Source organism: Paenirhodobacter populi (assembly GCF_004022215.1).
Classification (GTDB): domain Bacteria; phylum Pseudomonadota; class Alphaproteobacteria; order Rhodobacterales; family Rhodobacteraceae; genus Rhodobacter; species Rhodobacter populi.
Genome location: NZ_SAUZ01000012.1, coordinates 1 through 57,671, shown reverse-complemented (window position 1 = coordinate 57,671; position 57,671 = coordinate 1). Strand labels below are relative to the sequence as shown.

Here is a 57,671-nt window from a genome sequence, read left to right as displayed (position 1 = left end):
CGGACAATCGAACAGCGTCGCGACCTCGCCCGCGATGAGTGACAACGAATCTTCGGCCAGCGCGTTGCGTAGCATCTCCTCGCGGCGTATGCGCGCGGCCTGCGCCCGGAAGGTGACCGCCTGTTCCTCCTCCAGCCGGTAGAGTTTTTCGAGCGCGATCGCCGCAAGGCCCGCAAGCGCCTCGATGAAGGACAGGTCATAGTCCGCGGGCGTCATCACCCGCGGCGATTGCACCGAAAGTACCATCTGGCGCCCGTGACCGTCGCAGCAGCCGAGCGGCAGCACCGCAACCGAACGGTAGTCACGTTCCCGCGCCTCGTCGCGGTAGCCGGGAAAGTCATCGTCGGTCTGGGCGTCGGGGATCAGCACCGGGGCGTTGTGGATCAACGCCATCCGTGTCGGGCTGGTGGCAAGCGTCCAGCGATCGTTCAGAGGCGGCCCGATCCGGTTCGGATTGTACCGCGCGATCACCAAGGCCACTCCGTCGTTTTCCTCGATGCACATCACGCCAGCCGTGGTCCAGCCGGTATTGCGGCAGATTGCCTCGACAAGCTGGCTGAGGATCCCAGCCGGGTCGGGGCAGGCGTTCAGCGTCTCGGCCATGCGGCGCAGGGTGCGCGCAGCGGGCAGCTCCATCACCGGCATGACAGCTCCCGCCCGGATGCGGCGGGCCTTTCGATACCATGGTCGACAGCCATCGATTCACCCCCTTCGCAGCCAGGGATCCTCCCCTGCATTCGAGTGTTCGGCAAAAAGATGCATGTATGCCAACGAATTTAGGCCGCGGCGGTGCCCATCCCCCGTCGGTGCCCGCAAAGGCGGCGGTTCCCGAATGGAATTGCCCGCGAACCGAGCAGGCTCCTGCGGACTTTCCTACGCTTCGGACGAAGAAGCCCTTCTGCAATGGACCTGTTCGGGGGATGCCGGAGCCGGGTTTGTCGCCTAGTCTGTGCGAGAAACGACGGAACCTCTCAAGGAGTCCCCCAAATGGCCCGCAAGATGCACCTTGTCGCCTACCTGAAAACCGGCCCGACGGCGATGCATGCGGGAGGCTGGCGGCATCCCCAGGCGCGGCTCGATGATATCCTCGAGCCCTCGCGGTATGTCGCACTGGCCAAGCGGCTGGAGGAGGCGCGCTTCGACGGGTGCTTCTTTGCCGACCTCTTCGGTCTCTATGATATCCACGGCGGCGGCTTCGACGCCTATGTCCGCAACGGGGGCCAGATCAGCTTTCTGGATCCGATGGTGGTGTTGCCGGTGATGGCGGCGGCGACCTCGCGGCTCGGGCTCGGAGCGACATTGTCGACGACGTTGTTCAACCCTTACCATCTTGCACGATCGCTGCTGTCGCTCGACGTGCTCAGCAAAGGACGGGTGGCGTGGAACATCGTCACCTCGGCCACCGATCTCGAGGCGCAGAACTTCGGCCTCGAAGGCCTGCCCGAGAAGAACGCCCGCTACGACCGCGCCGACGAGGTGGTCGAGGCGATCATGAAGTTGTGGAATAGCTGGGACCCGGACGCCTTCGTGCTGGACAAGGAACGTGGCATCTTTGCCGATCCGTCCAAGGTGCATTATGCGAACTATGCGGGCGAGTGGGTGCGCACGCGCGGCCCCCTCTCTATCCCGCAAAGCGCGCAGGGACATCCCGTATTGATGCAGGCGGGGGCGTCCGAGCGGGGACGCGAATTTGCCGCCCGCTGGGCCGAGGTGGTCTTTGCCGCACAGCGCGGCAAGGCCGAGATGCAGGCCTTCTACACCGATCTCAAGGGCCGTACGGAGCGATACGGCCGCACCGCCCGGGACCTTGCCATCCTTGTCCAGACGAGCTGCGTGATTGGCGAGACCGACAGCATCGCCGAGGAACGCAAGGCATATCTGGATTCGCTCGTCATCGATGAACTGTCGCTGGCCTCGGCTTCCAGTTCGCTTGGCGTGGACATGACCCGCTACGATGGCTCGAAGCCGATCGAGGCGGCGATGGGCAATCAGGGGATGCAGGGCACCGCCGATCTGATCCGGCAGTATTCCTCGGCCGAAAAGGTCGATTTCCGTCAGGCGGCCAAACACGGGACAACGAACACGCTGGTCGGTTCACCGAAGACCGTGGCGGACCAACTGGAGGATCTGTTCACCTCGGGCGCCTGTGACGGGTTCATCCTCTCGCCGCTGGTCGCACCGGCGAGCTACGAGGAATTCTGTAACAGCGTCGTGCCGGAATTGCAGCGTCGCGGCCTGTTCCGCACGGAATACGAAGGCCGCACCCTGCGCGAGCATCTGCGGTCCTGAGCCGGATCAACGGCGCGTGGCGCATGTGGCGAAGGCCGCGAACAGCAAGGTCGCAACGCTGGCGAGAGCGAACATCTCGCGTACGCTCTCGCCCTGCATGGCCATCAGCGGCCCGAGACCGGCACCGATCGACCAGGCGATGAGCAGCGTGCTCATCACCGGGATAACCGCGTCGGGGCCAACCTTTTCGCAGGCATCGGCAACGCAGGTGGAATAGAGCGCCGAGGACAGGCCGCCCCAGAGCGCCATCAGCATGATCAGCGAGCTATGCGCCATGCCGAAATCCAGTGTGGCGAGCGTGATCGACACCGCCGCCCAGACGACCGAGACGAAGGTCAGGAACTGCGCCTTGCGCATCCGGTCGTCGGCCATGCCGACGGATATTGCATGAGAAAGCCGCCGCCATAGATCGCGGTGAGCAGAATGCCCGCCGAGGCCTTGTCTAAGTCGTTCTGCAACCTTCGGCCGCTGTTTCTGGCGATCCGCTAGCCGATCGAGGCGCTGCTCTCGCTGAGCGAAGGCGCGTTCCAGGGGATGCCCTATCCGCTGCTGGCTACCGGTCAGGATATGAACAACCCCGCCGATCTTGACGCGGTCAAGACGATGTCGCGCCCGGTCAAGCCGAACCTGCACACGCTTTGGTCGAGCGAGGACCAATGGAACAAGGCCTTTGCCGCCAATGTTTTCGACATGGGCCTGACTTGGTCCGGGCCCTCGGTGCGCTCGGTGCGCAATGGCGGACTGCCGGTGAAATTCGTGGTGCCGAAGGAAGGTGCGATCGGCTGGCTTGACCGGTACAAGGTCTTCTTTCTGCAACCCTATATGTGGCAGGTGGCACTGTGGTCCTTTCAGATCGCCGTGGCGACGACCCTTTTATGCGCGGTCTTCGGCTTTCTCGCGGCACTGGCGTTGACGCGCTCGGGTCTGGGTCGGACGCGGGCGGTATTCCTGATCCTGATCCTGCTGCCGTTCTGGACCAACGGCCTGATCCGGGTGTTCTCCTGGACGATGGTCATCCGGCAGGGCGGTTTCATGGATGCGCTGGTGCAGATGGTCTGGCCGGGCGCACCGTCCCTCGGTTTTCTCAACACCCGGTCGGCCATCGTTCTGGGGCTGGTGCATGGCTACATCCCCTATATGGTCCTGACCTGCTATATCGCGCTCTCGACCATCGACGACGCGATCATCGAGGCGGCGGCCGCGCTCTGGGCGCGCTGGTGGACCATTCAGGGCAAGATCCTGATACTGATGGCAGCGCCCGGGCTGGTTGCAGGATCGGTGCTGATTTTCGTGCCGGTGGTCGGCGCCTTCATGGAGCCGCGCATCCTGGGCGGCCCTGCGGGGGTGACGCTCGGCACAGTGATCGAGGGCAACTTCACCCAGGCCTTCAACTGGCCGCAGGGGGCGGCGATCTCGTTCATCCTGCTTTCGGTGGTTCTGGCCATTTTCGCGACATTTTCCGGCGTCCTGCGGCGCAATGCGCAAATCTGAGGGATAGACATGAAAAAACTCGGTCGTGTCTATCTCTGCGCACTGATCGTCTTTCTCTATCTGCCTATCGCGGTGATGATCGCGATGGGCTTCAACTACTCGCCCTACTATCAGCTGCCATTCCGTTTCTCGACCCGTTGGGTGGACGAGCTGCTGATGATCGACGATCTGATTCAGGCCGGACGCAACAGCGTCGTCATCGCGATCATCACGACCGTCATCGCAACGGTGCTCGGCACGATGGCGGCGGTGGCACTGCACCGGCGGGAGTTTCCGGGGCGTGCACTGCTGCGGATGCTCCTGTTGCCACCCATCGCGATCCCGTGGCTGATCACCAGCACCGCGATGCTGGTGATGTTCTACTGGAGCGGCATCGGCCGTGGCTTTCATGCGATGCTGATCGGGCATGTGGCACTGGCGATTCCCTATGTCGTGCTGGTCGCCGGGCTGCAAATCACCGATCTGGAAAAAGCGGCCATGAGCCTTGGCTCCACCCCGCTTCATGCCTTCTTCAGGGTAACCCTGCCGATGCTGCCCCCCAGCATGGTCGGCGCCGCGCTTTTCGCCTTTGCCGTTTCGCTCGATCAGTTCGTGATCTCGTATTTCCTTGCAACGCCGGGCTATACGACGCTGCCGGTGCGGATCTATTCCGCCATCCGCAAGGACTTCACCCCGGACATCAACATCATCTCGACAATACTGCTGCTGGCGTCGATGGCGCTGGTGCTGTTGTTCGCACTCTTTTCCCACTTCGGAGCCAGGAATGACAGAAGTTGATATCTCCGGCGTCGCCAAGCGCTATGGCACCGCCCCGGTGCTGACCGACATCTCGGTGCAGTTCCCGAAGGGCAGCTTCACCTCTCTGCTCGGCCCTTCGGGATCGAAGACCACGCTTTTGCGTATCGTCGCAGGTTGCGTTTCCGCCGACAGCGGGCGCGTGACGATCGCCGGGCGCGACGTGACCCGCACCCCGGTCTGGGCACGCAACATCGGAATGGTGTTTCAGTCCTACGCGCTGTTTTCCGCATATGACGGTGGCGCAGAACGTGGTCTTCGGGCTGGGCCGGCGCGGCATTCGCAGCAGCGAGGCCGCCGCCCGCGTGGAACGTGCGCTCGATATGGTGCGCCTGCCGGGTTTTGTTGGGCGATTGCCGAAACAGCTTTCAGGCGGCCAGCAGCAGCGCGTCACCATGGCCCGCGCCATCGTGACCGAACCGACCGACCGTGCTTTTGCTCGATGAGCCGTTGTCGGCGCTCGATCGGCGGCTCCGGCAGGAAATGCAGATCGAGCTGTTACGTATCCAGCGCGAGATCGGGTTGACCAGCATCTTCGTCACCCACGATCAGGAAGAGGCGCTGACGCTGTCCGATGCGATTGCCATCCTCGACAAGGGGCGGATCGTGCAGAGCGGTGCGCCCGCTGCCATTTACGAAGCGCCCCGCACCCGCTTCGCGGCACAGTTTCTGGGGGATTCCAACTTTCTCACCGGCCATGCCTAGGCAGGTGCGCTGCGACTCGCGGACGGTACCGTGCTGCGCGCGGCCTCTCCTTTGCCCAAAGGCGAGGGAACGGTAGCGGTACGTCCCGAAAAGGTCTCCCTGATCCCGGCAGGGGACCGGTACCCGAAGGCATGAACCGCGTCGCCGCCCGGATGACGAATGCGATCTATGCAGGACCTGCGCTGACCTATCTGCTCCAAGGACCCATGGGGCTGGTCCTGCGCGCCTTCGTACAGAACCGTGACGGTTCGATTCTGCCCCCGGAATCCAAGGTGACGATGACATGGTCGCCCGCCCAAACCATGGTTCTCGAAGACTCATGACTGACTGGAACGCAGCCCCCGACGCGACACGGTATCTCGTCATCGACATGCAGCGCCTGGTCGCCGAGGAAACCGTCTGGCACACGCCCTCACTTCACGCCATACTTCCCGCGGTGCTTCGGCTGACGCATAGCTTTGCCGAACGGACCTGTTTCGCGCGCTTCGTCGTCCCGCCGGATGCGGCTTCGGCCGAGGGACAGTGGCAGCACTATTATCGCCATTGGGATATGCTGGTGGGTGGAAGGCATGATCCGGCGCTGATCGACCTCGTCGCGCCGCCCTTCCCGCTGGCGACGTCGGGGACAATTCTGGACAAACCGACATATTCCCCCTTCAAGGTGCCGGGCTTCGCCAAGAAATTGCGCCGTGAAGGCGTTCGGCATCTGGTGTTCTCGGGGGTCGAAACCGATGTCTGCGTGCTGGCGGGCGTGCTGGATGCTGTCGATCTGGGATTTGCGGTCACTGTCGCTACGGACGCGGTGGCAAGCTCCGACCCGGCCGCGCATGAGGCCGTGCTGAACCACGTGCTGCCCCGGCTCGCGCAGCAGGTGCGGCTGATGACCACCGCAGAGATCGTCACCGCTGCCTAACTGCCATCCAGCCCATCTGCGCCGCGCTCCCTGCTCGCTCAGGGCGCATGTGAATTATGCAATGGAGCATTCCATGCGTTCAATAATTAATCGCACGATGAATAATGCTCCGGCGCACCGGAAAAGTCGCGCACGAGATGCATATTTGTATGTATGAAAATGAAATTGGCGTCGTCTCGGCCTGATCCGACCGATGTGTAACGACAGCATTAGCCATCTGGATGTCAGGTCCGGATGCCAGAAACAGGGACGGAAAAATCATGAACAGATCTTCCAAGGACATTCTGCTGCCCCGGCGCGGGTTTCTGAACGGGCTCCTCGCGGGGGGTGCGCTGCTTGCAGCACCCGGGATCGTCGGTCGCGCGCAAGCCCAGGCGGGCGATGCCATCCGCCTCGGCGCGCCATTCCACCGCACCGGCATCGGTGCCTCCTATGGCCGCTGGTATGAACGCACCGCGACCGCCGCACTCAAGATCATCAACGAACAGGGCGGCATCAACGGCCTGCCCGTGCAGATGATCGTCGAGGATGATGGCACCGATCCGAAACGCGGCGTCGAGGTGATGGAAAAATTCGCAGCCGAGCATAAGGTCGATGCGGTCTTCGGCCATCTTTTCTCGCATGTCGTGGCGGCGACCGCACCGCGCGCGGGCGAGCTGAAGATGCCCTATTTCCTGTGCTCGGAAACCCATGCGCTGGCAGCGGGCAAGTTCAACCGCTACTGCTTCCAGCCCTCGATCACCGACGTGAAAAGCCAGATCAACTCGATGGGCGGCTGGATCACCTCGAACCTCGGCAAGAAGGTGACGCTGATCTACCCCGATTACGCCTTCGGTTACGACCACCGCGACAACATGACCGCCGCAGTCGAGGCACAGGGCGGCAAGATCGTCGCCTCCATCGCCATTCCGCCGAGCGAGACGAGCTTCACCCGCTACCTGCCGCGCATCCCCTTCGACACCGAGGTGATCTATCACGTCATGGTCGGACCCGCCGTCCTGACCTTCGTCAAGGAGCTGGGCGAGCATCTGGGCACGAAGCGGCCCGAGATCTTCGGTTTCATCGATAGCCTCGAAGGCGTGCAGATGGACATCCCGCAGCTTTCCTTCCTCGAAGGCACTTACTTCTGGGAGGCGATGCCGCGCTACGCGCAGCCCGACCAGACCGAGTTCGACAAGTTCTACCGCAATGCGGTAGGGGTCGATGCGACGGGTGCCTCGGCGACCGATCCCAAGGATATCTCGACCTATTCGCACATGTTCTCGGCCTGGGAGACGCTCTTCGCGATCAAGAAGGCGATGGAAATCTCGGGCTACAAGGGACCGGCACAGAAAATCGACATGCTCGAAGCGATGGAGGGCATCACCGGCTTCGAAGCCTCGAACGAGTTTCCGCAAGGTGACAAGGTCTTCAACGGCAAGACCCACCAAGCCTTCGCCCATCAGAATGTCTCGAAATTCGGTGGTGGCAAGCTCGAGGTCGTGCACACCACGACGATCGAAGAGTCCTTCTATCCCGACGAGACCGACTACACCCAGATGTCGTTCTGAAACGGCGCCGCGACGGGGTTTCGCCCCCATCCCTCTCCCCCTAATGGCCGGCCCGCGCCCTGCGGTGCGGGACCGAGGAAACTGACGCATGGACATAGCTCCGTATCTTTTGCTGGCGACGCTTGAAGGCCTGGTACAGGCATCGGTGCTGATGCTGACCGCACTCGGCCTGTCGCTGGTGTTTGGCGTGATGCGCGTGGTCAACGTCGCGCATGGCGAATTCTACATGCTGGGCGCAGTCGGCGCCTGGCTTTGCGCGACGCTGATCCCGGGGCATCCGGCGATCTCTTTCGCGGTGGCGCTGATCGTTGCGCCGCTGATCGTCGGCCTGCTGGCCGCTCTTGCCGATCGCGCGATCCTGCAACGCATCAACTACAACCCGGAAGCGACGATCGTCTCGACCATCGGCATCTCTTACATCATCCAGCAACTGACGCTGATGACCTTTGGGCCCGATGCACGGGCGGTCGATCCGCCCTTCTACTACAACATCCGGTTCCCGTGGTTCGGCTATTCGAGCTACAAGTTCTTCATCATCGGGGTCGCCGTCGCTCTGGTGGCGACGCTGTGGCTGCTGATGAAACACTCCAAGATGGGTCTGCTGATGCGCGCTACCCAGTATGACCGGGAAACCGCACTCAACTTCGGCATTCCGGTGGGCAGGGTCTATTCCGCGGTCTTCGCCTTCGGGGCGATGATGGCCGCGGTGGCGGGCGTGCTTGTCGTGCCGAACAGTCAGGCACATTACCTGATGGGGCACGATCCGCTGCTGATGTCCTTCATCGTCGTCATCGTCGGCGGGCTGGGCTCGATCCCCGGCACCATCGCCGCAGCGGTCCTGATCGGGCTGTCGGATGGATTGCTCTCGGTGTTCTTCTCGCCGACGCTCGCAAAGATCGCGTCGACGTTGCTCGTGGCGCTCGTGCTCGTCTTCAAACCGCAGGGCCTGTTCGGAAAGGCCGGACGGATATGACCATTCCCAACAAGAAACTCTTCGCGCTGTGCCTTGTGGTGCTCGCGCTCCTCTTCATGGCGCAGTTCGTGCTGTCGAACTACCTGGTGCTGGCGCTGACCCGCATCCTGATCCTTGCGATCTTCGCGATGGGCTACAACATGCTGATGGGCTACACGGGGCTGCTCAGTCTCGGCCATGCGATGTTCTTTGCCGCCGGCCTCTATGCCGCAGGGCTTGCGAACTACTATGGCGGGGTATCGCTGCCCATTGCCTTCGTGATCGGCATTCTCGGCGGCGGGGTGCTGGCCTTCGTCATCGGGTTGCTGGCGCTGCGCACGCAAACGGTGTCGTTCATGATCGTCACCCTGATGTTCGCGCAGGTCGCCTACCTGCTGACGCTCTACTTCTCGAACGTCACTGGCGGCGATCAGGGGCTGACGCTGCCCACCGCCTCGCGCAGCTTCTCGCTCTTCGGGTTGGCGGTCGACCTGACATCGCCGATGGTGCGCTTCAACATCGCGCTCACGCTGTTTGCGGTGGTGCTGATCGGGCTGTTCGCGGTGACGCAGGGGCCGCTTGGCCGGCTGTTCGTCGCGGTGCGCGAAAACATCAACCGCACCGAGATGCTCGGCTTCGATACCTACCGCATCCGGCTCTTGGCGTTCACCATCTCGGGGGCGATCTCGGGGCTGGCCGGGGCGCTTTACGGGCTGATGTTCGGCTTCATCGGCTCGTCCTTCGCCGAGTTCCGCAGCTCGATCGAGGTGCTGCTCTTCACCCTCGTGGGCGGTCCGGGCACGCTCCTGGGCCCGCTGGTCGGCACCGGGGTGATGACCATGCTCATCGACCGTCTCAGCGGCATGACCTCGGCCTATCTGATCGTCGTCGGTGTGCTTCTGATCGTGATCAATCTCTGGTTCCCGAAGGGTATCCTCGGAACCATTCGTGACAGGTGGGTGCCATGGCTGAAGTGATCCTTCTCAAGACCCGTGGGCTGAAGCGCCATTTCGGCGGGCTCAAGGCGGTGGATGGGGTGGATTTCACCCTGCGCAAGGGTGAAATCCGCGCCATCATCGGCCCCAACGGGGCGGGCAAATCGACCTTCGTCAGCCTGCTTTCGGGTCGTATTCCGCCTTCGGAGGGAACGGTGGAGTTCGATGGTCAGGATGTCACCGCGCTGCCCGCGCATCGGCGGGTGCGTCTCGGCATCGCCTACACGTTCCAGATCACCAACATCTATCCTTCGATGTCGGTGCTCGAAAACGTCGCCGTCGCCGCGCAAAGCCGGCTACGTCCCTCGTTCCTCCGGAAGGGCGCCTCCGAGACGGAGATCGAGGATGCCGCCCGCGCCGCGCTTGCCGCCGTCGGTCTCGACGACCGTCTTGATGAGGTGGCGGGCGTGCTTGCCTACGGGCACCAGCGGCTTCTGGAGGTGGCGATGGGGCTGGCGCTGGAACCCAAGCTCCTGATCCTTGACGAACCGACGCAGGGCCTGTCGGATTCCGAGATCGCGAATTTCATCGAGGTGGTGAAACGCGTGGCGCAAAGCTCGACCGTGCTGCTGATCGAACACAACATGCATGTGGTGATGTCGCTTGCGGACCGGATCACCGTGCTGGAACGCGGCCGCCTGCTGGCCGAAGGATCACCAGCCGAGATCATGAACGACAAGGCCGTTCAGGCCGCCTATCTGGGGGAACCGGCATGAGCGTGATGACAGTCGAGGGGTTCGACGCCTTTTACGGCCGGTCGCAGGCCCTGCGTGGCTTTTCGGTCGAGTTGCGCGGCGGCGAAGTCCTGTGCCTTCTGGGCCGCAATGGCGCGGGCAAGACCACCGCGCTCAAGGCGATCATGGGCACGATACGGCGCACCGCGGGACGGATCGTCCTCGACGGGCGGGACCTGTCGGCGCTGCCCGCCTATGAGATCCCCCGCGCTGGCATCGCCCATGTGCCGCAGGGACGACGCCTGTTCGCGGAACTCACCGTGGCCGAGAACCTTGAAATCGGCTTGTCGACGCGGAAAAGCTCGCGCCGCGCGCTTGATTATGCGCTTGGCCTGTTTCCGGTGCTGACCGAAAGGATGCACCAGCGCTCGGGCACCCTTTCGGGGGGTGAGCAGACGATGCTGACGATGGCACGGGCGATGTGCATCGAACCCGCGGTGATCCTGCTCGACGAGCCGACCGAGGGGCTGATGCCTTCGGCCATCGCCGGCATCCGCGAGGCGGTGATCCGGCTGCGCGACAATGGGGTGGCGGTGCTTCTGGTCGAACAGCGTGTCGATGCCGTGCTGCCGGTCGCCGATCGCGTGGCCTTCATGGACCACGGCGAAATCAAGGCACGCTTCACGATCGACGAGGTGCGCAACGACCTGTCACTGCTGCATCGCTATGTCGGTGTCGGAGCATGAGCGAAGGCGTTCACCTGCCCCCCCAACCGCATATCCGGGCTTGCGACCGGACGGCCGGCATGCCGTTCCGCAACGGTCCTCGGCATGAACAGGCGAACGGGCGGACGCGGGTGTCCGTTCGGAAAGCGAAGATCGCGGCGATCGCCGCCTTCCTTCTCTGCCCTGCCCCGCCTGCCGCCGCACATGAGGCAAGTGGCGGCCTGGTGCTTCTGCTACCCACCGGCAATACGATGGTCGGCGCGGCTGCAGCCGTCGCGGCCTCGGCCCTGCTTCTTGCCATCGCGCCCCGGCTGAAAAGCCCGCGGCTGATGCTACCGCTGCGGATGCCGGCACTTCCTGAAACGCCGGTCTCGGTCCTGTCAACGTTGTTCGTGCTGATGCTGATCTGGATCGGCCGCACCGGTCCCGACGATCCGCTGAGCAATCCGATCGGTTATGGGGTCTGGACACTGGGCTGGATCTGCATGTCACTGTTCGCCGCGGTATTCGGCAACCCCTGGCCGTGGTGCAATCCGTGGACGGGGCTGCTGGCGCTGATCGGCAACCGGCCGCGTTTCGCGCTTCCCGAGGGTGTGGCGGGCTGGATCGCCTGTGGGCAATTCCTGATCTTCGCCTGGATCGACCTCATCTCGCCCTACAACATGGATCCGGAAAGGCTGGCGATCTACCTCGCCGTCTATTGGGCGGCCAATCTGATCGCTATGGCGCTGTTCGGGTCCAGCTGGTTCGGGCGGGCCGAGCCGCTTGGACTTTTCTTCCGGCTTCTGGGGCGGTTGTCCCCCTTCGGCCGTGACGGACACGGACGCCTGACGCTGACCTTGCCCGGGGCGCGAGCGTCCGAAGAACCGCCGCCCGACCGCGGTGAAACCGCCTTCGTCCTGCTTGCCCTGTCCAGCGCGAGCTTCGACGGATTGGCAGACACCTTCCGCTGGCTCACCGTGATCGGGGTCAATCCGCTCGAATTTCCCGGACGTTCAGAAGTCGAAGAAGCAAATACCATCGGCCTCCTGGGGGCCTGGGCAGTGCTGTCGATCCTCTATCTTGGGACAGTGCGTGCGGGCGAAGCACTCGCCGGTGTCCGAATTCCGGGCCTTGCGGCCAGACTGGTGGTGTCGCTGCTGCCGATCCTCGTGGTGTTCCATGCCGCGCATTTCACCGTGCGGCTGATCATGGATGGCCAATATCTGTGGCGCATCGCCTCGGACCCGCTGGTGCGCGGATGGGATCTGTTCGGCACAGCGCATTACCATGTCAGCGCCTCGATGTTCTCGGATCCGGCACGGGTCGCACTGGTCTGGGCCTTTCAGACCGGGGTGATCACGCTTGGCCATATCGTCGGCATCGCCATTGCCCATGCCGTGGCAATGCGCGCCCTGCCCGATCCTCGCCGTGCGGTGCTGAGCCAGCTTCCCCTCGCCACGCTCATGGTGGCCTACACGGTCTTCGGGCTGTGGTTGCTTGCCGCGCCGAAAATATGAACGGCCCGCCCCGAAGGGCGGGCCAGAAGTTCAACCGACCAGTTCGGCCCGGATCGGATCATAGGCATAGACCCAGGCCGGATCCTCGGGTTCCTTGAGCCAGGTATTCGCGTTCGAGATCGTCTGCACTTTGGTCGCGCGCTCGCGCCGGGTGCGTTCGTAGATCCCGAACGCGGTCTTGTAATCCGCCTCACCCGTCAGCGAAAGCGCCCGGGTCAGGATCGTCGCATCCTCGATCGCCATGCCAGCGCCCTGCGCCATGTGCGGGCGCATCGGATGGCAGGCGTCGCCCAGCATCACCAACCGGCCACGGCTCCACAGCGGCATCGGATCGCGGTTCCAGAACGGCCATTTCGTGACCTCGGTCGTGGCGTCGATCAGCCCCTTGACCATCGGATGGGCGTTGTCGCCAAAGATCGCCTCCATCTCCTCGCGCGAGCTGTCGACATAGCTGCTCTCGTGGTTCCAGCCATCGACCGGAACGCCGGTAACGTAATAATATTCCGAGCCGTCGTTCTTCGTCGCATAGGCCATGATGTGGCGCGAATGTTCCCACCACCACTTGACACAACGTTCGTATTCAAGCCCCGTCGCCCGCAGCTTGTCCATGTCCACCAGCGCCCGATGCCCGACCCATCCGGAAAAACGCGGACGCTCCGGCCCGAGCAGCTTTTCGCGGATCACCGAGCCGATGCCGTCCGCCCCGACCACCAGTTTCGCTGACACCTGCCGGCCGTTCGCAAAGCTGAGCAGCACGTCGTCGTCGCGCTCTTCCAGATCCGTCAGACGATAGCCGAAATGCAGTGTCTCGGGCGGCAGGACCGACAATTGCGTAACGTGCATGTCGCCGCGATGAATGGTGATATAGGGCGCACCGTATTCCTTCACCGCGAAATCGCCCAGCTCGATGCGGGACAGATATTCGCCGCTCCGCCCATCGCGCGAGAACCAGTGCGAGGGATGCGAGCCGATCTCGGCCAGCCGGTCCTCAAGCCCGAGGGAGCGGAAGATCTTCATCACGTTCGGGCCGATATGGATGCCGGCACCGACACGCTGGAATTCATCCGCCTGCTCAAAGCTATGGACCGAAAAGCCCGCATTACGCAAAAGCGCCGCCGCCGCCGCGCCGCCCAACCCGGCGCCGATAACGGCAATGTCTACCGTTTCAATATCCGTCATGTCCGACTTCCTTGTTCGAGATGAATTATCATTAGCACACAAATGATATCGCGCATTGAAAAATGCATTTCAGCAGCATATTTTGCATGTACACGAACAAAAAACGAGCAGGCAGAGCGGCATGTGATGCGGATTGCCTGCAAAGTGATCCGTCCATGATCAGCGGCCCGCCGCAACTTCGGCCGCTGGCGTGTCACTCCAGGCGGGCAGATCCGGCACATAGCGCGCCCGCAGCCAGGTGATCAGCTCATCGGTCTGGGCCGGGCTGAACTGGCCCTCAAAGCTCGGCATGTCCCGCAGCGGCAGATCGAGCGGCGCGGCGATCCCTTCGCGCAGCAGGGTGCGCAACGGTCCCGATTCCGGCGCCCGCAGCACCATGGATTTCGCAAGCGGCACCTGCGCGGCGGTGAAGCCATCGGCGAGGCCCGGCTCATGGCAGCTTGCGCAGGCAGCACGGAACAGGCGCGCGCCTTCGCCCACCGGCGGCGTCGCGACCGGCGCCGAAACGGGCGCCGCCACCGGACCGGGTTCCGCCAGCGTGGCAAGATAGGTGGCCATCGCCGCGATATCGGCATCGGGCAGCCCTTGGGCGCTGTGGATGACCTCGACCATCGGGCCTGCCGCGCTGGCGATGCCGGGGGCATGACCATCGCGCAGATAGGCGTAAAGCGTATCGCGGGTCCAGCCCCGGGCTCCGGCTGCGGCGCCGGCCAGAGGCGGAGCCCACCAGCCATCGACCATCGCCCCCGTCAGCGCCGCAGCGCCGCCCTTCTCGGCGCCCAGCGCGTTGCGGGGACTATGGCAGGCGCTGCAATGCCCGGCCCCTTCGACCAGGTAGCGCCCCCGGTTCCAGTCATCCGACCGCGCCGGATCGGGGCTGAACGGCCGCGCGTCGTGAAACAGCAGGTTCCAGCCGGCATTCACGGCGCGCAGATTGACCGGCGCCAGCATGGCGGCCTGCGGTGTGGGGGCCGAGATCGGCGTCAGCGTCTGCAGATAGGCATACAGCGCCATCATGTCGCCCTCGTCGATCTTGGCGAAGGCGGTGTAGGGAAAGACCGGATACAGGTTCTTGCCGTCACGGCTGATGCCGTGGCGCATGGCGCGATCGAAAGCTGCATAGGACCAGTTGCCCAGTCCGGTTTCCGGATCGGCGGTCAGATTGGTCGAATAGACCGTGCCGAACGGCGTTTCCATCGCCCGGCCGCCGGTATTCGGCAAACCTCCCGGCGCGGTATGGCACACCGTGCAATCACCTGCGGCAAAGACCTGTCGACCGCGCTCGATCGTCTCGGCAGAGAAGGTCTCGGCCGCGGGCGCACGGCTCGCCGGAATGACGGAATGGATCGGCAGGGACACCGCGCCGAGTGTCAGTGCCCCGCCGATCGCCCCGAAGGCCGCCGCGAGCCGGCCGCGCCCGAAAAGCCGGGCGAGCCGGCCGGGCGCCCCATCTGGCGGAGGCGGCAAAGCGACACCCCCTTGTTGCGCGGCAAGGGCGCTGCGGATCTTTTCGGGGGTAAAGGGTGCCTCGCGCAGCCGCACCCCCGTTGCATCGAAGATCGCATTGGCGATGGCCGCGGCGGCAGGCACCGCAGCGCTTTCCCCGACACCAAGCGCCGGGTCGCCCGGCCGCTCGACCAGCATGGTCGCGATCTCGGGCACCTCGTCGAAGGTTTGAATCGGATACCCCGCCCAGCTTTTCGGCAGAGGCGCGATGGAATCGAACGTCACCTCTTCGCGCAGTGTCCGGCTTGCGGTCTGAATGACATTGCCGCGGATCTGCGCGAGCACGCCGTCCGGGTTGATGACCAGCCCCTGATCCTGCCCGACGAAAACCCGCGACAGGGTGACCTCGCCGGTTTCGGTATCCACCGCGACGTCACAGACCCAGGCTGAGGACGCTGCCGCAGTGCCGGGGAATGTGCCATGGACGTAGGTCGCATAGGCAAAGCCCTGACCATAGGCCATTCGGCCTTCGCGCCGCATCCGAGGCCCGGTCCGCTCGGCCCAGCCGCCCTCTTCCGCGGTGCGAAGGACCAGTTCACGCACGCGCGGATCATCGAGATGGCGCAGCCGGAAGGCGACGGGGTCCTCGCCCGCCTCGAAGGCCAGTTCATCGACGAAGCTTTCATGCGCAAAGGTGTTCGGCAGGGCCGATACCCCGCGCATCCACGCCGCCCGCACGATCGGCGCCATATCGTGCACAGTGATGTGCTTGTTCGGAATACGGTAGGGCGGAATGATCGTGCGATCACCCATGTCGGCGGGGCGCGGCTCGGGCGTGATCAGCCCGGTCAGCAGGAGCGCGAGGTTCGGACCGCGGTTCGAGGGATACCAGCTGTCGAGACGGTAAGCGCCGATATCGCCATCTGCGGCGATACCGCCCGACACCTCCATCAGCTGCGCCGCGCCTTTGGGTTCCCACAGATGTTCCTGTTCGCGGGTCAGTTGCACCCGCACCGGTACCCCTACCGCCCGCGCCATCAGCAGGGCATCACCGCAGACATCATCGGCGCAATTACGCCCGTAACAGCCTGCCGCCTGCAGACGGCGCACATCGATCACTTCAGGGGGAAGGCCCAGAAGCTGGGCCATGTCAGCGCGCAGCATGTGCGGGTTCTGCGTCCCGCTCCACAAAATCGGGGCGCCGCCGTTCCAGTCGGCCACCGCGCAGGACGGCCCGATCGAGCCGTGTTCGTGATAGGGCCAGACGTAATGCCGTTCGAGCCGGATGCCACAGTCCGCGATCGCCCGATCGAAATCGCCCGTCGTGTCGAGCACCCGCGGCGTCGAGGGAAAGGTCTTGATCGCATGGCGCAGATCGCCCATCGGCGGCAGGTTCGGCGGCTGGCGCCAGTGGACGGGCAAGGCCTCGGCGATGGCGCGGGCCTGATGCTCGGTCTGCGCGACGACGCCGAGGAAATCCGCCTCGCGCACCACCGCGACAAAGCCGGGCATGTCGCGCACCGCCGCCTCGTCGTAGCCGATCAGGCTGTGGCCGATGAAGGGGCCGCTGTCGCGCCCGGCATAGGGCGGGCGCACCACATGACCATGCAGCATCCCGGGCACGCGCACATCCTGGATGTAACCGAAGCGGCCAGTCACCTTGTCGGGCAGGTCGATACGCCCGGTGCGGCGCCCGACGATGCGATAGTCCGACGGGTCCTTCACCGGCACATCCGGATCAAGCCGCATCACTACGTCGAGCCCCGCCACAAGTGCGCCGTAGGTTATCTCGTCAGTCTCCGACCGCACGACCCCCGCATGCACCTCGAGCCGCGCGGCATCGGCATTGAGCATCTGCGCCGCGCGCCCGATCAGGAACAGCCGCAGTTGTGCCGCCGCCCGGCGCAGCGGATGCGCCGCAACCTGGATCGTCTCCGAGGCGATGGTCGGCCCCTGATCCGGCGTCAGTCGGGTATCGCCCAGCACTACCTGCACCTGATCGAGCGTCAGATCCAACTCCTCCGCGACGATCTGGCTGAGTGCCGTGCTGATGCCGGTGCCCAGATCGACATGGCCGTTGAAGGCCGTCGCGGTGCCCGTCTCATCGATCTGGACGAAGGTCGCCTCGACGCCTTTGACGATGTCGCGCACCGAAATCATGCCGGGCGCCGGCTCGTGCACGGGCTCAGGCATTGGGCTTGTCCTGCGCGATCAGCGCCGAGGCCCGCTCGACCGAGGCGATGATCTCCACATGGGTGCCACACCGGCACAGGTTGTCACGCAGTGCCTCGCGGATACGGGCGCGGTCGGGAGCAGGCTCACGCGCGAGCAATGCCACCGCAGTCATCACCATGCCGTTCAAGCAATAGCCGCATTGTGCACCCTGCATCTCGATGAAGGCACGCTGCACGGGATGCAGTGCCCCGGTATCCGGATCGGCCAGACCTTCAAGCGTGGTCACGCGCCGCCCCGAAACCCGCGCCGCGCGCAGGACACAAGACCGCGCCGGTGCGCCATCGACCAGCACCGTGCAGGCACCGCATTGCGCCATCCCGCAGCCATACTTTGGCCCGTTGAGCCCGAAATCGCTGCGCAATACATCAAGAAGCGTCCGTTCCGCCGCCGCATCAAGGGAGACTTCAGCCCCGTTGAGTGTGAATCGTAACCGGGTATCCACTGTCTGCCGCATCCTTGCGCCGATCCTTGCCTGAATGCCTCCGGACCGAGCCGGTCGGGTCTGTCATCGGGATGCCCCGATCCAATTCGGGGAATTGAGTGCACACAAATGATTTTTGACAGTTACATCTTATCTGCGGGCCAGACGCTGAATTTGTAACGTGAAAACGTCACTTGTGCACAAATGATGGCCGAAGTCGAAATTCACCCCCGGCAGGCATTGACCCTGCCGTTCCCGCTTTCCATTGTCGGCCCGAAGCGGGCTCGCCCATGCAAGCCCGGCCGCCACGAACACAACCTCAACCCGACGGAGAAACGCATGGCGTCCGATCTGGCATCGCAGGACTACCGGCTCGACGAACAGGTCGGGTTTCTCTTGCGCAAGGCCAACCAGCGCCATCTGACGATCCTGTCGGGCATGATGCCGGGAGGGCTGACATCGATGCAGTTCTCGACGCTTTACCGGCTGGCAACGGAACCCGGCCCGGTTTCGCAAAACGCGCTTGGCCGGATGGTGGCCATGGATGCGGCCACGACCAAGGGCGTCGTCGCCCGGTTGCAGGCCCGCAACCTGATCCGCACCGAACCCGACCCTACCGACAAGCGCCGATACACTCTTTCGACCACCGAAGAAGGGCGCGCGCTACTCGCCGGTATCCTGCCAGTGATGAGGGAAATCACCCGCGAGACGCTCGCCCCGCTCAGCCCCACGGAACAGGAAACACTGGTGCGGCTTCTGAAGAAGATTTCCTGATCCAGCCGGGACCGCCCACAAGAAGGCCCGAGCCTCCATGACCGATACGCCTGCAAAGCCCCCTCAGGATCCGTTGGCAGAGCCGCGCCGCCGGCCCGGCCGCCCGAAGGATGCCGGTGATCTGCGCGATTTGATTCTGGATCAGGCCGAATTGGCCTTTGCCGAGACCGGCTTCGCCGGCGCGCGCACCCGCGACATCGCCGAGCGGGCGGGTGTCAATCAGGCGCTGATCCGCTACTATTTTGGTTCCAAGGAAGAACTGTTCGACGAGGTGTTCCGCCGCCGCGGGGGGCTGATCTCGGCGCGTCGGCATGAATTTCTTGATGAACTCCTCATGGCTACACCCGCGCCCACGGTCGAACAGGTGCTGCATGCCTATCTGCTGCCGCAATGGGCGATGAAATACAGCGGTGCGAACGGCGCCGCCTTCGTGCGGCTGCAGGCGCGCCTGCATTCCGAACCCGAGGAACACGCGCTGCGCCTGCGCCGCGAGGTCTATGATTCCTCGGTGCATCGCTACGTGGAGGTGCTCAGCCGCTGCCTGCCCGGTATTCCCCGCGACAGGGTCAGCATCCGCTTTTCCTTCCTCGTCGGCACCTACATGTTCATGCTCAACGATCTGGGCCGATTGGGCGACATCACCGAAGGCCATGTCGTCGATCTGGGCAAGGACCGGATGCTTGAAGAACTCGTCGCCTTTTTGGCGGCCGGGATGCGCGCGAGCTGAATATTTGTGCACCTATGATGTATCCGGCGGAAATCTTTTTTCGCATGCAGGTTCCGGATTGCAATTATTCAGGTGATTAAATTACCGCAGAAGCATGCAGAAGCGGGAATATTCATGAAGACCTATCGAATCGGCCAGATCGTCCCCAGCTCGAACGTCACTATGGAGACCGAGATCCCGGCGCTCCTGCGCCTGCGCGAGACGGTCGCGCCCGAACGGTTCACCTTCCACGCGGCGCGGATGCGGATGAAGCACGTGACGAAGGAAGAGCTGTCGTCGATGGATGCCGCCTCGGACCGCTGCGCACTGGAACTGTCGGACGCCAAAGTCGACGTGATGGGGTATGCCTGCCTCGTTGCGATCATGTCGATGGGGCTCGGCTATCACCGTGCCTCGCAGGAGCGGCTGACCGGGGTGGTGCGCGGTAACGGCTCCGATGGGGCGGTGGTCAATTCCGCCGGCGCGCTGATCGAGGCACTCAAGGCGATGGGCGCGAAAAAGATCGCCGTCGTCGCACCCTACATGAAGCCGCTCGCACAGATGGTCTTCGACTACATCGCGCATGAGGGATTCGAGGTGGTGGACAGCCGTGCGCTGGAAATCCAGGACAATCTGGCAGTTGCAGCGCATGACCCGATGAACCTGCCCGGCATCGTCAGAACGATGAACTTTGCCGAAGCGGATGTGATCGTGCTGTCGGCCTGTGTGCAGATGCCGTCATTGCCCGCGGTTGCGACGGTCGAGGCGATCACCGGCAAGCCAGTGCTGACCGCCGCCATCGCGACAACCTGGTCGATGCTGAACGCGCTCGGCCTGCCGACCCGTGTGCCGGGCGGCGGCGCGCTGTTGTCGGGCGCTTACTGAGGAGACGATGATGCAAGGCTACAACATCCACGCGAACGGTATCCGCCAGCACCTGATCCGCTACCCCGGACAGGGACCCGAGCTGCTGCTGATACCCGGCATCACCTCGCCCGCGATCACCTGGGGCTTCGTCGGCGAACGGCTGGCCGAAGGGTTCGACGTCCACATCCTCGATGTGCGGGGCCGCGGACTGAGCGAGGCTGGCGACCTCGACTATACACTCGATGCTATGGCCGATGACGTGATCGCACTGGCCGAGCGGATGAACCGTCCCGTCGTGCTGGGACATTCGATGGGCGCCCGCACCGCGATCCGCGCGGCGCGAAAGACGCCGGAGCCGATCTCGGGGCTGATCCTCGTCGATCCACCGATGTCGGGACCGGGGCGACGCTCCTACCCGGCGAACTGGCCCTGGTATGGCGACTCGATCCGCGTCGCCCAGAAGGGCTGCGGCGTCGAGGAGATGCGCAGGTTCTGCCCGACCTGGACCGAGGAACAGGTCGCCCTGCGCGCGGAATGGCTGCACACCTGCCAATGGGGGGCGATCCGCATCGCCTTCGACGGCTTTGCCACCGATGATATCCATGCCGACATGCCGCAGATCCGGCTGCCTGCCCGTCTTGTCATCGCGGGCGGCGCGACGGTGGTTCTGCCGGAAGACGCCGACGAGATGAAATCCCTCATGCCCCAGCTGGAGATCCGCAAGGTCGAAGGCGCGGGCCACATGATCCCGTGGGACGACCTTGAGGGATTCCTCGCCGCCGTCCTGGATTTCACCGCCTGAACCGACAATCGCCGCCGTTCGGGCGGCTCTGACAGGGAAACAGAAATGGACCACGCAAGTTTCACGGAAATCTGCCTGCACCAGCTCAAGATGTCAGGGGTGCACGAGGGCGAAAAGCTGATCGTGCTGACCCAGGGCAACGACCGGCTCGACTATGCAGATGCATTCATGGCGGCAGGACAACGTCTGGGCGCGAAAATGTATCACATGCGCCTGCCCGCGCCGCTGCCCACGGCGGGCTGGTCGGTCGGCGTCACCGGCCTTGCGGCCATGCCGGACGCGGTCGAGGCGCTGAAAAACTGCGACATGCTTATCGACTGCATCTTCCTGCTGTTCTCGCCCGAGCAGTTCGCAATTCAGGCGGCCGGGACCCGGATCCTGACGGCGGTCGAGCCGCCCGCCCTTCTGGCGCGGATGCTGCCCTATCCCGAACTGCGCGAAAAGGTCGAGATCGCGGCCGCGATGCTCGACAAGGCCAAGGTGATGCGCATCACCTCGCCGCACGGCACCGACGTGACCTACAAGCTCAATACCTATCCGACGGTGCCGGAATACGCCTGCACCGACACCCCCGGCCGCTGGGATCACTGGCCCTCGGGGTTCGTCTTCACGGGCGGGGACGACGACGGGGTCGACGGCCAGATCGTCGTCGCGCCGGGCGACATCCTGTTGCCGCAGAACATCTACGTGCGCGAGCCGATCACCTATACGATCGAAAAGGGCTGGGTGACCGACATCCGCGGCGGGCTCGATGCGGAACTGGTGAAATCCTACATGGCCGCCTTCAACGACAAGCGCGGCTTCGGGATGAGCCACGTCGGCTGGGGCATGAACCCGAATGCGAAGTGGCACAATTTCGTCCCCGGCGAATTCCCCGGCGGCATGGGCATGGAGCCGCGCAGCTTCTACGGCAACGTGATGTTCTCGACCGGGCCGAACAACGAACTGGGCGGGCCGAACGACACGCCCTGTCATCTCGATATCCCGATGCGCAACTGCTCGCTTTTCCTCGATGACGAGCCGGTGGTCATCGACGGCGACATCGTCGTCAAAGACATCCAGATGGACCGCGCCTGATTTCCCCTGACTGTTCCCGCGCCGCCCGGCGCGGGACCTTTTCCATCTACCGAGGAACAGTCATGTCCCAGGAACAGACCTATGCCGCCGCGGGCTTCGGACAATCGGTGCCGCGCGGCACCCGGCCGGCGATCATCGTCGTCGACTTTTCTTATGGCTTCACCGACCTGCAATACCCAACCGCCTCGGACGCTTCCGTTCAGATGGCCAACACCCGGCGGATCTGCGACGCGCTGCGTTCACGCGGCTTTCCGGTGATCTTCTCGACCATCGCCTATCACCCGGGAGAAATCGACAAGCTGCCCTGGCTGAAGAAGGCGGCGGGTATGGCCGCGCTGATCGAGGGCACCCGCCTCGTCGAGATCGACGCCGCGACCGGCATCCGGCCCGAGGATGTGGTGGTGACGAAAAAGGGGGCCTCGTCGTTCTTCGGCTCGACCCTCGCCGCGCTGCTGACCGGCGCGGGAGTGGATACGCTCATCGTTACGGGGGCAACAACTTCGGGCTGCGTGCGGGCGACGGTGGTCGATGCGGTGCAATCGGGGTTCAACGTGCTGGTGCCGCGCGACGGCTGCGCGGATCGTGCGGCGGCCCCGCATGAGGCGAACCTGTACGACATGAACCAGAAATACGCCGATGTCACCGACACGGCCGAAATCCTGAACTGGATCGAAACGCTCGCGCCGCGGGCGTGATGGCGCCAAGGGACTGGAGGTCCGCATGAGCTATTTTCCAAGCTGGCCACGCGCGAGCACACCGGCGGTCATGCCTGACGAGCGCCTGTCCTGGGGTGCGACGATCCCGATGGGCATCCAGCATCTGGTGGCGATGTCGGGTTCGACCATCCTTGGGCCGCTGTTGATGGGGTTCGATCCGAATCTCGCGATCCTGTTTTCGGGGATCGGGACCTTGATCTTCTTCGTGCTCACCGCCGGGCGGGTGCCAAGCTATCTCGGCTCGTCCTTCTCGTTCATCGCGGTGGTGATCGCTGTGACGGGGTATGCGGGAACCGGCGTGAACACCAATATCGGGCCGGCGCTTGGCGGGATCATCGCCGCCGGCGCGCTTTACGTGCTGATCGGGCTTGTCGTTACCGCAACCGGCACCGGCTGGATCGAAAAGCTGATGCCCCCCGCCGTGACCGGCGCCATCGGCGCGGCGATCGGGCTGAACCTTGCCCCCGTCGCGGTGCAGGGCAGCCAGGGCACCGGACCGCATGTCTTCGTCGCGATGCTGACGCTGCTGGCGGTCGCTGTCGTCTCGACCTACGCACCAACAGTACTGCGGCGGATCTCGATCCTGATCGGGATCGCGGTCGGCTATGTCGCGGTGCTGATCCTCGGCAATGGCATGGGCCTTCTGCCGCCAATCGACTTCGGCGCGCTGGCGGTCGCACCGTGGTTCGGGATGCCGACTTTCCACAGCCCCGAGTTCAACCTGACCGCGATGTCGCTCATCGCGCCGGTGGCGATCATCCTCGTCGCCGAAAACCTCGGCCATATCAAGGCGATCAGCGCCATGACCGGCGAAAACATGGACCGCTACATCGGACGTGGCTTCATCGGCGATGGGATCGCGACGATGGTCTCTGGCTCGGGCGGCGGAACGGGCGTCACCACCTATGTGGAAAACATGGGGGTGATGGCGGTGACGCGCGTGTTCTCGACGCTGGTCTTCGTGGTGGCGGCGCTGGTGGCGATCCTGCTTGGTTTTTCACCCAAGTTCGGCGCCCTGCTGCACACTATCCCGGCCCCGGTGCTGGGCGGACTGGCGGTCGCGGTCTTCGGGCTGATCGCCGCGGCGATGATCCGGCTCTTCGTCGACAATCACGTCGACTTCTCGGAGCCGCGCAACCTGTTCACGGTGGGGATCACACTGGTCTTCGGTTCCGGCAGCTTCACCCTCAGCTTCGGCAGCTTCGTTCTCGGCGGCATCGGCACGGCGACCTTCGCGGCGCTGATCGTCTACCAGCTTCTCAGCATCGGGCGGGACAAGGCATGACCCGCCCCGCCATGAGGAAGGTTGCGCGATGTTCTGGCTGACACGCGACGGATCCGGGCTGGTGCCCGATCCGCTCACCGCCATCGTGTCGCCACGACCGATCGCCTGGGTCACCAGCCACGACGGCAAGGGGGGCCACAATCTTGCGCCCTACTCCTTCTTCAACGCGGTGGCCTATGCACCACCTCAACTGGTGCTTGCCTCGATCGGTGGCAAGCCCGACCGCGCGTTCGGCAAGGACAGCCTTGCGAACATCCTTGAAACCGGCGTCTTCTGTGTCAACATTGCCGGATACGAGGATCGTGAAGCGCTCAATGCCTCGTCGGCCGCCTTCCCGCGCGACACCGATGAGGCCGCGCATCTCGGCCTGCCGACAGCCCCCTGCCGGGCGATCGACGGAGTGCGGCTGGCCGATGCGCCCGCAGCGCTCGAATGTGTGCTGACGCAGCACATCGTGCTTGAGGGTGCGGACAACCATCTTGTCGTCGCGCGGATCGAGGCGTTTCATCTGCGGGACGACTGCATCACCGAAGAAGGCCGTTTCGATGTTACCCGATACCGGCCGCTGACCCGCCTCGGCTATTCGGATTTCGCGTCAATCGACAGCGTTTTCCGGATGAAGCGGCCGAAACTCTAAACGGAAGGATCAAGGAAAGGCTTCGTCATGGCCACGGCATCGCATTCCACCCCCGAGACCCGCAAACCGCGTCCGGATGCGCCGGTGGTGATCCGGGCCGCCGACCTGCCGCTCAATGCGGTGGAAAAACCGGTAGCGCTTGCGGTTATCCGTGAGGTCGCGGGACCATCCTATCGCCCCGCAGGAGCGGCAATGGTGTTGGGCGCAGACGGAACGGTGGCAGGAAACCTGTCCTCGGGTTGTATCGACGCCGACATCGCCCTGCATGCGCAGGAGGTCGCGGCGACGGGAGGCTGGAAAGTGTTGCGCTACGGCCGCGGCTCGGCCTTCATGGATCTGCAACTGCCCTGCGGCGGCGGTCTCGAGGTGCTGATCGTGCCGGTACGGCGTCCGCTCGGGAAGTTGCTGGAAGCTCTCGAGGCCCGGACCCCGCTCGATCTGCGGTTGACGCCGGAAGGCCCCGTATCCAACGCATCTGCGGACCTCGAATGTCTGATGCACCTGCATGTCGAACCCGATATCCGCTTTGCCGTCTTCGGCAAGGGCCCGGAGGCGCGGGCCTTCGCACAGATGACGGCGGGGGCCGGCTACGACACGCTTCTGGTAACCACCGAGAACGAGATGCCCGCCCCCGTGGCCCGGCTGCAACTGCGGCCGCTGCGGCCGGGGGCCGTGACATTCGATCAGGACCCGAACACTGCGGTAGTGCTGTTCTTCCACGACCATGACCTGGAACCCGGGATCCTGCGGGCAGCGCTTGCGGGTCCCGCCTTCTACATCGGCGCACAGGGTAGCCGCCGCACTGCCGAACGCCGGATCGCCGGGCTGCGCGCTACGGGCATGACCGAAGCGGACTGCCTGCGGCTGCGCGGCCCCATCGGTCTCATCCCATCGACGCGCGACCCCCGTACGCTGGCGGTTTCGGTGTTGGCCGAAGTCTTGGCCGAGGCGGTGGGACGATCGGGAACCTGCGGACTCTGAGTGCGGATCGGACCACATCAGGAAACCAGGTGCTTCTACCGGCATTGATGATGGGTTGGGTGTCGATCCGGTCCGGCGGTGGTGTATCGAGGCCTGTCAGTGTCCTCACGCAAACGCACTGCAGGGAGATTCCGCGCGTCGGCGCAATAGCGATAATGAGAAGACCCGGATCAGTGGCATCAGCGCCTCGACCGGCTTCTGTGTCGGGTGCGTGAACTGACTGAACAGCGTCGAGCCGATGCCGATGATGACGGCGAGCACCAGGACCTTGATGCCGCTGGAAATCACGTTGCCAAGCACACGCTCAGCTATGAAGGCGATCTTGCCGAAGAAGGGAATCAGCACAAAGCCGGCGGGCGTGCTCCACTTGAACTCGATCAGCGTCACGAAGAACTGGATCGCCAGAATGAAGAAGGCGGGGATGACCAGTGCCCAGGCAAACAAAAGGTAGACGATCTGGATCAGGTTCTCGAAGACTGCGATCCAGGCCATCAGGGGCGACATCGCGTCGAGCAAGGGACGCGCGCCACCTAGGCCGTCCGCGCGCATCACAGGAAGAACCGGCTGAACGGCGCGTGGCGGCCGAAGTCGCTTCTGTCGGGTCTGGTGTTCTGCAGCTGCTGCGGTGGCCCCTACTCGCTGCGCGGCGCAGACCGCTTCGCCTGCTCGAACCATATCGGCGAGGGCACCTGCACCAACAGCCTCGGCATTGCGCGCGAGGAGCTGGAGAGCCGCGTGCTGGCCGGCCTCAAGGACCGGATGATGACGCCCGAGGTCGCGGCCGAGGCGATGCGCGCCTATGCCGAGGAGACCAACCGGCTGCTCGAACGGCGACGCATGGAAGGCGGAACTGGTGAAGGTCGAGAAGCAGATCAGGGGTATCATCGAGGCGATCAAGGCCGGCATGTTCCATGAGAGCATGAAGGGCGAGATGATGGCGCTGGAAGAGCGCAAGAAGGAACTGGCGGAGCTTTTGGCCGATGGGCCGGATGATGGGCCGGACATCCTGCCGAGCGCATCGGCGGTCTATGCGAAGAAGGTCACGGTTCTCGTCGGAGCGCTGGCCCGACCCGACGAACGGCCGCAGGCAGCAGAAGCCTTGCGGATGCTGATCGAGAAGATCGTGCTGACGCTGGGGCCGGAACGCGGGGAAATCTACGCCACATTGCATGGCGAGTTACGCACGATCCTCGAATGGACCGAGCGGCAAGCGATTGGAAAGACGTCCAAAACGACAAAACCCGCCGCTGGTGCGACGGGAATGTCTGAATCGGTGGTTGCGGGGGTACGCAACCATCTAAAATTGCGACTTAGCCCCAATTATCACTCCATGCTGCTCCAGATGGAAATAGCAGCTCCTGGCGGAGTATTGCGCATAGCAGTGTAGGGTAACCCGTAAACCCAGCTTCTATGCCTTAGACGACAGCGCGTCACCAGACGAGCCGGCCGGAAAGATGTCTATCTCGTCCTCGTCGTGATCTGGGCCCACCAATGACTGAGGAAGAACTACGAACGGCTATTCGCACGGCGATGGAGTACGCCAGAGCTAGTCGGACATCTTCATCGGCGCCCCGGAACTCGCTGCAGGTGTATTAAACTGGCAAGCCAACGGCAGCTGCAGTTTTCTCCGTAATTCTTTAGCGTGACGCCGTCATCTTAAGCCTGTTTTTTCATCACATGCCCACAATATCCTCACCCGCATCTCAATAGATCGATCATTCACGGTCTACTGCCATTTTTCCGTGGCCAACTGGTATACCGGTCTGCCAGATATTTTTCATGACGAACTCACATCAATTCCAGCGAGAGCGTGCCTACGCTCTGCTCATCGACCTGATCTTCTCCTCGGGCTTCGACCCCTCGGAACCGCTGTCCGAGCGTGGCTTGGCCGAACAGTTCAGTATAGGCCGGATGCCGGTGCGCGAAGCGTTGCGCCAGCTCGAGCAAGAAGGCGTCGTTGAGGTTCGCCCCGCTCGTGGCACCTTCGTGCGCACCCTCATCTCAGACGACATCGTCCATATCTACAGAGTGCGCGAGGTGCTTGAATGCGCCGCAGCCGCCGACGCGGCCGCCCGAGCCATGCAGCGCTCTTTCGCTAATATCGGTACGAAGTTAAGGGTTATGTTACATGCACGAGGCAGCTTCAGCCCGGCGGAAATCGATGACGCGGGCGAAGAATTTCACGAAGAACTGGTCAACGCCGCAGGCAACCCCGCGCTCGCGGAAGCGATCCGGCTCTTCCGCAACCGCTTCCGCCTTGCCTTCAGCCTGCCTCGATATTTCTCCGATCAGCAAATCGTCGAGACGCTGCAGGAGCATATCAGCGTCTATGAGGCGGTGGAGGCCCGGGACGCCCCCCTTGCCGCCGAGCGCATGCGCGAGCATCTGGCCCGCGGGCTGAAGCTGAGATTAGCCCTCGAGGCGCAAAAACACGGTGCCGAGGCCGGGTCAAAAGACACGAACAGTGGAGTGGAAACCAAATCATGAACGCAAAATTCATCCTCGCCGCCCTCGCGGTTACCGGAGCCTTCTCCTCCGGATCGAACGCCGGCACGCTTGACAATGTAAAAGCTCAGGGCGTCGTAAAATGCGCGGTCAACGGCGCGCGGCCGGGTTTTTCATCGGTCACCGCGGAAGGTAAATGGGAGGGCCTTGACGTCGACACCTGCCGCGCCGTCGCCGCCGCCGTCTTCGGCGATGCGTCGAAAGTGCAGTTCCTTAAGACCACCAACCAGACGCGACTGACCGCGCTGCAGACCGGCGAGGTCGACATGACCGCGGCCAATACCACCTGGACGCGCGCCCGCGACACCGATCTTGGGCTCGATTTCGTGGCCCCCACCTTTTACGACGGTCAGGGCCTGATGGTCGCCAAAGCGCTCGGCGTTTCGAGCGTCAAAGACCTTGACAGCGCCACCGTCTGCGTGCGCCCCGGTTCGACCTCTGAACGGGTGATCGCCGATATTCAGCGGAAATACAGCATCGCGCTGAAGCCGGTCGTTTTGGAAGACCAGAACGAGATCAACACCGCCTTCTTTGGCGGTCGTTGCGACGTCTCGGTCCAATCCTCAGCCGGGCTCAGCTCGATCCGCGCTTCGGTCGCGCCGAACCCTGATGATTACGTGATCCTGCCCGAGCTTTTTGGCAAAGACCCGGAGGGCCCAATCGTGCGCCAGGATGACGGACAATGGCGCGACATCGTTCAATGGACGGTCTTCACACTGTTCCAGGCGGAAGAAAGCGGCGTCACCTCGGCCAATGTCGACGACCTGCGCCAGTCCAGCGACGATCCCGCCATCCGACGTCTGCTTGGCGTTGACGATGCTGGCGGCGAAGGCCTCGGACTGTCGAAAGACTGGGCCTATAACGTCATCAAACAGGTCGGCAACTACGGCGAGTTCTTCGATCGCAATGTGGGCAAGGACTCGCCTCTGAAGCTCGAACGCGGTCTCAATGCGATCTACACGGACGGAGGCCTGCTTTACGCCCCGCCGCTCTGATTTCCTGACAAACCCGCCAGGTCTGCCCGCCCCGGCGGGCAGATCATTCTATTCGCAAAGGCCCGACAGATGCCCCCACAAGCTTCTCCCCCTCGTTTCGCCCGTTTGATGGAGGGCGGAGTGCGTGCGCTTCTTTGGCAAATCGCACTGGTCGCCACCGTGATCTGGATGATTGTCTGGATGGGCCTGAATGCACGCGCGGCACTTGAAGCGCAAGGTATGACCTCGGGCTTCGGCTTTCTGACCACCTCGACGTCCTTTTCGATGGGCGCGGGCTTTTTCAATTTCACGCCCTCGGACAGCTATCTGAAGGCGTTTGCCGTCGGTGTCGGCAATACGCTGGTGATGTCGGCTGCATCGATCGTCACCGCCACCCTTCTGGGTGGGGTAATCGGCGCGATGTCCCTCGCGAAGAACCCGATCCCAAGCGGCGTCGCGCAGGCCTACGTCTACCTGTTCCGCAACACGCCGCAGCTGCTTCAGATCGTGTTCTGGTACACCGCTTTTGCCGCCATGCCCGTCGCGCGTGAGGCGATCTCTTTGGGCGGGGCGGCTTTCGTCTCGAACCGCGGGCTGACCGTACCCGCCCCGATCGATGGGAAAACCGCCGGACTGAGCGCGCTTGCCCTGATACTCGGTCTTCTCGCCCTGCTGATTCTCCGCCACACCGCCCGCAGCTTCGCCCCCGAAGCCCGCTGGCCCAAAAGCGTGATCGTCGCGGCGCTTTGCGCGCTCGGCCCGCCCCTCGCCGTCTGGGCCCTTCGCGGGGCACCGATGGAATGGAGCATACCCTCTCTTGGCCGCTTTAACTTCTCGGGCGGCGTCACTCTACCGCCAGAGTTCACCGCTATTTATTTCGGCCTCTCCTTCTATATCGCCGCCTTCATCGCGGAAATCGTTCGCGGCGGCATTCAGGGCGTCGACGCCGGGCAAATTGAGGCTGCGCGCACCATCGGCCTGACGGAGAGCCAGACGATGTTCCGGATCATCGTCCCGCAGGCGCTGCGCATGATCATCCCGCCCCTGACCGCGCAGTTCATCAGCTTGTTAAAGAATTCGTCGCTTGGCGTGGCGGTGGGTTATCCAGAACTGTTCAGCATCTCAAACACCGCCCTCACCTATAGCGGCCGCACGATCGAGGTGCTGACCATCATGGCACTGATCTATCTGGCGCTCTCGCTCGCCATCGGCGCCGCGGGTGCAGCCTTCAACCGTTTCGTCCAATATCCGTCGCGGTGATCTCGATGACCCATATTCTGACCTCTGGAATCGAGCTTCCCGCAAGCGACGCCATCCGCCCTCCCCCCGCGCAAGAAAATCGCGTAAGGGCGCTGACCGGCGCGCTTTTCGGTTCCACTTTCTCGACGCTCATCACTCTGATCGGCGGCGCGCTGCTGCTGGTTTTCGCCTGGTTCGCATTGAAATGGGCGATTGTCGACGCGGTCTGGACCGCGCCCGGGGGTTCTGCCGCCTGTGCCAAGCCAGGCGCAGGCGCCTGCTGGGCGGTGATCGGCGCGAAATATCCGGTCATCCTGTTTGGCGCTTTTCCCTATGCTGAACAATGGCGCGGCGTGGTTCTGATCGCGCTTTGGCTGGTCTGGGCGGGCGTCTCCATCTTTCGCCGCGTGCCGGCGTTGACGAAGATCATCGGCTGGATCGCGATCTTCATCGTCTCGATCATTCTGATGCGAGGCGGCATCTTTGGCATGACCTACGTGGGCACAGATCAATGGGGCGGGCTTCCGCTCAGCTTCATGATCTTTGGTGGCACCATAGCGGGCGGGCTGCCGCTCGGCATCCTTCTGGCCCTTGGACGTCGCTCCCGACTGCCGATCTTTTCGGCGCTTTGCACTGCGGTCATCGAGGTGACACGCGGTTTCCCGCTGCTGGTGGTGCTGTTCTTTGCGGCTCTCATCATGCCGCTGTTCCTGCCCCCGCAATTGAACGTCGACAAACTCGTGCGCGCCGAGATCGGCATGATCATCTTCTTTGCAGCCTATGCTGCCGAAACCATCCGTGGCGGGCTGCAGACCTTGCCGCTCGGTCAGGATGAAGCTGCGCAGGCGCTCGGGCTTAGCTATCGCCAACGGCTGCTGAAGGTGATCTTGCCGCAGGCCATCGCCTCCGCCCTGCCCTCGCTGTTCAACGACATCGTGCGGTCTTTCAAGAACACCACCTTCTTCGCCATTCTTGGCCTATGGGATATCCTTGGAGCGACGAAAAGCGCGCTTCAGGACCCCGAATGGGTGAAATACTCGATCGAAGGTTATCTCTTCGTCTTCCTCCTTTACTTCGTGATCTGCTCGGGGCTGTCGCTTTATGGACGTTCTCTTGAGCGAGAAAGCTTGTCGCGCCTCAGGAGGGCAGGAAAATGACAACGCAACCTCAGTCCACCGCCGCCATGCCTGAACCTGCTATTGTCATCCGGCATCTGAACAAATGGTATGGTCAACATCACGCATTGCGCGACGTTTCTTTGAGGCTCGGCGCAGGGGAAAAGATCGTCCTGTGCGGCCCTTCGGGATCGGGAAAATCTACGCTGATCCGATGCATTAACGGGCTTGAAAGCTTCGCGGAGGGATCGCTCGAAGTAGGTGGTGTCGCGCTTGACGGCTCCTCCGCGCACCTGCGCGAGATCCGGCGGATGACCGGCATGGTGTTTCAACACTTCAATCTGTTTCCGCATATGACCGTACTGGAAAACCTCACCCTCGGGCCGCGCAGCGTCCTGCGCGAATCCGAAATCGAGGCCAGCGCACGCGCCCGCGCGTTGCTGGAGCGCGTCCGGCTTGGCGATCAGGCTCTTAAGTATCCAGGCCAGCTTTCGGGCGGGCAGCAGCAGCGCGTGGCGATCGCGCGCACACTGATGATGCGGCCTCAGGTGATCCTGTTCGATGAGCCCACTTCGGCGCTTGATCCCGAGATGGTGCAAGAAGTACTTGAGGTGATGGAGGAGCTGGCGAGCGACGGTCAATCCATGATCGTCGTCACCCATGAGATGACATTCGCGCGCAATGTCGCCGATCTGGTCGTCTTCATGGATAAGGGGCAGATCCTCGAAGCCGCGCCGCCAGAGGTGTTCTTCACCACGCCTCACACCGAACGCGCGCGTAATTTTGTGCGCCAGATTGGCCATGCGGCCTGACTAACGGAAAGAACTGATCTGATATGACAGTCGAAATTGACCTGATCTCTGACACCTCAACCCGCCCGGGCGCAGAGATGCTGGCGGCGATGTGTGCGGCAGAAACCGGTGACGAACAGCGTTATGAAGACCCCACCACCTTAGCGTTGGAGATTCGCGCGGCGGAGCTTTTGGGCCAAGAAAAGGCGCTGTTCCTGCCCTCAGGCACGATGTGCAACCAGATCTCTTTCCTGGTGCATTGTCGGCCGGGCGACGAGATCATCTGCGCCGACAGCGCGCACGTATTCGGCTCTGAGGGCGCGGGGGCGGCGGCGTTGGCCGGTGCGCAGTTCCGCCCGATCTCCAGTTCAACGGGTATTTTCACCGCCGATGATGCTCTACCGCTGATCCGCGAGCCACGTCACCGCTCGCCCCGCAGCCGGGTGATCGAGGTCGAGCAAACCACGAACCGCGGTGGCGGACGCGTCTGGCCCGTGGCCGCACTTCAAGACCTCGCTACTCTTGCACATGAGCGCGACATGGCGCTTCACATGGATGGAGCGCGTTTGTTCAACGCTTCGGTGTCAGCAGGCCTGCCTGCGCGCGCCTTCGCAAGCCTGTGCGACAGCGTCTGGGTCGACCTCTCAAAAGGTCTTGGCTGTCCCTTTGGCGCAGTGCTTGCCGGGTCAGAGGACTTCATTGCCGAAGCCCTGATCTGGAAGCACCGCCTGGGCGGCGCCATGCGCCAATCCGGCTTCATGGCGGCCGCTGGCCTCTTCGCCTTCGACCACAATATCGAACGCCTCGCCGACGATCACCGTAACGCCGAGCATTTCGCAACGGTCCTGCGGGACGTGAGCGGATTGAAGGTCACGCCAGAGAGCGGTTTCACGAATATCGTGTTCCTTGACCTTTCCGAGCTTGACGTGACGGCCCCGACCTTTGCTGCCGCCCTTCTGGAGAGCGGCGTCCGGGTCAATGTCGAAGGCCCGAAACGCATCCGTGTCGTGACCCATCTCGATGTCAGCACTGCCCAGGTCGCCCGCGCTGCAGATCTCGCACGGGAAACGCTGCTAAGACTTATCCGGTAAAATTCGCGCCAGATCCGGGCCGCATGCCGTGTCAGGCTGGATGCCACTCCGCGGGAGCGCCGGACGCTGCGACCGTCGACCCGGGTCTGGACGAGCCAGATTTGCAACGGCAGCGCAGTCGCTGCGGAGGCCACGGGCAAAAGAGGCGATCATGCTGTCTTCCGCCTCGTCGAGCCAGTCGGCCAGGACATCCTTGCGGCCGTTGCGCACCATGTCCGTGAACCGGCCGGTGAGCACTCGGGCGGCGGCCAAGGCCGGTAACGCCGCTTCGATCCGCGCGACCTGAACCGCATCGGCTCTGGAGAGGTGATCCCGACCAATGGTCAGGAGCCGCGCAATCCTGCGCGCGGGCGGTGACTTGCCAGCCCGGTTTGAGCCGCGGTTGTCAGCTTGGCATGGCCGAGCAGAACCTGGAAAAGCTGTCGCCCTGTGTCCGGGGCCGTCACCGCCCGCCCACAATTGGCCCCGCGAACTCGTCGCCAACTGGTCCTTGTGCCGTTGCGTCAACCGCATAACGTGAGAGCCGCGAAGGGTTTCGCGTTTCATAAAATCACGGAGCAAAAATGATGGGTGATCCGCAACAGGATTTCTCCCAGGGGGCGGCTTATGTCGATGGCCGTTACCTGCCACTGAACCAGGCAGGCATCCCTCTGAGCGACTTCGGTTTTACCAAGTCGGATGTCACATATGACGTGGTTCATGTCCACAAGGGCGGCTTCTTCCGGCTGGGCGACCATATGGCCCGGTTCGCGGAATCGATGCGCGGCTACCGAATGCAGCCGACCGAGACGCTGGACCAGATGCGCGAGATCGCGGCGCGCTGCGTCGTGCTAAGCGGCATGAAGGACGCCTGCGTCAGCTTTGCCGCCACCCGCGGCGCGCCCACAAAACCAGGCTGGCGGCGCCCAGATCAGTGCCGCAACACCTTCATGTGCTGGGTCTGGCCCTGGCCCGAGGTGATCACCCCCGAGCTCGCCGACAAGGGCGCGAGCCTGATGATCTCGTCCATCGTCCGCTTCCCCGAGGCCTCGATCAACCCGACGTGGAAGAACTTCCAGTGGCGCGATCTGTCGAACAGCCTGTGGGAGGCGCTCGACAACGGTTACGATCAGGCGATCCTGCTCGACTATGACGGCTACGTCACCGAGGGGCCGGGCTACAACATCTTCGTCGTCAAAGGCGACAGGCTGCTGACCCCGGACCGCGGCGCGCTCAAGGGCGTCACGGCGCGGTCCGTGATCGATCTCGCCCCCGAGCTTGGCATGACCGCGGATTACGCCCCCCTGACCAAGAAGGACCTGCTCGAGGCTGACGAGGTGTTTCTGTCGACCACCGCCTTCGGGATCATGCCGGTGTCGCGCGTCGATGATCATGTGATGGCGAACGGCATCACCGGCCCCGTTTCCCGCAAGGTGATGGACACTTACTGGCGCAAGAAGGACGAAGGCTGGCTGATCACGCCCATCAACTATGCGGATACGGAAAACCCACTGAAGACCGCCGCCTGAGGCCGGCGCGTGGAGGGCCGTCGCAAGAGGCCCTCCGTCCGCACCGCCGCCGGCGGAGCGCACCGAAAAACGAAAAACACAACCAACGGGGATTGAACGATGACCGACAGTATCGAAAGACGCAGTTCGCCGGTTCGCGCCACGCGGCGCAGGTTTCTCGAGGTCTCGGCGGCTTCAGCGGCACTTCTGGCCACGCCCTGGGTGCGCCGGGCCGAAGCCGCGACAATTCAGATGCGGGCGCTGATGTGGGGCAGCTACCTGATGCCCGACGTCATCGCCGAATACGAGAAGACCTATGACGTGTCCTTCTCGCCGACCTTCTTCGACGGTAATTCCGAGGCCTACAACAAGTTGCGCGTCGGCGGCACCCGGGATTTCGACCTCGTACAGGCCGATGGCTTCTGGCCTTCGCTCTATTATCGCGAAGGGCTTATCCGCGCCTTCGACTATGCCGCGATCAGGAATACCGCGCATTACTACCCGGCCTTTCAGCCAAGCAATTTCAGGCTTCTGGTCGATGCGCCGACGGGCGCCACTTTCGGCGTGCCCTATTGCTGGGGTGGCTACGGGATCACCTACAACATGTCGCGCGTCGATCCGGAAAAGGTGCAAAGTCTCGAGATCCTGTTCGCCCCGGAGATGGCGGGCCAGCTGCTGACCTCGGCGCGCTTCGAGGAGAACATCGCCGTCACCGGCATCCTCGTCAGTGCCGAGATGGGCACCCAGACCGCGCCGCGCCCGGATGGCAAGCCCTTCAACCCCTATGTCCTGACCGACGAGGAACTGGCCGAGGTCGAAAGGCGCCTGATCGCACAGAAGTCGCTGTTGCTGACGCGCTATCCCGACAACCAGACCCTTGCCAGCCTGCTGCAGGCGGGCGCGGCCACCACGGCGGCCGAATTCTCGCAATCCTACCGCAAGCTGAATCAGATGAACGCCGCCGGCGAGATCCCCGATAAGTTCGGCCACGTGCTGCGCCCGAAGGAAGGTGCGCTCGGCTGGATCGACACCTGGCTGATCAGTTCGGGGGTGCAGGACGGGCCCAGGCTCGACGCCGCGATGGGCTTCATCGACATGATGATCTCGCCCGAGCTGATGGCCAAGCTCGCGCGCGAGGCAGGGTCGTGCTCGACCATCGACTGGCGTGCCGACGCCTCCGATCTCGAAAAGGAGCTGTTCCTGATGGACCGTTCCGACGACATCGCCAGCATGCACCAGTTCGACCAGCCGTCGTCCCCGGAAAAGTGGGAACGGGTGTGGTCGAACATGCAGGCTGCCTGAGCTTTCCGCCCGGGATCCCGGGCGGAGTTCCCTTCACGGGGTCCGCCGCAGGGCGGCAGGGCCGGAAAAGGACCGCAAATGTATATCGAAATCGACGGCATATCCAAAACCTACGGTCGCCGCGTCAAAGCGCTTGATGACATCAACATGGCGATCGACAAGCACGAGTTCATTTCCCTGCTCGGGCCCTCGGGATCTGGCAAGACGACGCTTCTGCGCATCATCGCCGGGCTCGAGACACCCAGCGCCGGGCGGGTCCTGATCGACGGCAAGGACGTTACCGGCCAGCCGCCGCACCAGCGCGGGGTGGCGATGGTATTTCAGGAATTCCTCCTGTTCCCGCACCGTACCGTGGTCGAGAACCTTTCCTTCCCGCTGCGCATGCTGCACCTCGAGCGCGGGGAGATCGCCCGCCGCGTCGGCTGGGCGCTCGAGATCCTGTCGTTGACGGGGCTCGAGAACCGCTACCCGCGTGAGCTGTCGGGCGGTCAGCAGCAGCGCGTGGCGCTCGGCCGCGGGCTGGTGGCGAGCCCCAAGCTCCTGCTTCTCGATGAGCCGCTCGCCAACCTCGACCGCGAATTGCGACAGGAAATGGAGATCGAGATCCGCCGCTATCAGAAGGAACTCGGGATCCCCTTCATCTACGTCACCCACAATCAGGAAGAGGCGCTGAGCATGAGCGACCGGATCGCGGTGATGAGCATGGGCGATGTCGAGGACTTCGCCGAGCGAACCATCGTCTACAACCATCCGAAGACGCCTTTCATCGCCCGTTTCGTCGGACGCTCGAACGCCTTTCACGGTCGGGTCCGATCGGTTTCCTCCACCGCAATGGTGGTGGATTGCAACGGCATCGCGGTGCAGGCCTCCAACGTGGGTGCCCGGCCCGGCGACGAAGTCGATCTCTATATCAAGAACGAGAAGATATCCCTCCTTCGCGGCACGGCGGCGGGAGAGAACGCGCCCGCCTGCACGGTGCGCGACGTGATCCTGCGTGGCAATTTCACCGAATATCTGCTCGCGGCCGCGAACGGTCAGATGCTGGTGGCGGGGCTGCCGGCGGGGGCGGAAACCTTCCTGCCCGGCGAGGACGTCACCGCCGTCTGGGACGAGGCGGCCGTGGATGCCTTCGTGCGGAGGCTGCAATGACGCTCGAAAACACCGATATTCAGGTCGTGAACGCCCCGGCCGCACGCCGCACGGGACTCAGCCGTCGCCAGATCGCCCTTCTGATGCAGGCGCCCTCGGTGGCGCTGATCGGCATGTTCTTCGTCCTGCCGATCTTGTCGATCATCGTGCTCGCCTTCTGGCGAACCGAGAGCTATCAAATCATTCCCGATTTCACCCTGTCAAACTTTAGCGCAGTGCTGTTCGAGGGCGCATATCTAACCTTCTTCCTGCGCTCCTTTATCACTGCGGTGGCGGTTTCGGCGGTTTCGGTGATCCTCGCCTGGCCGATCGCATATTTCATCGTGCGGGTCAGTGGCCGGTGGGCGTTGCTCTTGGGCATGCTCTTCGCGCTGCCGTTCTTTACCGGTGAGGTGATCCGGCTGATCGCCTTGCAAGGCTTGCTCGGGCCCGTGGGGCTGATCAATTCGATGATGATGTGGATGGGGCTACAGCCGATCCGTGCGCTGATCTTCACTCCCATCGCCAGCGCCATTGGCATCTTCTATCTCTACCTGCCGACGGCGGTGACGGCACTATGCCTCTCGCTCGTCAACTTCGACTTCCGGCTTGCGGATGCGGCGCGGACCTTTGGAGCCGGTCCGGTGCGCACCTTCCTCGAGGTGACATGGCCGCTCAACCTCGTCGGAACGCTCGTCGGGTTCATCCTGTGTTTCGTGCCGGCGCTGTCCTCGGCACTGGCGCCCCGGTTCCTGGGCGGACCTAATGGCACGCTGTTCGGGATGTCGCTTGCCCAGCAGTTCGGCGATACCGGAACCTGGTCGCTGGGCGCGGCGATGGGGGTGTTCCTGTTCGCGGCGACACTTCTGATGGTCTTCATGCTCAGCCGTGCGGTCAATCCGCAGCGCAGCGGCTTTTCCGGCGGCACCGCCGAAAGGGAGGGTCGCTGAGATGCGCTGGCCTTCGCTTGCCCCTTCGCTGTGGATCGGCTTCACCGCGGCCCTGCTGTGCGCGACCTATGCGTTCCTCTACGTACCCATCGTACATGTCGCGCTGGCTTCAGTCTCAACCAACACGATGTGGCCCTATCCGCCGCGTTGGAGCACCGCAGCCTATACCGCACTGATCCATAACCGGGTCTATCTCGAAGCGCTGATGAACAGCGCGATCATCGGGCTGGCCACGGCCGTGCTGTCCACTGCGTTCGCCACTGCGGCGATCTTCGGGTTGATGCGCTATCCCGGGCGCCACCGGGGCAAATTGTTGCTGCTCTATCTTGCGCCCTTGTTCGTAGCGGACATCGTGCTCGGCATCTCGACGATGGTGTTCACCAACCTGTTCATGGGCATCGGCGGCAATCTGGCGGTGGCGATCCTTGCCAATGCGGTGCGCTGCTTCACCTATGCCTTCCTCATCATCGCGGTCCAACTCTATCGCTACGACTGGCGACTGAACGATGCCGCCATGGTCTTCGGCGCCACGCCGGTACAGGCCTTCCGCGAGGTGACGCTGCCGCTGGCTGCGCCCGCCTTGTTCAGCGCGTCGCTCTCGACCTTCATTCTGTCGTTCAACAACCTCGAGATCTCCTTCTACCTGCTGGGCGCCACGCCCACCCTGCCGGCCGTGGCCTGGGGCACGCTGCGCTACGGCATCCGCCCCGAGCTGTTCGCCGTCACCACCCTGATCAACCTCGCAGTGATCCTTGGTTTTGCGGCCATCCTGATCAGCCTCAAGGTCGGCCGCCACCGCCGGCTCACGCAGGCCGAGGAGGTGCGCGGCCTGACCTGAGCCGCGTGGCGCCTGCGACTTTCCATGATGACCGAAATCGCGGCATCAAGGGCAGTGCGTGGGCGCTGTGTGCGTTGGAAGCAACGATGCGGGGACTGTGCGGCGCGATGGAGTCGCCATCACTGTGGTCCCGGGGGATACTCTCCCCGAAACCACCGGCCTTGCCACCGTCCCAGCGGAACGGACCGGCGACGCGCCTGGGGCATCGGACGATATGGACCGCATCATCGCAGATTCGGGCGGCGGCGAACCCCTTCACCGCCAAGTTTATCGCAGGCTGGTGACGGCCATTGCCTCGGGTGCGCTTGCGCCCGGATGCAAGGTGCCGTCCTCGCGCGAACTGGCGCGCGAGATGAACGTTTCGCGCAACACCGTGGTGCTGGCCTTCGAGCAGCTCATCACCGAGGGACATCTGGTGGCAGTGACCGGCTCGGGCACCTTCGTCGCGGGTTCGGTCTCTGCGGTCGGGGTCCCAGCCGGAGCCGCCGTAGACACGTTCCATGCTCCCGACATGTCGCGCGTCACGGCACAGATCGCGCGGATGTCGGCCGAGAACTCCGCCCATGTTCCTGTGGCGGCGCCCTTCCGGCCTTTCTTTCCGGCGCTGAAGGACTTTCCCCTGCCGATCTGGCAGCGCATCGGCAATGATGTCTATCGCCGGTTGCTGCGTCACAGCGACCTGATGGGCGAGAACGACCCGGCGGGCCACCTGCCGCTGCGCGAGGAAATCGCCCGGCAGATGATCCTGCGGGGCGTGCGCTGCACTGCGCACAACGTGATCATCGTCGACGGCACGCAGCAGGGCGTGGACACCGCCTGCCGCTTGCTCCTGCATGCGGGCGACGCGATCTGGTGCGAGGATCCGGGCTACCCCGGTGTTCGGACCAGTGCGGATGCCATCGGCGCGCGGATCGTCGACGTGCCCGTGGACAGCGCGGGCATGATGGTGCAGCACGGCATTGCCGATGCGCCGGGCGCCCGCGTGGCCTATGTCACGCCGGGAAACCAGTTGCCCATCGGCGCGGTGATGACGACCGAGCGGAGGGCAGAACTGCTGGCCTGGGCACGGGCCGCCGATGCCTGGATCATCGAGGATGGCTATGACAGCGACCTGCGGTTCGACGGCACCGTCTCGACCACGATCCAGGCGCTCGACGGAAATCAACGGGTCATCTACCTGAACACCTTCACCAAGACGCTGTTTCCGGCGCTTCGGCTTGGCTATGCGATCGTGCCCGATGCGCTCGTCCAGGCCTTCGTGCGCATGCGGCAGGTGGGCAGCAGGTTTTCGCCCTTCATGTCGCAGGCGGTGGTGGCGGAATTCCTCCGCCGCGGCCATTTCGCGCGCCATCTGCGAAACATGCGCGCGCTCTACGGGCATCGACACGAGGTGTTGCAAGCACAGGCTGCGCGGCATGCGGCCCCCTGGCTCAGACTGCGCCCGGCGGTGTCGGGCATGCAGGCCTCAGGGCGGCTCTGCCCCGGGCTCGACGCGCAGGATCTGGCGGCGCTGGCTGCGGCGCACGGGCTCGTCGTCACGCCGGTAACGCGGTTTTCGGGCACACATGCGCGCGACTACGCCGATCAGGTGATGCTCGGCTTTGGCGAGTTTGACGACCGGACGCTGGAATCCGGGATGCAGGCGCTTGGCCGGCTCCTGTCCTCCCGGTACAGCGCGTGCGCCCGCGCCTCTAAGTGAAAGCAGACCCCCGCGTTCGCGTTCGGAAAAGCGGAAGGGACAGTTGATCGGCGGATACCATCGGCGGGCCGATCGGCCCGTCCGGCGGGATTTGCGCCAGCAGGTCCGGCACGCCGAACAGGCCCTCAAAGCCCCGGAAACGGCGAAGCGCATCGGCCAGGAATAGATGGTGTTCCGGTTCCAAGGCTGTTCTGCGAACTGAATACCGTGGTTGGGAGCAACGCGCTGTTGGAGGTTATGGCGGCCTGCGCCACCTTCAAATTGTGCAGCAGGTGGCCGCAACTAGGTGCTTACGGTTCTGTGGCCCCCTCCCCCTCTTTCTCAAGCAGACCCCGATCAACCGGGTTCGTGATGTCGCGGAAGGCCGTGTCGGAGGAGACTCTGTAAGCTTTGCTCATTTCGAGAATGTCAATTTCCCTCAAAGCTATCCAGCAGCCGGTTGATCACGGCGTGTTGACGTTCGCTGAACGTCTCGCCCGCCACGGCGTCCCACTAGCATGTCTTGTGCAGGACGTTGCCCAGAACCTCTTCGGTGCCGTCAGGGGTCCGATCCAAGTACCGGAGGAACCAGTCGAGCCAGCCAGTGATGTCCAAGCCCCGGGTACCGGAATTGCTCCGCGGCATGAGGCCCGGAGTCTGCAACGATCCATAAGGAAGGGCGGTCAGACAATGCTGCGGAGGTCCATCACACGATGACCTATCCCACGACGCCTCCTTCATCCGGCATCCCCATCGCTGTTCCTGACATGCGCGAGAAGGCCTTCACCATTGCCGCGGATATCGAAAATCAAAGCATTCCGAGCCTCGACGCCATCCGACGCGCGTAGCGCAGCGACAATCCTTTCATGCGGATGCGGATCCCAGTTCGGCGGAATCCCCGCATCATAGAGATGCGACAAGAGAGGCCCGCATCGCATCCAGAGATTAAAGACCAGCGCCAGGGCCACCGGCTGATTGGCGATCTCGCAGAGCTTCAGATGAAACTGGGTATTGCACCCAATGGCCTCGCTGAAATTGTTCATGTTCTGGGCCGCGATCATGGCGAAATGGATCGCCTCGAGTTCATCGATCCCCTCTTTCGAAGCCACAGTGGCGGCAGTCAGCGCCGCATCCCCTTCGAGCTTCTCCCGAATACTGCGGATCTCCATCAGCACCGCGCGCGTGATATGCGGCACGCAGACACGGCTGCGTTCGTCCAGCTCAAGCGCGTGTTCCGCAATGAGCCGCATCATCGCCTCGCGCATGGGTGTCGGGCTGATTCCAAAGCTTTTGGCGACAGGCCGCAAAGGCAGGAGGGTCCCGGGCTTCAGCTCTCCGCGCATGAGGGCCGTTTGCAGCACCTGATAAGCCTGTTCTCCCAGACTCTGCTTCTGAACAGGCCGTATCCAGTTCGGGGATTCATCCATGACAGGGCTCCAAACCCACACTCCTCACATACGTTCTTGACTCCACTGTAATTACACGTAACAAATAACATGTATCAAGCGGCATCCGCGCTGACGGAGGAGCGTAAGCGCGGTGCTCGGAGGGGGGACAAGAGAACATGACATTTTTCAAGTGGTGCTTTCCTTTGGAGTGGTGACCTTCGCGCCGCCCGCGATCAGTCATGTGACACCTTAGCACTCAAGGCGCGGATCTCGGCAAGATAGTCGGACAATCCAAAACCGCAGACGCGGCTTGCCCTTTTCAGGCAAGCCGTCTGCCCGCTCATGATCCGTTCGGGCCATGAGGCGGCGTCTTCACATCCATTGATACCCAAACACCTGATCCGCGGACCCCAGTTTGCGGACAGCGCACGCATGAAATTCGCATATTGGGAGGAAAATATGCACATCAGACACCTGCTTCTGAGCGCCGCGCTTGGCGTTGCAATGGCCGGCAGCGCGCTCGCCGATGTCAAGATCGGAGCCCTGTATCCGTTCAGTGGCCCGCTCGCGCTGCTTGGCGATGAGAGCGCCCGCGGCCTCGAGATCGCGGTCGACCAGATCAATGCTTCGGGCGGCGTGCATGGCGAAAAGGTCGTGCTGGAACGTGGCGACGCCGTGGACAACAATCAGGCCATCGGCGAGGCGCGCCGGCTGGTATCCCTCGTTGGCGTCAAGGCGGTCTTCGGCACCTATTCTTCGGCCCGGGTCATCGCTGCATCGCAGGTGACGGATCTGGCAGGCATTCCCTATTTCGAACTGGGCGCCGTGGCGGACGAGGTTACGTCCCGCAATCTGAAGTATCTCTTCCGCACCAATCCGACGGCCCTCCACATGGGGCGCGCGGCAATCGACATGCTGGCAGAAAAGATCGCGCCGGGTCTGGGTAAAGATCCGAAAGATCTGAAGATCGGCATCATTTACGAAGATAGTTCCTATGGCACGTCTGTCGCCGGGCATGAGGCGGCATACGCCAATGAACGCGGCCTTACCATCGTTGCGAAATCCGGCTATCCGGCGAACACCGTCGACATGTCCTCGCTGGTTCTCGAACTACAGGACAAGGGCGCCGATGTGGTGTTGCAGACTTCGTATCAGAACGACTCTGTTCTGTTCCTCCAGCAGGCGCATGAGGCGGGCTACAAGCCACTCGCCATCATCGGCGGCGGCGGCGGCTACTCGATGCAACCGACGGCAGATGCCGTGGGCAAGGATATCATCGATGGCGTATATGATGTCGACTTCACTCAATACGCGGTGAACACCGAAGCCACCCCCGGACTGGCCGAGTTCGTCGCGGCGTATCGCGCCAAATATGGTGCCGAACCGCGCTCGGGCCATTCGCTCGCCAATTATATGGGGGCGCTTGCGATACTTCAGGCAATCGACGCGGGCGAAGGCTTCGAGCCAGACCAGATCGTCGCCGCCGCCAAGGCGATCGACATTCCCGATGGCACCACGGCGACCGGTTTCGGCGTCAAATTCGACGAGACGCACCAGAACGAGCGCGCCTGGATGATGGGAATGCAGTGGCAGGATGGCAAGCTCGTCACGGTTTACCCCGACAAGGCGGCTGTCGCGCCGATGCGCTTCCCCGTCGCGAACTGAAACTGACGGGGTGGCTACTCGCGCCACCCCGCTACAGGGAAACCGACATGACAACGTTCCTGCAAATTCTGGTCAACGGCCTGATGCTTGGCGGACTTTTCGCCATCGTCAGCATCGGTCTGACGCTGATCTTCGGTATCGTGAAGGTCGTCAACTTTGCCCATGGCGAATTCCTGATGGCCGGGATGTTCATCACCTGGCTGATCACCACCCGTCTTGGCCTGCATCCTTATGCGGCGGTGATCATCGTGGTGCCTGCGCTCTTTGTCATGGGCGCACTGACGCAGAGACTGCTGATCCAGCCTCTTATGTCGGCCAGGGATGACCACGTCCAGATCTTTGCCACCGTCGGCCTCTCGACGGCGCTGATCAACCTCGCACTGCTGATTTTCGGGGCGGATATCGCCAATACCCCAGCTCATGGCCTGCGCGCCCCGATCAGCCTGGGCCCGGTCCGCGTGTTGACGGGTCAACTCTATATCTTCGGCGCGGCGATCGCGCTGGTCGTTGCGTTGCATCTGATGATGAAGCACAGCCAGATCGGACGCGCGATCCGCGCCGTGGCGCAGAACCGCTCGGCAGCCGAACTGATGGGCATCAACGTCAATCGGATCTACATCCTCAGCTTCGGCATCGGCGCCGCCTGTGTCGGGCTTGCCGCCGTCCTGATCGCGCCGCTCTATCCGACGTCATCGAACATCGGCACCTATTTCGTCCTGACGGCCTTCGTGGTGGTGGTGCTCGGCGGGCTTGGATCCATCCCGGGCGCGTTCTTTGGCGCGCTGCTGATCGGCATGCTGGATGCCCTGTCCGGTTTCTACATCGGTTCGGACCTGCGCGAAGCCGTCGTTTTCGGCGTGTTCCTCGTGATCCTGATTCTCAAGCCGTCGGGCCTGTTCGGCAACCGGCGCGCCCTGTCCCATTTGTCCTGAGGTCGTCCCATGAGCTCTTCTCCGACCCTGAGCCTGCCCGGCGGCCGCAATGCCGCCCTGTTGCAGGGAGCCGGCTTCACGGCGATTCTGGCAGCCTTGCTTGTCGTGCCTTTGGCGATCGGCAATGATTTCGTCACCCATATCTTCATCACCATGTGCCTCATGGCCGCGCTGTCGACAGCCTGGAACCTTGTGGGGGGCTTTGCGGGCCAGATGTCGCTTGGCCACGGCGTCTATTACGGCATCGGCGCCTATGCCGGCGTGATCCTGATGAACATGGGCATCAGCCCCTGGATCGGCATGTTCGCGGGCGGGTTGATCGCCATGGTGGTCGGCGTTGTGATCTCCTACCCCTGCTTCCGGCTGAAAGGCCCGTTCTACTCGCTCGCCTCCATCGCCTTTCTTGAGGTGTTTCGCGTTCTGGCGCTTCACTTCTCATCCCTGACCGGGGGGGCGACCGGGCTGATGATCCCGCTCAATCTTGGCTGGACATGGATGGTGTTCCGCGAACGGTGGCCGTCGCTCGTCATCATCTTCGGAATGCTGCTCGTCACGCTCGCCGTGGCCGCGGCCGTGCGCCGCTCGCGGCTCGGCTTTTATCTCATCGCCACGCGCGAACGGGAATCGGCTGCGCGCGCGGCCGGCGTGCAGACGGTCAGGGTCCGGCTGATTGCGGTGGCCATTTCGTCCTTCCTTTGCGCCATGCTCGGCACCTTCCATGCGATGTATCTGACCTTCATCGAGCCGGCGGCGATGTTCTCGCTCACCTTCTCGATCCAGATCGCCATGTTCGCCCTGATCGGTGGTCTCGGCACGGTGCGCGGCCCGCTTCTGGGTGCGGTTCTGCTGGTGCCGATCACCGAATGGGCCCGCGCTGTGCTCGGCGCCTCGGCGCTTGGCCTGCATGGCTTCGTCTATGGATCGGTTCTGATTCTCGTCGTCCTCTTCATGCCGAACGGCATCATTGGCTTTCTCTCCCGCTACGCCGGCAAACAGAATGCCGAAGACGCCGCCCCCGCCACAACCCAGACCGACACGATCAAGGCTCCCGCCACCCCCTTGGTCCCGCCCGCCCCTGATCGCGCGGGCATCGGGGCCGACATCATGCGGGTCGAACACCTGAACAAGCATTTCGGCGGCCTGCATGTCACCCGCGATATCAGCTTCACCCTGCGCGAAGGCGAGATCCTCGGCCTGATCGGGCCGAATGGCGCGGGCAAGACGACGCTTTTCAACATGCTCTCGGGGTTCCTCTCGCCGGATAGCGGCAGCGTCTCGCTGCGCGGACCGGATGGCAAGTTCCACACCCCGGCAAATCCCGCCGACTTCGCAGCGCTCGGCATGGGACGCACCTTCCAGATCGTGCAGCCTTTCGCCGCGATGACGGTCGAGGAAAACATCATGGTCGGCGCCTTCTATCGCCACCACGATGAAAAGGCTGCGCGCGAAAGCGCCCGCGAGACCGCATGGCGCATGGGTCTGGGGCCGCTTCTCAATTCCGAGGCACGCGGGCTGACCATCGGCGGCCTGAAACGCCTCGAGGTTGCCCGCGTCATGGCGATGGAGCCGCGCGTGCTGCTCCTCGACGAGGTCATGGCCGGCATCAACCAGACCGACGTGCGCCGCGCCATTGATCTGATGCTGTCGATCCGGGACAGCGGTGTGTCCATCATCGCCATCGAACACGTCATGCAGGCGGTCATGTCGCTCTCCGACCGGGTGATCGTGCTCGCGTCGGGGGAGGTGATCGCCGAGGGAGACCCGCGTGACGTCGTGCGCGATCCCCATGTCATCGAAGCCTATCTGGGCAAGGAGTTTGCGGATGCTCAAGCTTGAGAACATCCACGCGGGCTATGGCCCCACGACCATCCTTCAGAATGTCAGCCTTGAGGTGAAGGAAGGCGAGATCGTCACCATCGTCGGCGCGAATGGCGCCGGCAAGACAACGACCCTGCGCACCATTGCCGGGCTGATCAAGCCGAAACAGGGTTCTATCAGCTTCTGCGGCGAAGACATCACCCGGTTGCGCGGCGACCAGGTCGTTGATCGCGGCATCACGCTGATCCCCGAGGGACGCCAGCTCTTTGGCGACATGACGGTGCGGGAAAACCTGCTGATCGGCGCATTCCGCGCCGCCGCGCGGGCAAACCATGAACGCCGTCTCGACGAAGTTCTGTCGATCTTCCCCCGCGTGCGCGAGCGGCTCGATCAGGCGGCGGCGTCGCTGTCTGGCGGGGAACAGCAGATGGTCGCCATCGCGCGCGGCATGATGGCGCAGCCGAAGATCCTGATGTTCGATGAACCCTCTTTGGGCCTCGCCCCGATCGTCGTGTCGCAGGTGTTCGACATCGTCCGCCAGATCGCGGGCACCGGCACGACGGTGCTGATCGTCGAACAGAACGTCTACACCACACTCAAGGTCGCCGATCGGGGCTATGTCCTTGAAAACGGCCAGATCGTTCTGGAAGGCCAATCCGAGGCGCTTCTGAACGACGATCACATCCGCCAAGCCTATCTGGGAATCTGAGACATGCCGAACATGAATGAATCGGATCTGCGCACCCGGCCATCCCATGCGGGACGGCGGGTTCTGGTCACGGGGGCGGCGCGCGGCATCGGTCGGGCCATCGCGCTCGGCTTTGCGGAACGCGGCGCAACCGTGGGAGTATGCGACCTCGCCCCCGAGGCCGTCGCCGAGACTGTAAATGAAATCAACGCCCGGGGGCTGGGCGGCGCAATCGCTCTCACCTGCGACGTCGCGGATTATGACGGGCTCAGCGCGGCGATAGCGGCGGCGGGTGGCGCCTTCGATACCGTCATCAACAACGCCGGCATCTCGCCAAAACATGACGGCATCGCCAGCAAGGTATGGGAAATGGAACCGGCCGAGTGGCGCCGGGTCGTCGATGTAAACCTTACCGGCACGTTCAACGTGATCCGCGCCGTCACGCCATCGATGATCGAAGCGCGGCGGGGCTGGATCGTCAACACCTCTTCCGTCGCGGGTCAGACCTATATGGCGCTCGTGGGCTGCCATTATGCGGCGACCAAATCCTCGATCATCGGCTTCACCATGCATCTCGCGGGGGAACTCGGCCCCTACGGCATTCGGGTGAATGCCCTCGCGCCGGGCCGGATCGAAACGCCCATGGTGCGCGGCGTCGCCCCCGAGGTGAATGCCGAGCAGGTCCGACAGACCCCCATGGCCCGCCTCGGCCAGCCAGAAGAGGTGGCCGATGTCGCACTTTGGCTGACGTCGGCGGAATCGAGCTTCGTCACCGGCCAGACCGTCGATGTCGCCGGCGGCCTTCTCATGACCTGAGGGCAAAATGATTACCGGACATACGAAACTCTACGGCATCGTCGCCGACCCGATCGTCCATGTGAAAACACCCGAAGAGATGAACGCGCTTTTCGCGGCAGAAGGCATGGATGCCATCCTGGTCCCCATGCATATGCGCCCCGAAGGGCTTGAGGCGTTCATGACGGCGGCACGCGAAATGCGCAACCTCGGCGGCTTCATCGCGACCGTTCCGCACAAGCCCGCGTGCCTCGCCTTCTGCGACCGTCTCGTGGGGGATGCGGAGGCCATAGGTGCGGTCAACGTCATTCGCCGGGAGGCGGATGGCACGCTGGTCGGCGCGATGCTGGACGGCAGGGGCTTCATCAGCGGACTGGTTGCCGCCGGGATAGATGTCACGGGCATGGACAGTTGCCTTCTCGGAGCGGGCGGAGCGGGTGCCGCCATCGCTTTCGCGCTCGCGGAGGCGGGGGTCGCCAGACTGACGATCGTGAACCGCTCGCACGACAAGGCCGCAGACCTCGCCCGCCGCGTGGCCGAGCGTTACCCGGGCGTCCAGGTCACCGCGGGCGAACCGCAAACCGCGCGCCGCGATCTGGTCGTCAATGCAACCTCCCTTGGCCTGCGGGCGGGGGATGCGCTCCCCCTCGATGACCTGTCGTTCCGACCGGGTCAGATCGTCAGCGACGCGATCATGGAACCGGCCGAGACCCGCTTTCTGGCCGAAGCCCGTACCAGGGGCGCCCGCATCCAGACCGGCCGCCCGATGCTCAAGCACCAGATCCGCCTGATGGCGGAGCATATGGGCGCCCTGCCCCTCGCAGGCTGACCCGACGCACTCCAGGAGAGATCAGATGACCAACCCTCTGCCTGACCAGGCCCGCTTCGACTATGTCATCGTCGGCGGCGGCACGGCAGGCTGTATTCTTGCCGAAGCGCTGAGCCGGTCGGGGCGCAACAAGGTGCTGATGTGCGAGGCGGGCGGCGAGGCGCGTTCGCCATGGATCCGCATTCCCGCCGGGTTCTACAAGCTCCTGACCAATCATCGCTACAACTGGGGTTTCTGGAGCGCCGAAGAAGCCGCAACCGACAATCGCCGCATCGCCATTCCGCGCGGCAAGGGGCTGGGCGGCTCGACGCTGATCAATGGCATGATCTACGTGCGCGGCCAGCCCGGCGATTATGACCTTTGGCGGGACAAGGGCTGCGCGGGCTGGGGATGGTCCGACGTGCTGCCGCATTTCAAGGCACTCGAAAACTGGACCGGCCCCAATCCGGATGGGCTGCGCGGTTCGTCGGGACCATTGCCGATCAACGAGGTCGTTGAGCAGAACGATATCGGCAGGGCGTTCATCGCCGCGGCAGAGCAGCTCGGCCAGCCCTTCAACCCGGATTACAACGGCGCATCGCAGGAAGGCGTGGGCTGGTATCAGGTCAACCAGAAGCGCGGCGAGCGCTGGTCGGCCGAACGTGCCTGGCTTGCTCCGGCGCGCGGACGCGACGGACTCACCGTGGCGACAGATACCCGGGTGACGCGCATTCTTCTGAACGGGCGGCGCGCGACCGGCGTCAAACTGCTGCAAAATGGCCGCGAACTGACCATCCACGCCCGCGAGGTGATCCTTGCCGCCGGAGCCATCCAAAGCCCGCAACTTCTGGAGCTTTCGGGCATAGGCGACCCGGCAAGACTGCGGGCTCTCGGGATCGAGACGGCCCATGCCCTGCCCGGCGTCGGCGAGAACTACATCGACCATTTCTGCACCCGCATGAGCTGGCGCGTATCGCAACCGGTCACGCTGAACGAACTCACGCGCGGGCCGAGCCTCGTGGCGCAGGTGCTGAAATATGCCCTCGCCCGTCGGGGCGTGCTGACCTATGGCACGGGGCTCACCCACGCCTTCCTGCGCTCGCGCGAAGATGTGGCCCGTCCCGATGTGCAATATTTCTTCATGCATGCAAGCTACGCCAATGCGGCAGAGCGCAAGCTGGACCGCGCCCCCGGCATGACGCTTGGCGTGACCCAGTTGCGGCCGCAATCCCGCGGCTCCATTCATGCGCAGTCGCCCGACATCGCACAGCAGCCGCGGATTGTGCCGAATTTCCTCGACCACGAGGAGGATCGCCGGGCCATGATCGACGGCATGAGGCTCGGCCGCAGTCTGATCGAACAACCGGCGATGGATGGCTTCCGGGTGTCCGAAATCGCGCCGGGGACCGGGTGCCGGACGGATGCGGACTGGCTCTCTTTCGCGCGGGCCAACGGTCAGACGATCTATCACGCCATCGGCACCTGCAAGATGGGGGTGGACCCGATGGCCGTCGTGGACCCGTCGTTGCGCGTTCACGGCATGGCCGGACTTCGGGTGATCGATGCCTCGGTCATGCCCGAGATGGTTTCCGGCAACACGCAAGCGGCCGTGATGATGGTCGCGCACAAGGCCGCCTCGCTTCTCGCGGCAGAGACACCCTGACCCGCTCATATCCGAAGACTGGAGAAACGAATGTATCCGCAAATCACATTGCTCATCGGTGGCGAACCGCGCAATCAGGGCAGCGCCGGCGAAATGCGCCTGACGAACCCCGCGGACGGCACCGAACTTGCGGTCATCCCAAAGGGTGGCCGTCCCGAAGCCGAAGAGGCGGCACGCCTCGCCCTCGATGGTTTCGGGGAATGGTCCGCCGTTTCACCGTTCGAGCGATCAAAGGTGCTGCGCCGGGCCGCGGACCTCATGCGCGAAAGGGTCGAAGAGGCGGCGCGCGTCATGGTGCTTGAACAGGGAAAACCCCTTGCCGAGGCGCGCGGCGAATGGCTCGGGTCGGCGGATCTGCTCGACTGGTTCGCGGAGGAAGGGCGGCGGATCTATGGCCGGATCGTGGCTGGCCGTGCGACGAACATGCAGATCAACATCCTGAAAAAGCCGGTGGGGCCGGTCGCGGCGTTCACACCGTGGAACTTCCCCGCCTGGAACACGATGCAGAAGGTCGCCCCGGCGCTTGCGGCGGGCTGCGCGGTGGTGGTCAAGCCTTCTTCCGAAACCCCCGGCACCGCCTGGATGATGGCCCGCGCGCTGCTGGATGCCGGTTTGCCGAAGCGGGCCTTCTCGCTCATATGGGGCGCCACCGCGGACCTTTCCGATACGCTGATCCGGGCTCCCGAAATCCGCAAGGTCTCGTTGACCGGTTCGACGCGCGTCGGCCGGATCGTCGCCGCGCTGGCGGGCGAGCATCTGAAGAAGGTCACGATGGAACTCGGCGGTCATGGCCCGGTGATCGTGGCGGCGGATGCGGATCTTGATCGCCTCATCCCCCTCGCCGTGCAGTGGAAATTCCGGAATGCGGGGCAGGTCTGCGTCTCACCCACACGGTTCATCGTCGATGAAAGGGTGCATGACGAATTCGTCAGCCGCATGGCATCGGGCGCGGCCGCGCTGAAGCTGGGAAATGGTCTTGATGCAGGGGTCCAGATGGGACCGCTGACCTCGAAGAACCAGATGAATACCGTGGCCGGGATGGTCGAAGATGCCGTGGCCAAAGGTGCGATCATCGAAACCGGCGGGGCGCGTGTCGGCAATGCGGGCAACTTCTTTGCCCCCACCGTGCTGAGCGGCATGACGCCCGACATGCTGGCAATGAACGAGGAGCCGTTCGGCCCGCTGGCGCTGGTGATGCGCTCGACATCGCTTGACGCCGCGCTCGAAGAAGCGAACAGGCTGCCGGTCGGACTTGGCTCCTATCTCTTCACCCGCTCGCTTTCGGTGGCGCATACGGTGCAGAACACGATCAGGGCCGGCATGCTCGGGATAAACCATTTCGCCCTCGCCTTGCCAGAAACACCCTTCGGCGGCGTGCTCGATTCCGGTTTCGGCTCCGAAGGTGGCACAGAGGGGCTTGACGCCTATCTGACCACGATGACAGTCACCGCTGCGCTTTAAGCGCCTCGGGTCCGGGGAACGCCCCGGACCCGCCCCCCCATCGAACGCCTGCCGGAGGATGCCGCATGGCCCAAGCACAATTGTTCACTCCCCTGCGGATCCGCAATCTTGAACTCGCGAACCGGATCGTGATCGCTCCGATGTGCCAGTATTCGGCCACCGACGGCTGCATGAACGACTGGCATCTGACCCATCTTGGCGGATTGGCGCAATCTGGCGCGGGACTTCTGACCATCGAAGCCACCGCCGTCTCGCCCGAGGGGCGCATCACCCCGGCAGACCTGGGCCTTTATGACGATGCCACCGAAGCCGCGATGGGGCGCGTTCTCGAGGGCGTGCGGAAGTGGTCCGACATGCCCATCGCCCTGCAACTCGCCCATGCCGGCCGCAAGGCCTCGTGCGAAGCACCGTGGCGCGGCGGCCGGCAGATCGCCCCTGATGCAGCCGGCGGCTGGCAGACGGTCGCCCCCTCGGCTCTGGCGTTCGATCCGGAAACGGTGGCGCCGACAGCGCTTGACAGCGAGGGGCTGCAACGCATCCGCGACGGCTTCGCACAGGCGACGAGGCGGGCCGCACGGCTCGGGATCGACGCCGTGCAGATCCATGTGGCGCATGGCTATCTGCTGCACACCTTCCTCTCGCCCCTTTCAAACCACCGGACCGACGCCTATGGCGGCAGCTTTGAAAACCGGGCGCGTTTCCCTCTGGAGATCCTCGATATCGTCCGGGAGGCCTTTGCCGACAAAGCGGTCAGTGTGCGGATTTCGGCCACGGACTGGGTTCCCGGAGGGCTGACCATCGATGAGACCGCGGCCTTTTCCGCCCTCGCCGAAGCGCGGGGGGCGGATGCGATCAATGTCTCCACCGGAGGGCTCCACCCCGGGCAGAAAATCCCTCTTTCGCCCGGCTATCAGGTTCCTTTCGCCCGCGCCGTGAAGGGCGCGACGAACATTCCTGTCGTGGCGGTCGGGCTGATCACCGAAGCGGAGCATGCCGAAGCCATCGTCGCCACGGGCGATGCCGACATGATCGGGCTCGCGCGCGGGATCCTTTACGATCCGAGATGGCCCTGGCATGCCGCGGCGCATCTCGGTGCGCAGATCAAGCCAGCGCCGCAATATCTGCGCTGCCAGCCCGCGCGCTACAAAAGTCTGTTCGTCAACTGATATCGGTTTGTGGCGGCGCATCTGCCCGCGGCACTCCCCGGCGCAATTGCGCGGCAAAAGCCTCGGCGACGTTGGAACGCGCACGATTGACGGGTTCGAGCAGGTAGAGCGAGCGCCACAGATCAAGATCTCCGAGCGGAATAAACCGGATCGCCGGATCGCCGAACAAGGCCACCGCATCATGGGGCAGCAGACCAACCCCCAGACCCGCCCGGATCATGCAAAGCTGGGCGATGGTGGAATCCGCATGCAGCCCGCTTTCCAGCAATCCGGGGGGCAAGTCCGGCACCGCCGACAAAAGCTGTTGCGTGCCGGTGTTGTGGTCAAGCGTGATGACCTCCCCCTCCGCGATATCCGCCAGATTCACCGCATCGCGCCCGGCCAGCCGATGGGTTCTTGCGCAGGCGAGGCCGAAACGGTCCCGTGTCAACAGGGTCTGCGTGATGTCGGAACTCACGCTGGCGCGCCCGGCCACGGCGAGATCCAGCTCACCCTCCCGCACCAGTTCGGCCAGATGTTCGGCGATGTCGTCCCGGAGCCGCACCCTGACGCCCGGATGCGCCGCCCGAAACCGCGCAAGCGCCGGGCCCACCAACCCGGTGATCGCCGACGGCGCCGACCCCACCGCCAGAAAGCCCGCCTCAAGTCCCGCAACCGCGCGCGCCCGGCTGATCGCGCGGTCAAGCTCGGCCAACAGGGGTGCGGTGTCCTGAAGAAGCGACAGTGCAAGCGGCGTCGGCGCAGGCGGCCTCTGACCGCGATCGAAAAGCGGCGCCCCAAGCGCCTCCTCAAGCTGGCGCACCGTTTCAGTCAGCGCCGAAGGGACAACGCCGAGTTCCGCCGCCGCCCGACTGAAACTGCCATGCGTGCGGATCGCTTGCAGCACCTGAAGATGGCGCAGATTTATATTCAGATTTTCAGAATTTATCTTCATAACGTTCTAATTCTACGAAGCTTAGGAATGTGGTTCAAGAGGCCAGACACGACCATCCAGATGACTGGCCCCAGATGACCGACCAAAGCCCTATCGACATGATTTCCCCGTTCCGCAGCGCCTTGAGCGCGGCCGGTTTTCTGGGCGAGGTCGAAACCGACACCGCGCTGCGCTCTGCGATGTCGACCGACAATTCCGTCTATCAGATCATGCCGGATCTGATCGTCGCCCCCGTGGATGCGGCGGACCTTGTCCGGCTGGCGGCCGTGCTCGACACTCCCCCCTTCCTCACCCTGCCCGTAACGGCGCGCGGCGGCGGCACCGGCACCAACGGACAAAGCCTCAACCGGGGCGTCATCGTCGATCTGCGCCGCCATATGAACAGGCTGATGGGCGTCAATACCGAAAAGGGATGGGCCGACGTTGAACCGGGCATCGTGCTTGACGACCTGAACGACAGGCTGCGTCCGACAGGCTGGTTCTTCGCGCCCGAAACCTCGACTTCGAGCCGATGCACAATCGGTGGCATGGTCAGCACCGATGCCTCGGGCAAGGGCTCGCGCATCTATGGCAAGACCAGCGACAATATCATCGGCATCGAACTCGCCCGCGCCGAAGGGCTTTTGTCCAGCATGGAGAGTCCCCCCGGCTGGGCGGTCGCGATGCTTGCCGGTGCCGAGACGGCGGCACGCGCCGGGCGTGCGGCCTTCATCGCCCACACCCCGCGGCTCAACCGTCGGTTCACCGGCTACGACCTTGAACGCGCCTGCCCGCCCGAAGGCGGGTTCGAATGGTGGCGCCTGTTTCTTGGCTCCGAGGGCACGCTCGGGCTGATAAGCCGGATCCGTGTCAAGTTGCGCAGGATCGAGGCCGGGAAACGTCTGATCGTGGTGGGATTTGACAGCTTCCGCAATGCGCTCGCGGCGGCGACACCCCTGATTGACGCCGATCCGACGGCGGTCGAAGTGATGGATGAACGTGTTCAGGCCATCGCCGAAAGCGCGGGCATCTTGCGACGCTTGCCCAGAACGCTTCAATCACTGCCGGGCCAGAAGATCGCCTACGTCTTTGTCGAAATCAACGGCGACGATCCCGCCCTGCTTGACCTAAGGGTCAATCACTGCCGCCAGATCGTTGCGGGCCTGCCCGGAGCCGGAGCGACGCATGTGGCCGCTGATCTTGATGAAATCCGTGATCTGTGGGCGATCCGCTCGGCGGGTGTCGGCCTTCTTGGCAAGGTGGATGGCCCCGCGCGCCCCGTGGCCTTTGTCGAAGACTGCGTCGTGCCCCCGGAAAACCTGCCCGCCTTTGTCGACGAGTTTCTGGCCGTGCTGACGCGGCATGACCTCGGCTTCGGCATTTATGGCCATGTCGATGTCGGCTGCCTGCATATCCGCCCGGCCCTGAACATCGACGCCGACGCAGACCGCGAAAAGCTTGTCGCCGTGTCTGATGCCGTTTTCGCCCTTACCCGCAAATATGGCGGCATTTTCTGGGGAGAGCACGGCAAGGGCGTGCGCGGAGCCTATCTGCGCGACTGGATCGGAGCCGAGGCCTACGGCGCGCTTCAGGGAGTCAAGGCGGCGTTCGACCCGGCGGGGCGCTTCAATCCCGGCAAACTGGTCAGCCCGCGCGATGACATCATGGGTATCGCGACGACGCCGTTTCGCCCGTTCAACGCGCCCGATGGTGATCCGCTGACCCGCGCCTTTCGCTGCAACGGCAATGCCCAGTGTCTGAGCTATTCCGAAAAGACGCCGATGTGTCCGTCGTTCAAGGCCACGGCGGATCTGCGTCACAGCCCCAAGGGCCGGGCGGACGCGCTGCGCGCATGGCATGTGGCGAAGCGCTCCGGCGCGGTTTCCCCCGAAATGGAGGCTGATCTTCTTGGCGTTCTCGACGGTTGCCTCGGCTGCAAGGCCTGCGCGTCGAGCTGTCCCGTTCAGGTCGATATTCCGACGATGCGATCCGCATTTTATGCCGATTACTTCGCGCGTCACCGGCGCAGCATTGCGGATCAGCTGACACTTCTGGCGGAAAGGTCATCGCCCGCGATTGCAGCGTTTTCGCCCCTGTTGCGTCCGGTCTGGCCTTTGCTGGCCCGCCTCGGCGGCGCTCTCGTCGGCTCCGTCGATCTGCCGGGCAGGATAGCCCCCCGCCCTCCCGCCGATCTGCACCTTTCGGAAGCCGAGCTGGAACGTGGTTCTCTGCCGGACGGCACGGTGATCCTCGTGCAGGATTGGTTCACCGCCCTGTTCGACCCGGACCTGCTTGCGGATTTCGTTGCCGGCTTTTCCGCGCTTGGTCTGCGTCCTCGGCTTCTGGAGATGCTTCCGGCAGGCAAGGCGGCACAGACGATGGGCGATATGGTCCGCTTCAGGCAGATGGCCACGCGGCTGAACGCGCGGCTGCAACTGGCCGGGCGGACCGGAAGGCCGCTGATCGGCATGGATCCGGCCTTCGTCATGCAATTGCGCCAGGATTACCCCAAGGCCGGTATCCATCCCCCAGCCGTTCAGCTGCCACAGGAGTTTCTTGCGGCGGAGATGGCCGCAGGGCGGATCGCCGCGCGCCCCCTGAAAAGCGGCAAAGTGCGGATCATGTCACATTGCACCGAGGCGACGGGTGCCGCCAATGCACCCGCTCTGTGGAAAGAGGTTTTCGCGGCGCTTGGCATCACGGCTGAGGCACCCGCCACCGGGTGCTGCGGCATGGCGGGCTTGTTTGGCCATCAGACGCGGCATCAAACGGTTTCGCGCAAGCTGTTCGACATGTCCTGGCGACGCCATACCGAGGACGAAACGCCGCTCGCCGCCACCGGCTTTTCCTGCCGCTGCCAGACCGGACGGCTGAGCGGACGATCATCCCGCCATCCTCTGGGTTTACTGGCGCAAGCGCTGGCGGGATGAGGCCGCGCAGACGGCCGGAGAGCGCGCGAAGGAGGAAACCGCACCTTCTGGCTGTCATCCCCAATCGTCTCCACAGCGATGGGGCGGTGACGCCGGCGCACCTTCGGGAACATTTTCACGCCCTGGCCGGGTGGAGCGGGGCCGCGCCCGCTTTTTCAGCGCGGCACGGCCCCGGGAGCGCGATCAGAAATGGATGGCCCGGCCGTAGGCGTCGAGGACGGATTCGTGCATGGCTTCCGAGAGCGTCGGATGCGGGAAGACGGTCTCGATCAGCTCCGCCTCGGTCGTTTCCAGCGTGCGGCCGATGATGTAGCCCTGGATCAGCTCGGTCACCTCGGCGCCGACCATGTGGGCGCCCAGAAGCTCTCCGGTTTTGGCGTCGAACACCGTCTTGATCAGCCCCTCGGGTTCGCCAAGCGCAATCGCCTTGCCGTTGCCGATGAAGGGGAAGCGGCCCACCTTGATCTCATATCCCGCGGCCTTGGCCTTTTCCTCGGTCATGCCCACCGAGGCGACCTGCGGGCTGCAATAGGTGCAGCCGGCGATGGCGCCCGGCTTGATCGGATGCGGATGGCCGCCCGCGATCAGTTCCGCCACCATGACGCCCTCGTGGCTGGCCTTGTGCGCAAGCC

General features: G+C 63.8%; 53 protein-coding genes and 4 pseudogenes (1 of these 57 running past the window's edge). 47 read left to right on the top strand and 10 right to left on the bottom strand.

Annotated features, from left to right (window positions below; genetic code table 11):
• Positions 1-645, bottom strand: partial view of a helix-turn-helix domain-containing protein gene (locus D2T30_RS11185; RefSeq protein ID WP_128208933.1) — the 5' portion only. The gene continues 1,131 nt to the left of window position 1, outside the view; only the first 645 of its 1,776 coding nucleotides appear in the window; the start codon lies at positions 643-645; its stop codon lies beyond the left edge, outside the window.
• A gap of 342 nt (positions 646-987) precedes the next feature.
• Here D2T30_RS11185 and D2T30_RS11180 point away from each other — a divergent pair, with 342 nt between their 5' ends.
• Complete coding sequence (locus D2T30_RS11180) at positions 988-2,289, top strand: LLM class flavin-dependent oxidoreductase (protein ID WP_128181720.1); 1,302 nt, start codon at positions 988-990, stop codon at positions 2,287-2,289.
• Between the two features lie 6 nt (positions 2,290-2,295).
• Here the strand turns inward: D2T30_RS11180 and D2T30_RS11175 are convergent, their stop codons facing one another.
• Complete coding sequence (locus tag D2T30_RS11175; RefSeq protein ID WP_128208932.1) at positions 2,296-2,661, bottom strand: MFS transporter; 366 nt, start codon at positions 2,659-2,661, stop codon at positions 2,296-2,298.
• Positions 2,662-2,823: 162 nt separating this feature from the next.
• Here D2T30_RS11175 and D2T30_RS11170 point away from each other — a divergent pair, with 162 nt between their 5' ends.
• From D2T30_RS11170 to D2T30_RS11125, 13 genes and pseudogenes are all read left to right on the top strand, one after another.
• Positions 2,824-3,780, top strand: coding sequence for an ABC transporter permease subunit (locus D2T30_RS11170; protein WP_206612924.1), 957 nt, complete (start codon positions 2,824-2,826; stop codon positions 3,778-3,780).
• Positions 3,781-3,789: 9 nt separating this feature from the next.
• Positions 3,790-4,557: an ABC transporter permease gene (locus tag D2T30_RS11165; protein WP_128208931.1), complete on the top strand. Its 768-nt coding sequence runs from the start codon at positions 3,790-3,792 to the stop codon at positions 4,555-4,557.
• Positions 4,544-4,753: pseudogene (locus tag D2T30_RS24105) on the top strand (ATP-binding cassette domain-containing protein); the annotation flags it as partial. The gene D2T30_RS11165 and the pseudogene D2T30_RS24105, both read left to right, overlap by 14 nt.
• A gap of 61 nt (positions 4,754-4,814) precedes the next feature.
• On the top strand, positions 4,815-5,021 hold the full coding sequence (locus D2T30_RS23360) for an ATP-binding cassette domain-containing protein (protein WP_241651244.1): 207 nt from the start codon (positions 4,815-4,817) through the stop codon (positions 5,019-5,021).
• A 4-nt stretch (positions 5,022-5,025) separates the two neighbouring features.
• Entirely contained in the window at positions 5,026-5,280 is a 255-nt protein-coding gene (locus D2T30_RS23355; protein WP_206612922.1) for an ATP-binding cassette domain-containing protein, read from the top strand.
• 131 nt (positions 5,281-5,411) lie between these two features.
• Positions 5,412-5,603, top strand: a complete 192-nt coding sequence (locus D2T30_RS23350; protein ID WP_206612921.1) for a TOBE domain-containing protein — start codon at positions 5,412-5,414, stop codon at positions 5,601-5,603.
• Positions 5,600-6,193, top strand: coding sequence for a cysteine hydrolase family protein (locus tag D2T30_RS11155; RefSeq protein ID WP_128208930.1), 594 nt, complete (start codon positions 5,600-5,602; stop codon positions 6,191-6,193). The genes D2T30_RS23350 and D2T30_RS11155 overlap by 4 nt, the downstream gene beginning before the upstream one ends.
• Positions 6,194-6,453: 260 nt before the next feature.
• Positions 6,454-7,743 carry an ABC transporter substrate-binding protein gene (locus D2T30_RS11150; RefSeq protein WP_128208929.1) on the top strand — a complete coding sequence of 430 codons (1,290 nt, stop codon included), beginning with the start codon at positions 6,454-6,456 and terminating at the stop codon, positions 7,741-7,743.
• Between the two features lie 88 nt (positions 7,744-7,831).
• Positions 7,832-8,716, top strand: a complete 885-nt coding sequence (locus D2T30_RS11145) for a branched-chain amino acid ABC transporter permease (RefSeq protein WP_128181724.1) — start codon at positions 7,832-7,834, stop codon at positions 8,714-8,716.
• Complete coding sequence (locus tag D2T30_RS11140; RefSeq protein ID WP_128208928.1) at positions 8,713-9,672, top strand: branched-chain amino acid ABC transporter permease; 960 nt, start codon at positions 8,713-8,715, stop codon at positions 9,670-9,672. Before D2T30_RS11145 ends, D2T30_RS11140 begins: the two co-directional genes overlap by 4 nt.
• Entirely contained in the window at positions 9,669-10,406 is a 738-nt protein-coding gene (locus tag D2T30_RS11135; protein WP_206612939.1) for an ABC transporter ATP-binding protein, read from the top strand. Before D2T30_RS11140 ends, D2T30_RS11135 begins: the two co-directional genes overlap by 4 nt.
• A 2-nt stretch (positions 10,407-10,408) precedes the next feature.
• On the top strand, positions 10,409-11,110 hold the full coding sequence (locus D2T30_RS11130; protein ID WP_206612938.1) for an ATP-binding cassette domain-containing protein: 702 nt from the start codon (positions 10,409-10,411) through the stop codon (positions 11,108-11,110).
• 203 nt (positions 11,111-11,313) lie between these two features.
• On the top strand, positions 11,314-12,588 hold the full coding sequence (locus D2T30_RS11125; protein ID WP_128208926.1) for a hypothetical protein: 1,275 nt from the start codon (positions 11,314-11,316) through the stop codon (positions 12,586-12,588).
• 30 nt (positions 12,589-12,618) lie between these two features.
• On the opposite strand, the gene D2T30_RS11120 is transcribed toward D2T30_RS11125, so the two are convergent.
• From D2T30_RS11120 to D2T30_RS11110, 3 genes are all read right to left on the bottom strand, one after another.
• Positions 12,619-13,767, bottom strand: coding sequence for an FAD-dependent monooxygenase (locus D2T30_RS11120; RefSeq protein ID WP_128208925.1), 1,149 nt, complete (start codon positions 13,765-13,767; stop codon positions 12,619-12,621).
• Between the two features lie 159 nt (positions 13,768-13,926).
• On the bottom strand, positions 13,927-17,406 hold the full coding sequence (locus D2T30_RS11115; protein ID WP_128208924.1) for a molybdopterin cofactor-binding domain-containing protein: 3,480 nt from the start codon (positions 17,404-17,406) through the stop codon (positions 13,927-13,929).
• Entirely contained in the window at positions 17,399-17,902 is a 504-nt protein-coding gene (locus tag D2T30_RS11110; protein ID WP_128208923.1) for a (2Fe-2S)-binding protein, read from the bottom strand. Before D2T30_RS11110 ends, D2T30_RS11115 begins: the two co-directional genes overlap by 8 nt.
• Positions 17,903-18,208: 306 nt before the next feature.
• Between D2T30_RS11110 and D2T30_RS11105 the strand changes: the two genes are divergently transcribed.
• The 9 genes from D2T30_RS11105 (at position 18,209) to D2T30_RS11065 (ending at position 25,714) form a co-directional block, all read left to right on the top strand.
• Positions 18,209-18,643 (top strand): MarR family winged helix-turn-helix transcriptional regulator, encoded by a 435-nt coding sequence (locus tag D2T30_RS11105; RefSeq protein ID WP_128181738.1) that lies wholly within the window; start codon positions 18,209-18,211, stop codon positions 18,641-18,643.
• Between the two features lie 37 nt (positions 18,644-18,680).
• Positions 18,681-19,370: a TetR/AcrR family transcriptional regulator gene (locus tag D2T30_RS11100; protein ID WP_128181740.1), complete on the top strand. Its 690-nt coding sequence runs from the start codon at positions 18,681-18,683 to the stop codon at positions 19,368-19,370.
• 114 nt (positions 19,371-19,484) lie between these two features.
• The gene (locus D2T30_RS11095; RefSeq protein ID WP_449295449.1) at positions 19,485-20,234 is read left to right on the top strand and encodes a maleate cis-trans isomerase family protein; all 750 of its coding nucleotides are present in this window, start codon (positions 19,485-19,487) and stop codon (positions 20,232-20,234) included.
• A 10-nt stretch (positions 20,235-20,244) separates the two neighbouring features.
• Positions 20,245-21,018, top strand: coding sequence for an alpha/beta fold hydrolase (locus tag D2T30_RS11090; RefSeq protein ID WP_277749557.1), 774 nt, complete (start codon positions 20,245-20,247; stop codon positions 21,016-21,018).
• 45 nt (positions 21,019-21,063) lie between these two features.
• Positions 21,064-22,095, top strand: coding sequence for a M29 family metallopeptidase (locus D2T30_RS11085; RefSeq protein WP_128208921.1), 1,032 nt, complete (start codon positions 21,064-21,066; stop codon positions 22,093-22,095).
• A 62-nt stretch (positions 22,096-22,157) separates the two neighbouring features.
• The gene (locus tag D2T30_RS11080; RefSeq protein ID WP_128208920.1) at positions 22,158-22,790 is read left to right on the top strand and encodes an isochorismatase family protein; all 633 of its coding nucleotides are present in this window, start codon (positions 22,158-22,160) and stop codon (positions 22,788-22,790) included.
• Positions 22,791-22,815: 25 nt separating this feature from the next.
• Positions 22,816-24,096 carry a solute carrier family 23 protein gene (locus tag D2T30_RS11075; RefSeq protein ID WP_128181748.1) on the top strand — a complete coding sequence of 427 codons (1,281 nt, stop codon included), beginning with the start codon at positions 22,816-22,818 and terminating at the stop codon, positions 24,094-24,096.
• 28 nt (positions 24,097-24,124) lie between these two features.
• Complete coding sequence (locus D2T30_RS11070; RefSeq protein ID WP_128208919.1) at positions 24,125-24,733, top strand: flavin reductase family protein; 609 nt, start codon at positions 24,125-24,127, stop codon at positions 24,731-24,733.
• Between the two features lie 27 nt (positions 24,734-24,760).
• On the top strand, positions 24,761-25,714 hold the full coding sequence (locus D2T30_RS11065) for an XdhC family protein (protein ID WP_128208918.1): 954 nt from the start codon (positions 24,761-24,763) through the stop codon (positions 25,712-25,714).
• A gap of 105 nt (positions 25,715-25,819) precedes the next feature.
• Here D2T30_RS11065 and D2T30_RS11060 read toward each other — a convergent pair.
• Positions 25,820-26,302: pseudogene (locus D2T30_RS11060) on the bottom strand (type IV secretion system protein); the annotation flags it as partial.
• A gap of 18 nt (positions 26,303-26,320) precedes the next feature.
• Between D2T30_RS11060 and D2T30_RS24100 the strand changes: the two are divergent.
• The 8 genes from D2T30_RS24100 (at position 26,321) to D2T30_RS11025 (ending at position 33,429) form a co-directional block, all read left to right on the top strand.
• A complete protein-coding gene (locus D2T30_RS24100; protein WP_206612920.1) occupies positions 26,321-26,629 on the top strand; it encodes a recombinase zinc ribbon domain-containing protein in 309 nt (102 codons plus the stop codon).
• Positions 26,568-27,101, top strand: coding sequence for a hypothetical protein (locus tag D2T30_RS11055; protein WP_206612919.1), 534 nt, complete (start codon positions 26,568-26,570; stop codon positions 27,099-27,101). Before D2T30_RS24100 ends, D2T30_RS11055 begins: the two co-directional genes overlap by 62 nt.
• Before the next feature lie 392 nt (positions 27,102-27,493).
• Positions 27,494-28,201, top strand: coding sequence for a GntR family transcriptional regulator (locus tag D2T30_RS11050; protein WP_128208917.1), 708 nt, complete (start codon positions 27,494-27,496; stop codon positions 28,199-28,201).
• The gene (locus D2T30_RS11045) at positions 28,198-29,214 is read left to right on the top strand and encodes an amino acid ABC transporter substrate-binding protein (RefSeq protein ID WP_128208916.1); all 1,017 of its coding nucleotides are present in this window, start codon (positions 28,198-28,200) and stop codon (positions 29,212-29,214) included. The genes D2T30_RS11050 and D2T30_RS11045 overlap by 4 nt, the downstream gene beginning before the upstream one ends.
• 120 nt (positions 29,215-29,334) lie before the next feature.
• Positions 29,335-30,453, top strand: a complete 1,119-nt coding sequence (locus tag D2T30_RS11040; RefSeq protein WP_164884284.1) for an amino acid ABC transporter permease — start codon at positions 29,335-29,337, stop codon at positions 30,451-30,453.
• Positions 30,454-30,458: 5 nt separating this feature from the next.
• Positions 30,459-31,589 carry an amino acid ABC transporter permease gene (locus D2T30_RS11035; protein WP_128208914.1) on the top strand — a complete coding sequence of 377 codons (1,131 nt, stop codon included), beginning with the start codon at positions 30,459-30,461 and terminating at the stop codon, positions 31,587-31,589.
• Positions 31,586-32,359 carry an amino acid ABC transporter ATP-binding protein gene (locus tag D2T30_RS11030; protein WP_277749556.1) on the top strand — a complete coding sequence of 258 codons (774 nt, stop codon included), beginning with the start codon at positions 31,586-31,588 and terminating at the stop codon, positions 32,357-32,359. The genes D2T30_RS11035 and D2T30_RS11030 overlap by 4 nt, the downstream gene beginning before the upstream one ends.
• Before the next feature lie 23 nt (positions 32,360-32,382).
• Complete coding sequence (locus D2T30_RS11025) at positions 32,383-33,429, top strand: threonine aldolase family protein (protein WP_128208913.1); 1,047 nt, start codon at positions 32,383-32,385, stop codon at positions 33,427-33,429.
• 90 nt (positions 33,430-33,519) lie between these two features.
• On the opposite strand, the pseudogene D2T30_RS24320 reads toward D2T30_RS11025, so the two are convergent.
• Positions 33,520-33,801, bottom strand: a pseudogene (locus tag D2T30_RS24320) (ISL3 family transposase); the annotation flags it as partial.
• Positions 33,802-33,995: 194 nt separating this feature from the next.
• On the opposite strand from D2T30_RS24320, the gene D2T30_RS11015 reads away from it, so the two are divergent.
• The 6 genes from D2T30_RS11015 (at position 33,996) to pdxR (ending at position 40,833) form a co-directional block, all read left to right on the top strand.
• The gene (locus tag D2T30_RS11015; protein ID WP_128186278.1) at positions 33,996-34,937 is read left to right on the top strand and encodes an aminotransferase class IV; all 942 of its coding nucleotides are present in this window, start codon (positions 33,996-33,998) and stop codon (positions 34,935-34,937) included.
• A 99-nt stretch (positions 34,938-35,036) separates the two neighbouring features.
• On the top strand, positions 35,037-36,218 hold the full coding sequence (locus D2T30_RS11010) for an ABC transporter substrate-binding protein (protein WP_128208912.1): 1,182 nt from the start codon (positions 35,037-35,039) through the stop codon (positions 36,216-36,218).
• Positions 36,219-36,296: 78 nt separating this feature from the next.
• Positions 36,297-37,367 carry an ABC transporter ATP-binding protein gene (locus D2T30_RS11005; protein WP_128208911.1) on the top strand — a complete coding sequence of 357 codons (1,071 nt, stop codon included), beginning with the start codon at positions 36,297-36,299 and terminating at the stop codon, positions 37,365-37,367.
• 98 nt (positions 37,368-37,465) lie between these two features.
• Positions 37,466-38,296 carry an ABC transporter permease gene (locus D2T30_RS11000; RefSeq protein WP_206612918.1) on the top strand — a complete coding sequence of 277 codons (831 nt, stop codon included), beginning with the start codon at positions 37,466-37,468 and terminating at the stop codon, positions 38,294-38,296.
• Between the two features lies 1 nt (position 38,297).
• A complete protein-coding gene (locus D2T30_RS10995) occupies positions 38,298-39,134 on the top strand; it encodes an ABC transporter permease (protein WP_128208910.1) in 837 nt (278 codons plus the stop codon).
• A 214-nt stretch (positions 39,135-39,348) separates the two neighbouring features.
• On the top strand, positions 39,349-40,833 hold the full coding sequence (gene pdxR / locus D2T30_RS10990; RefSeq protein WP_128208909.1) for a MocR-like pyridoxine biosynthesis transcription factor PdxR: 1,485 nt from the start codon (positions 39,349-39,351) through the stop codon (positions 40,831-40,833).
• Positions 40,834-41,549: 716 nt separating this feature from the next.
• Here the strand turns inward: pdxR and D2T30_RS10985 are convergent.
• The gene (locus D2T30_RS10985; protein WP_128186266.1) at positions 41,550-42,239 is read right to left on the bottom strand and encodes a GntR family transcriptional regulator; all 690 of its coding nucleotides are present in this window, start codon (positions 42,237-42,239) and stop codon (positions 41,550-41,552) included.
• 393 nt (positions 42,240-42,632) lie between these two features.
• On the opposite strand from D2T30_RS10985, the gene D2T30_RS10980 reads away from it, so the two are divergent.
• The 9 genes from D2T30_RS10980 to D2T30_RS10945 all read left to right on the top strand — a co-directional run bounded on the left by D2T30_RS10980 (position 42,633) and on the right by D2T30_RS10945 (position 53,196).
• On the top strand, positions 42,633-43,865 hold the full coding sequence (locus D2T30_RS10980; RefSeq protein WP_241651243.1) for an ABC transporter substrate-binding protein: 1,233 nt from the start codon (positions 42,633-42,635) through the stop codon (positions 43,863-43,865).
• Between the two features lie 47 nt (positions 43,866-43,912).
• Positions 43,913-44,797 carry a branched-chain amino acid ABC transporter permease gene (locus D2T30_RS23340; protein ID WP_128270197.1) on the top strand — a complete coding sequence of 295 codons (885 nt, stop codon included), beginning with the start codon at positions 43,913-43,915 and terminating at the stop codon, positions 44,795-44,797.
• A gap of 9 nt (positions 44,798-44,806) precedes the next feature.
• Positions 44,807-46,633 (top strand): branched-chain amino acid ABC transporter ATP-binding protein/permease, encoded by a 1,827-nt coding sequence (locus D2T30_RS10975; RefSeq protein WP_206612917.1) that lies wholly within the window; start codon positions 44,807-44,809, stop codon positions 46,631-46,633.
• Complete coding sequence (locus D2T30_RS10970) at positions 46,620-47,324, top strand: ABC transporter ATP-binding protein (protein ID WP_128208908.1); 705 nt, start codon at positions 46,620-46,622, stop codon at positions 47,322-47,324. Before D2T30_RS10975 ends, D2T30_RS10970 begins: the two co-directional genes overlap by 14 nt.
• Before the next feature lie 3 nt (positions 47,325-47,327).
• Complete coding sequence (gene fabG / locus D2T30_RS10965) at positions 47,328-48,119, top strand: 3-oxoacyl-ACP reductase FabG (RefSeq protein WP_128208907.1); 792 nt, start codon at positions 47,328-47,330, stop codon at positions 48,117-48,119.
• Positions 48,120-48,126: 7 nt separating this feature from the next.
• Positions 48,127-48,927 (top strand): shikimate dehydrogenase family protein, encoded by an 801-nt coding sequence (locus D2T30_RS10960; RefSeq protein ID WP_128208906.1) that lies wholly within the window; start codon positions 48,127-48,129, stop codon positions 48,925-48,927.
• A gap of 25 nt (positions 48,928-48,952) precedes the next feature.
• Positions 48,953-50,569 (top strand): GMC family oxidoreductase, encoded by a 1,617-nt coding sequence (locus D2T30_RS10955; RefSeq protein WP_128208905.1) that lies wholly within the window; start codon positions 48,953-48,955, stop codon positions 50,567-50,569.
• Between the two features lie 30 nt (positions 50,570-50,599).
• Complete coding sequence (locus D2T30_RS10950) at positions 50,600-52,030, top strand: NAD-dependent succinate-semialdehyde dehydrogenase (RefSeq protein WP_128208904.1); 1,431 nt, start codon at positions 50,600-50,602, stop codon at positions 52,028-52,030.
• A gap of 65 nt (positions 52,031-52,095) precedes the next feature.
• Positions 52,096-53,196, top strand: a complete 1,101-nt coding sequence (locus D2T30_RS10945) for an NADH:flavin oxidoreductase/NADH oxidase (protein ID WP_128208903.1) — start codon at positions 52,096-52,098, stop codon at positions 53,194-53,196.
• Here D2T30_RS10945 and D2T30_RS10940 read toward each other — a convergent pair.
• A complete protein-coding gene (locus tag D2T30_RS10940) occupies positions 53,189-54,130 on the bottom strand; it encodes a LysR family transcriptional regulator (protein ID WP_128208902.1) in 942 nt (313 codons plus the stop codon). The genes D2T30_RS10945 and D2T30_RS10940 overlap by 8 nt on opposite strands.
• Before the next feature lie 74 nt (positions 54,131-54,204).
• Here D2T30_RS10940 and D2T30_RS10935 point away from each other — a divergent pair, with 74 nt between their 5' ends.
• Positions 54,205-57,039: an FAD-binding and (Fe-S)-binding domain-containing protein gene (locus D2T30_RS10935; RefSeq protein ID WP_128208901.1), complete on the top strand. Its 2,835-nt coding sequence runs from the start codon at positions 54,205-54,207 to the stop codon at positions 57,037-57,039.
• 183 nt (positions 57,040-57,222) lie between these two features.
• Here D2T30_RS10935 and D2T30_RS10930 read toward each other — a convergent pair.
• A pseudogene (locus D2T30_RS10930) lies at positions 57,223-57,671 on the bottom strand (dihydrolipoyl dehydrogenase); the annotation flags it as partial.

Coding starts and splice junctions, on each gene's coding strand:
- D2T30_RS11180 (WP_128181720.1), top strand. CDS start 988: ATGGCCCGCAAGATGCACCTTGTCGCCTACCTGAAAACCGGCCCGACG.
- D2T30_RS23340 (WP_128270197.1), top strand. CDS start 43,913: ATGACAACGTTCCTGCAAATTCTGGTCAACGGCCTGATGCTTGGCGGA.
- D2T30_RS11025 (WP_128208913.1), top strand. CDS start 32,383: ATGACAGTCGAAATTGACCTGATCTCTGACACCTCAACCCGCCCGGGC.
- D2T30_RS23350 (WP_206612921.1), top strand. CDS start 5,412: ATGAACCGCGTCGCCGCCCGGATGACGAATGCGATCTATGCAGGACCT.
- D2T30_RS11090 (WP_277749557.1), top strand. CDS start 20,245: ATGCAAGGCTACAACATCCACGCGAACGGTATCCGCCAGCACCTGATC.
- D2T30_RS11050 (WP_128208917.1), top strand. CDS start 27,494: ATGACGAACTCACATCAATTCCAGCGAGAGCGTGCCTACGCTCTGCTC.
- D2T30_RS10945 (WP_128208903.1), top strand. CDS start 52,096: ATGGCCCAAGCACAATTGTTCACTCCCCTGCGGATCCGCAATCTTGAA.
- D2T30_RS11045 (WP_128208916.1), top strand. CDS start 28,198: ATGAACGCAAAATTCATCCTCGCCGCCCTCGCGGTTACCGGAGCCTTC.
- D2T30_RS11170 (WP_206612924.1), top strand. CDS start 2,824: ATGCCCTATCCGCTGCTGGCTACCGGTCAGGATATGAACAACCCCGCC.
- D2T30_RS11120 (WP_128208925.1), bottom strand. CDS start 13,767: ATGACGGATATTGAAACGGTAGACATTGCCGTTATCGGCGCCGGGTTG.
- D2T30_RS11145 (WP_128181724.1), top strand. CDS start 7,832: ATGGACATAGCTCCGTATCTTTTGCTGGCGACGCTTGAAGGCCTGGTA.
- D2T30_RS11110 (WP_128208923.1), bottom strand. CDS start 17,902: ATGCGGCAGACAGTGGATACCCGGTTACGATTCACACTCAACGGGGCT.
- D2T30_RS11065 (WP_128208918.1), top strand. CDS start 24,761: ATGGCCACGGCATCGCATTCCACCCCCGAGACCCGCAAACCGCGTCCG.
- D2T30_RS10980 (WP_241651243.1), top strand. CDS start 42,633: ATGAAATTCGCATATTGGGAGGAAAATATGCACATCAGACACCTGCTT.
- D2T30_RS10975 (WP_206612917.1), top strand. CDS start 44,807: ATGAGCTCTTCTCCGACCCTGAGCCTGCCCGGCGGCCGCAATGCCGCC.
- D2T30_RS11030 (WP_277749556.1), top strand. CDS start 31,586: ATGACAACGCAACCTCAGTCCACCGCCGCCATGCCTGAACCTGCTATT.
- D2T30_RS11100 (WP_128181740.1), top strand. CDS start 18,681: ATGACCGATACGCCTGCAAAGCCCCCTCAGGATCCGTTGGCAGAGCCG.
- fabG (WP_128208907.1), top strand. CDS start 47,328: ATGCCGAACATGAATGAATCGGATCTGCGCACCCGGCCATCCCATGCG.
- D2T30_RS11075 (WP_128181748.1), top strand. CDS start 22,816: ATGAGCTATTTTCCAAGCTGGCCACGCGCGAGCACACCGGCGGTCATG.
- D2T30_RS11150 (WP_128208929.1), top strand. CDS start 6,454: ATGAACAGATCTTCCAAGGACATTCTGCTGCCCCGGCGCGGGTTTCTG.
- D2T30_RS10950 (WP_128208904.1), top strand. CDS start 50,600: ATGTATCCGCAAATCACATTGCTCATCGGTGGCGAACCGCGCAATCAG.
- D2T30_RS11155 (WP_128208930.1), top strand. CDS start 5,600: ATGACTGACTGGAACGCAGCCCCCGACGCGACACGGTATCTCGTCATC.
- D2T30_RS11085 (WP_128208921.1), top strand. CDS start 21,064: ATGGACCACGCAAGTTTCACGGAAATCTGCCTGCACCAGCTCAAGATG.
- D2T30_RS11015 (WP_128186278.1), top strand. CDS start 33,996: ATGGGTGATCCGCAACAGGATTTCTCCCAGGGGGCGGCTTATGTCGAT.
- D2T30_RS10940 (WP_128208902.1), bottom strand. CDS start 54,130: ATGAAGATAAATTCTGAAAATCTGAATATAAATCTGCGCCATCTTCAG.
- D2T30_RS11165 (WP_128208931.1), top strand. CDS start 3,790: ATGAAAAAACTCGGTCGTGTCTATCTCTGCGCACTGATCGTCTTTCTC.
- D2T30_RS10955 (WP_128208905.1), top strand. CDS start 48,953: ATGACCAACCCTCTGCCTGACCAGGCCCGCTTCGACTATGTCATCGTC.
- D2T30_RS11095 (WP_449295449.1), top strand. CDS start 19,485: ATGAAGACCTATCGAATCGGCCAGATCGTCCCCAGCTCGAACGTCACT.
- D2T30_RS11035 (WP_128208914.1), top strand. CDS start 30,459: ATGACCCATATTCTGACCTCTGGAATCGAGCTTCCCGCAAGCGACGCC.
- D2T30_RS11105 (WP_128181738.1), top strand. CDS start 18,209: ATGGCGTCCGATCTGGCATCGCAGGACTACCGGCTCGACGAACAGGTC.
- D2T30_RS10935 (WP_128208901.1), top strand. CDS start 54,205: ATGACCGACCAAAGCCCTATCGACATGATTTCCCCGTTCCGCAGCGCC.
- D2T30_RS10995 (WP_128208910.1), top strand. CDS start 38,298: ATGCGCTGGCCTTCGCTTGCCCCTTCGCTGTGGATCGGCTTCACCGCG.
- D2T30_RS11070 (WP_128208919.1), top strand. CDS start 24,125: ATGTTCTGGCTGACACGCGACGGATCCGGGCTGGTGCCCGATCCGCTC.
- D2T30_RS10985 (WP_128186266.1), bottom strand. CDS start 42,239: ATGGATGAATCCCCGAACTGGATACGGCCTGTTCAGAAGCAGAGTCTG.
- D2T30_RS11005 (WP_128208911.1), top strand. CDS start 36,297: ATGTATATCGAAATCGACGGCATATCCAAAACCTACGGTCGCCGCGTC.
- pdxR (WP_128208909.1), top strand. CDS start 39,349: ATGGACCGCATCATCGCAGATTCGGGCGGCGGCGAACCCCTTCACCGC.
- D2T30_RS11175 (WP_128208932.1), bottom strand. CDS start 2,661: ATGGCCGACGACCGGATGCGCAAGGCGCAGTTCCTGACCTTCGTCTCG.
- D2T30_RS11140 (WP_128208928.1), top strand. CDS start 8,713: ATGACCATTCCCAACAAGAAACTCTTCGCGCTGTGCCTTGTGGTGCTC.
- D2T30_RS11115 (WP_128208924.1), bottom strand. CDS start 17,406: ATGCCTGAGCCCGTGCACGAGCCGGCGCCCGGCATGATTTCGGTGCGC.
- D2T30_RS10960 (WP_128208906.1), top strand. CDS start 48,127: ATGATTACCGGACATACGAAACTCTACGGCATCGTCGCCGACCCGATC.
- D2T30_RS11010 (WP_128208912.1), top strand. CDS start 35,037: ATGACCGACAGTATCGAAAGACGCAGTTCGCCGGTTCGCGCCACGCGG.
- D2T30_RS11080 (WP_128208920.1), top strand. CDS start 22,158: ATGTCCCAGGAACAGACCTATGCCGCCGCGGGCTTCGGACAATCGGTG.
- D2T30_RS10970 (WP_128208908.1), top strand. CDS start 46,620: ATGCTCAAGCTTGAGAACATCCACGCGGGCTATGGCCCCACGACCATC.